47 protein-coding genes (1 of these 47 only partly in view) are annotated in these 57,671 nt (G+C 45.6%); 30 read left to right on the top strand and 17 right to left on the bottom strand.

What is annotated here, in order from left to right; translation table 11 throughout:
• Positions 1 to 1,901 carry the 5' portion of a SusC/RagA family TonB-linked outer membrane protein gene (locus ACYVD4_RS22455; RefSeq protein ID WP_460949566.1) on the bottom strand. It extends 1,201 nt beyond the left edge of the window, so 1,901 of the gene's 3,102 nt are visible here — the first part of the coding sequence; it begins with the start codon at positions 1,899 to 1,901; the stop codon falls past the left edge of the window.
• Between the two features lie 698 nt (positions 1,902 to 2,599).
• Here ACYVD4_RS22455 and ACYVD4_RS22450 point away from each other — a divergent pair.
• Entirely contained in the window at positions 2,600 to 3,826 is a 1,227-nt protein-coding gene (locus ACYVD4_RS22450) for an ROK family protein (protein ID WP_460949564.1), read from the top strand.
• Between the two features lie 99 nt (positions 3,827 to 3,925).
• On the opposite strand, the gene porX is transcribed toward ACYVD4_RS22450, so the two are convergent.
• Positions 3,926 to 5,491: a T9SS response regulator signal transducer PorX gene (gene porX / locus ACYVD4_RS22445; protein ID WP_460949563.1), complete on the bottom strand. Its 1,566-nt coding sequence runs from the start codon at positions 5,489 to 5,491 to the stop codon at positions 3,926 to 3,928.
• Positions 5,492 to 5,628: 137 nt separating this feature from the next.
• Positions 5,629 to 6,369, bottom strand: coding sequence for a 3-deoxy-manno-octulosonate cytidylyltransferase (kdsB, locus tag ACYVD4_RS22440; protein ID WP_460949561.1), 741 nt, complete (start codon positions 6,367 to 6,369; stop codon positions 5,629 to 5,631).
• A 281-nt stretch (positions 6,370 to 6,650) separates the two neighbouring features.
• Between kdsB and ACYVD4_RS22435 the strand changes: the two genes are divergently transcribed.
• The 3 genes from ACYVD4_RS22435 to ACYVD4_RS22425 are packed head-to-tail and all read left to right on the top strand — an operon-like array spanning position 6,651 to position 8,825.
• Positions 6,651 to 7,787, top strand: a complete 1,137-nt coding sequence (locus tag ACYVD4_RS22435; RefSeq protein ID WP_460949560.1) for a LysM peptidoglycan-binding domain-containing protein — start codon at positions 6,651 to 6,653, stop codon at positions 7,785 to 7,787.
• Between the two features lie 10 nt (positions 7,788 to 7,797).
• Positions 7,798 to 8,016, top strand: a complete 219-nt coding sequence (locus tag ACYVD4_RS22430) for a hypothetical protein (protein WP_460949558.1) — start codon at positions 7,798 to 7,800, stop codon at positions 8,014 to 8,016.
• Positions 8,016 to 8,825, top strand: a complete 810-nt coding sequence (locus ACYVD4_RS22425; RefSeq protein ID WP_460949557.1) for a TIGR02757 family protein — start codon at positions 8,016 to 8,018, stop codon at positions 8,823 to 8,825. Before ACYVD4_RS22430 ends, ACYVD4_RS22425 begins: the two co-directional genes overlap by 1 nt.
• A gap of 39 nt (positions 8,826 to 8,864) precedes the next feature.
• Here ACYVD4_RS22425 and ACYVD4_RS22420 read toward each other — a convergent pair whose 3' ends face one another.
• Positions 8,865 to 10,160: a hypothetical protein gene (locus ACYVD4_RS22420; RefSeq protein ID WP_460949555.1), complete on the bottom strand. Its 1,296-nt coding sequence runs from the start codon at positions 10,158 to 10,160 to the stop codon at positions 8,865 to 8,867.
• A gap of 154 nt (positions 10,161 to 10,314) precedes the next feature.
• Here ACYVD4_RS22420 and ACYVD4_RS22415 point away from each other — a divergent pair, with 154 nt between their 5' ends.
• Positions 10,315 to 11,364 carry an aldose epimerase family protein gene (locus tag ACYVD4_RS22415; RefSeq protein ID WP_460949553.1) on the top strand — a complete coding sequence of 350 codons (1,050 nt, stop codon included), beginning with the start codon at positions 10,315 to 10,317 and terminating at the stop codon, positions 11,362 to 11,364.
• 66 nt (positions 11,365 to 11,430) lie between these two features.
• Positions 11,431 to 12,297, top strand: coding sequence for a polysaccharide deacetylase family protein (locus ACYVD4_RS22410; protein ID WP_460949552.1), 867 nt, complete (start codon positions 11,431 to 11,433; stop codon positions 12,295 to 12,297).
• A gap of 15 nt (positions 12,298 to 12,312) precedes the next feature.
• Here ACYVD4_RS22410 and ACYVD4_RS22405 read toward each other — a convergent pair whose 3' ends face one another.
• A complete protein-coding gene (locus tag ACYVD4_RS22405) occupies positions 12,313 to 13,071 on the bottom strand; it encodes a 3-keto-disaccharide hydrolase (RefSeq protein WP_460949551.1) in 759 nt (252 codons plus the stop codon).
• Positions 13,072 to 13,514: 443 nt separating this feature from the next.
• Here ACYVD4_RS22405 and ACYVD4_RS22400 point away from each other — a divergent pair, with 443 nt between their 5' ends.
• Entirely contained in the window at positions 13,515 to 13,781 is a 267-nt protein-coding gene (locus tag ACYVD4_RS22400) for a hypothetical protein (protein WP_460949549.1), read from the top strand.
• Between the two features lie 86 nt (positions 13,782 to 13,867).
• Here ACYVD4_RS22400 and radA read toward each other — a convergent pair whose 3' ends face one another.
• Complete coding sequence (gene radA, locus ACYVD4_RS22395) at positions 13,868 to 15,253, bottom strand: DNA repair protein RadA (RefSeq protein ID WP_460949547.1); 1,386 nt, start codon at positions 15,251 to 15,253, stop codon at positions 13,868 to 13,870.
• A gap of 231 nt (positions 15,254 to 15,484) precedes the next feature.
• On the opposite strand from radA, the gene ACYVD4_RS22390 reads away from it, so the two are divergent.
• Positions 15,485 to 16,153, top strand: coding sequence for an outer membrane beta-barrel protein (locus ACYVD4_RS22390; protein WP_460949546.1), 669 nt, complete (start codon positions 15,485 to 15,487; stop codon positions 16,151 to 16,153).
• A gap of 175 nt (positions 16,154 to 16,328) precedes the next feature.
• On the opposite strand, the gene ACYVD4_RS22385 is transcribed toward ACYVD4_RS22390, so the two are convergent.
• Both ACYVD4_RS22385 and ACYVD4_RS22380 read right to left on the bottom strand, forming a co-directional pair.
• Entirely contained in the window at positions 16,329 to 16,748 is a 420-nt protein-coding gene (locus ACYVD4_RS22385; protein WP_460949544.1) for a LytR/AlgR family response regulator transcription factor, read from the bottom strand.
• A gap of 254 nt (positions 16,749 to 17,002) precedes the next feature.
• Entirely contained in the window at positions 17,003 to 17,434 is a 432-nt protein-coding gene (locus ACYVD4_RS22380) for a LytR/AlgR family response regulator transcription factor (protein WP_460949542.1), read from the bottom strand.
• A 395-nt stretch (positions 17,435 to 17,829) separates the two neighbouring features.
• Here ACYVD4_RS22380 and pheS point away from each other — a divergent pair, with 395 nt between their 5' ends.
• The 9 genes from pheS to ACYVD4_RS22335 all read left to right on the top strand — a co-directional run bounded on the left by pheS (position 17,830) and on the right by ACYVD4_RS22335 (position 29,709).
• On the top strand, positions 17,830 to 18,882 hold the full coding sequence (gene pheS, locus ACYVD4_RS22375) for a phenylalanine--tRNA ligase subunit alpha (protein WP_460949540.1): 1,053 nt from the start codon (positions 17,830 to 17,832) through the stop codon (positions 18,880 to 18,882).
• 96 nt (positions 18,883 to 18,978) lie between these two features.
• Positions 18,979 to 20,187 (top strand): exodeoxyribonuclease VII large subunit, encoded by a 1,209-nt coding sequence (locus ACYVD4_RS22370; protein WP_460949538.1) that lies wholly within the window; start codon positions 18,979 to 18,981, stop codon positions 20,185 to 20,187.
• A gap of 124 nt (positions 20,188 to 20,311) precedes the next feature.
• Entirely contained in the window at positions 20,312 to 20,500 is a 189-nt protein-coding gene (xseB, locus tag ACYVD4_RS22365; RefSeq protein ID WP_460949536.1) for an exodeoxyribonuclease VII small subunit, read from the top strand.
• A 186-nt stretch (positions 20,501 to 20,686) separates the two neighbouring features.
• Positions 20,687 to 22,048 carry a DUF937 domain-containing protein gene (locus tag ACYVD4_RS22360; protein WP_460949535.1) on the top strand — a complete coding sequence of 454 codons (1,362 nt, stop codon included), beginning with the start codon at positions 20,687 to 20,689 and terminating at the stop codon, positions 22,046 to 22,048.
• Positions 22,049 to 22,200: 152 nt separating this feature from the next.
• The gene (locus ACYVD4_RS22355) at positions 22,201 to 23,292 is read left to right on the top strand and encodes an SDR family NAD(P)-dependent oxidoreductase (RefSeq protein WP_460949534.1); all 1,092 of its coding nucleotides are present in this window, start codon (positions 22,201 to 22,203) and stop codon (positions 23,290 to 23,292) included.
• A gap of 59 nt (positions 23,293 to 23,351) precedes the next feature.
• Entirely contained in the window at positions 23,352 to 24,296 is a 945-nt protein-coding gene (locus tag ACYVD4_RS22350) for a TspO/MBR family protein (protein ID WP_460949532.1), read from the top strand.
• Positions 24,297 to 24,542: 246 nt separating this feature from the next.
• Complete coding sequence (gene clpB, locus ACYVD4_RS22345; protein ID WP_460949530.1) at positions 24,543 to 27,161, top strand: ATP-dependent chaperone ClpB; 2,619 nt, start codon at positions 24,543 to 24,545, stop codon at positions 27,159 to 27,161.
• Between the two features lie 420 nt (positions 27,162 to 27,581).
• A complete protein-coding gene (locus ACYVD4_RS22340; protein WP_460949529.1) occupies positions 27,582 to 28,877 on the top strand; it encodes an Hsp70 family protein in 1,296 nt (431 codons plus the stop codon).
• A gap of 79 nt (positions 28,878 to 28,956) precedes the next feature.
• Complete coding sequence (locus ACYVD4_RS22335; protein ID WP_460949527.1) at positions 28,957 to 29,709, top strand: hypothetical protein; 753 nt, start codon at positions 28,957 to 28,959, stop codon at positions 29,707 to 29,709.
• 135 nt (positions 29,710 to 29,844) lie between these two features.
• Here the strand turns inward: ACYVD4_RS22335 and ACYVD4_RS22330 are convergent, their stop codons facing one another.
• Entirely contained in the window at positions 29,845 to 31,026 is a 1,182-nt protein-coding gene (locus ACYVD4_RS22330; protein WP_460949526.1) for a cystathionine gamma-synthase family protein, read from the bottom strand.
• A gap of 135 nt (positions 31,027 to 31,161) precedes the next feature.
• On the opposite strand from ACYVD4_RS22330, the gene ACYVD4_RS22325 reads away from it, so the two are divergent.
• A complete protein-coding gene (locus ACYVD4_RS22325) occupies positions 31,162 to 32,076 on the top strand; it encodes a serine hydrolase (RefSeq protein WP_460949524.1) in 915 nt (304 codons plus the stop codon).
• A 57-nt stretch (positions 32,077 to 32,133) separates the two neighbouring features.
• Here the strand turns inward: ACYVD4_RS22325 and ACYVD4_RS22320 are convergent, their stop codons facing one another.
• Both ACYVD4_RS22320 and ACYVD4_RS22315 read right to left on the bottom strand, forming a co-directional pair.
• Positions 32,134 to 32,595, bottom strand: coding sequence for a lipocalin/fatty acid-binding family protein (locus ACYVD4_RS22320; RefSeq protein ID WP_460949522.1), 462 nt, complete (start codon positions 32,593 to 32,595; stop codon positions 32,134 to 32,136).
• Positions 32,596 to 32,607: 12 nt separating this feature from the next.
• Positions 32,608 to 33,834: a DUF5009 domain-containing protein gene (locus ACYVD4_RS22315; RefSeq protein WP_460949521.1), complete on the bottom strand. Its 1,227-nt coding sequence runs from the start codon at positions 33,832 to 33,834 to the stop codon at positions 32,608 to 32,610.
• A gap of 352 nt (positions 33,835 to 34,186) precedes the next feature.
• Here ACYVD4_RS22315 and ACYVD4_RS22310 point away from each other — a divergent pair, with 352 nt between their 5' ends.
• The 5 genes from ACYVD4_RS22310 (at position 34,187) to ACYVD4_RS22290 (ending at position 37,545) form a co-directional block, all read left to right on the top strand.
• Entirely contained in the window at positions 34,187 to 34,561 is a 375-nt protein-coding gene (locus ACYVD4_RS22310) for a hypothetical protein (protein WP_460949520.1), read from the top strand.
• A 127-nt stretch (positions 34,562 to 34,688) separates the two neighbouring features.
• Positions 34,689 to 35,207, top strand: a complete 519-nt coding sequence (locus ACYVD4_RS22305) for an RNA polymerase sigma factor (RefSeq protein WP_460949519.1) — start codon at positions 34,689 to 34,691, stop codon at positions 35,205 to 35,207.
• Positions 35,191 to 35,982, top strand: a complete 792-nt coding sequence (locus ACYVD4_RS22300; protein WP_460949518.1) for a HEAT repeat domain-containing protein — start codon at positions 35,191 to 35,193, stop codon at positions 35,980 to 35,982. Before ACYVD4_RS22305 ends, ACYVD4_RS22300 begins: the two co-directional genes overlap by 17 nt.
• Positions 35,983 to 36,040: 58 nt before the next feature.
• Positions 36,041 to 36,826, top strand: coding sequence for a DUF4097 family beta strand repeat-containing protein (locus tag ACYVD4_RS22295; protein WP_460949516.1), 786 nt, complete (start codon positions 36,041 to 36,043; stop codon positions 36,824 to 36,826).
• Between the two features lie 17 nt (positions 36,827 to 36,843).
• Positions 36,844 to 37,545, top strand: coding sequence for a DUF4097 family beta strand repeat-containing protein (locus tag ACYVD4_RS22290; protein ID WP_460949514.1), 702 nt, complete (start codon positions 36,844 to 36,846; stop codon positions 37,543 to 37,545).
• 339 nt (positions 37,546 to 37,884) lie between these two features.
• Here ACYVD4_RS22290 and ACYVD4_RS22285 read toward each other — a convergent pair whose 3' ends face one another.
• From ACYVD4_RS22285 to ACYVD4_RS22270, 4 genes are all read right to left on the bottom strand, one after another.
• Positions 37,885 to 39,342 (bottom strand): TMF family protein, encoded by a 1,458-nt coding sequence (locus ACYVD4_RS22285; protein WP_460949513.1) that lies wholly within the window; start codon positions 39,340 to 39,342, stop codon positions 37,885 to 37,887.
• A 137-nt stretch (positions 39,343 to 39,479) separates the two neighbouring features.
• On the bottom strand, positions 39,480 to 41,063 hold the full coding sequence (locus ACYVD4_RS22280; RefSeq protein ID WP_460949511.1) for an autotransporter outer membrane beta-barrel domain-containing protein: 1,584 nt from the start codon (positions 41,061 to 41,063) through the stop codon (positions 39,480 to 39,482).
• Positions 41,064 to 41,252: 189 nt separating this feature from the next.
• Complete coding sequence (locus tag ACYVD4_RS22275; protein ID WP_460949510.1) at positions 41,253 to 42,725, bottom strand: hypothetical protein; 1,473 nt, start codon at positions 42,723 to 42,725, stop codon at positions 41,253 to 41,255.
• Between the two features lie 2 nt (positions 42,726 to 42,727).
• On the bottom strand, positions 42,728 to 44,266 hold the full coding sequence (locus tag ACYVD4_RS22270) for a M12 family metallo-peptidase (protein ID WP_460949508.1): 1,539 nt from the start codon (positions 44,264 to 44,266) through the stop codon (positions 42,728 to 42,730).
• Between the two features lie 270 nt (positions 44,267 to 44,536).
• On the opposite strand from ACYVD4_RS22270, the gene ACYVD4_RS22265 reads away from it, so the two are divergent.
• From ACYVD4_RS22265 to ACYVD4_RS22250, 4 genes are read left to right on the top strand one after another with little or no spacing between them, the layout of a single operon-like run.
• Positions 44,537 to 45,853, top strand: a complete 1,317-nt coding sequence (locus ACYVD4_RS22265; protein WP_460949506.1) for a gluconate:H+ symporter — start codon at positions 44,537 to 44,539, stop codon at positions 45,851 to 45,853.
• A 9-nt stretch (positions 45,854 to 45,862) separates the two neighbouring features.
• A complete protein-coding gene (locus ACYVD4_RS22260) occupies positions 45,863 to 46,573 on the top strand; it encodes a peptidoglycan-binding domain-containing protein (RefSeq protein WP_460949504.1) in 711 nt (236 codons plus the stop codon).
• A gap of 10 nt (positions 46,574 to 46,583) precedes the next feature.
• Positions 46,584 to 48,326, top strand: coding sequence for a gamma-glutamyltransferase (gene ggt, locus ACYVD4_RS22255; RefSeq protein ID WP_460949502.1), 1,743 nt, complete (start codon positions 46,584 to 46,586; stop codon positions 48,324 to 48,326).
• A 42-nt stretch (positions 48,327 to 48,368) separates the two neighbouring features.
• Positions 48,369 to 49,109, top strand: a complete 741-nt coding sequence (locus tag ACYVD4_RS22250) for a hypothetical protein (protein WP_460949500.1) — start codon at positions 48,369 to 48,371, stop codon at positions 49,107 to 49,109.
• Between the two features lie 75 nt (positions 49,110 to 49,184).
• On the opposite strand, the gene ACYVD4_RS22245 is transcribed toward ACYVD4_RS22250, so the two are convergent.
• Positions 49,185 to 49,547 carry a hypothetical protein gene (locus ACYVD4_RS22245; RefSeq protein ID WP_460949499.1) on the bottom strand — a complete coding sequence of 121 codons (363 nt, stop codon included), beginning with the start codon at positions 49,545 to 49,547 and terminating at the stop codon, positions 49,185 to 49,187.
• A gap of 401 nt (positions 49,548 to 49,948) precedes the next feature.
• Between ACYVD4_RS22245 and ACYVD4_RS22240 the strand changes: the two genes are divergently transcribed.
• Positions 49,949 to 50,587, top strand: a complete 639-nt coding sequence (locus ACYVD4_RS22240) for a YciE/YciF ferroxidase family protein (RefSeq protein ID WP_460949497.1) — start codon at positions 49,949 to 49,951, stop codon at positions 50,585 to 50,587.
• A 77-nt stretch (positions 50,588 to 50,664) separates the two neighbouring features.
• On the opposite strand, the gene ACYVD4_RS22235 is transcribed toward ACYVD4_RS22240, so the two are convergent.
• The gene (locus tag ACYVD4_RS22235) at positions 50,665 to 51,936 is read right to left on the bottom strand and encodes a glycosyltransferase family 4 protein (RefSeq protein WP_460949495.1); all 1,272 of its coding nucleotides are present in this window, start codon (positions 51,934 to 51,936) and stop codon (positions 50,665 to 50,667) included.
• A gap of 817 nt (positions 51,937 to 52,753) precedes the next feature.
• Here ACYVD4_RS22235 and ACYVD4_RS22230 point away from each other — a divergent pair.
• Together ACYVD4_RS22230 and ACYVD4_RS22225 are read left to right on the top strand one after the other, a co-directional pair.
• Positions 52,754 to 56,863, top strand: a complete 4,110-nt coding sequence (locus ACYVD4_RS22230) for a hybrid sensor histidine kinase/response regulator transcription factor (RefSeq protein ID WP_460949494.1) — start codon at positions 52,754 to 52,756, stop codon at positions 56,861 to 56,863.
• A gap of 174 nt (positions 56,864 to 57,037) precedes the next feature.
• Positions 57,038 to 57,671: FG-GAP repeat domain-containing protein (locus ACYVD4_RS22225; protein WP_460949493.1), on the top strand; the 634-nt coding region annotated here is incomplete at its 3' end.

Below are 57,671 nucleotides of genomic sequence, written 5' to 3'. Positions count from 1 at the left end.
GTGAAGATGCTACGTGCCGAACTAGGCAATGTTGAATACGTATCGTAACGACCTGTTGTGCTCAGGTTCAGGAAGCCTTTATAACCCAGATCGATGTTATAGTAAGCCGACTGTACTTCTGTGTTTGCTACTTCGTAGTTGCGATTGAAACTTACTACGTTGTTCCAGCTATAGAGATAAGGCAACACAAACGGACTTCCACTAACACCTAATTTCTCGTAGTTGTTTTTCCGTACGTTCGCACCTACCAACGCGCCAAACGAGAAATCTGGAGTAATGTCTTTATTAACACCTATAAGTGCGTCGACATTAAGTTCGGTACGTTGTGAATTCGAAAGTTCGTCCAGACCACCTTTCTGCGCATTTGAATAAGCTGTTCCCCAAGGCGTTACTTTGAAAATACGGTCGTTAGCATTATCATAACCTACACGAGCCTGTGCATAAACCCAGTCAGCAAATTGGTATTTTGCCGATAACATCGAGATGATACGTTTCCGCGATACGTCGTTTACAAATTGGTTTGTAACAAAATATGGGTTCGTTACGTATTCGTCGTCACTGAAGATGATTTCACGACCTGTAACCGGATCATAACCCGGAGCCAGAATCCGCTGATCGATGTTCGTAGCCAGGAAAATACCGTTATTGGCATTCATCGGGCCATCGCTCAGAATCGGTTTCGCTGTTACTTTTTCGTCGATATAGTTAGCCATTGCGCTAACGCTCAACTTTGTCGTAATATTCTGATCGATGGTTAGGTTAATCGTTTTACGTCCCAAGCCACTGTTCGGAATGATCGACTTATTATCGAGGTTTGACAAAGAAAGACGGAAAGCACCATTATCGCCACCTTTGGTCACCGAAACTGTGTTCGTAAAGTTCGAACCCATCCGGTAGAAATTCTTAATGTTGTCGCGCTGAGCCGAATAAGCATATTGCTTACCATCAAACTGCGTGAACTGCGAACCGTCCAGTTTACCACCCCAGCTCTGACGACCAGTTTGTTGTGCCAGTGCCTGCGTAGCAGGTTTAACACCGCCAATACCCTGCCCATACTCATACTGAAAATCAGTAAAGTTCAGCGGTTGGTCGGTAGAAAGATTCATGTTATACTCAACAGCGAAATCGCCTTTTTTACCTTTTTTCGTAGTGATCAGAATAACACCGTTCGAAGCACGCGCACCATATAATGCCGAAGCAGACTGTCCTTTCAGAACGGTCATTGTTTCAACATCGTCGGGGTTAATATTACCCAGACCATCACCACCATCGGCACCACCCCACTCACCAGCACTGCCGCGCTGGGTATTGTCCATCGGCACACCGTTGATAACAATCAGTGGCGAACCAGCCGAGTTCATACTAGGCATACCCCGCATCAGGATTTTTGCGGTACCACCGGGGCCACCGCTCGTTCCTTTTACGTTCAGACCCGCAACACGACCAGCCAGTGAGTTACCGAGGTTAGTTTCACGCGCTTTAGTCATTACCCCAGCATCAACAGTTGTTACGGCATAACCCACTTTACGAGCATCTTTCGATACACCCAGTGCCGTTACAACAACTTCGTTCAACGTAGCATCACCGGGAAGCAATTTTACATCAATAACTGATTGATTACCAACCGTAACTTCCTGACGACCATAACCGATGTACGAGAAAACCAGTACTGAATTATCGCCGGGAGCCGAAATACGGTATTTACCATTCACATCACTGTTTGTTCCACGGTTAGTTCCTTTGATGGTAACCGATGCGCCGACCAGCTCATTTCCTTTTTCATCGGTAATCGTACCGGTAATCTCCTTGTCGGCCGCATAGGAGGAGGATAGCGTGCAAAGCAGCCAAGTTGCCACGAAGAGCACAAACCTGGGCATAACACGAAGTAGTTTTGACTTCATAGGTGTATGTACTTGTTTAGGTAAAGAAATTCAGAGAGTTAGCTCCTTTTAGAACAAACCCTTCACTAAAAATGCACTTATCAATTTACAGTAATTACTTAGCCTTTTACATTCTTTCCACTGTTCTATTAACTCTAGGTTATGGATAATTATGTATTAGCCCTGAAAATCACTGTCTATTTTACCAGCAAATATAATTATCTAATATCAAGTTTTTAATTTTTTTAATAATCTATTAATATTATTAAAAAAAATATTGGTTTTTACCAAAATACACTATACTTCCTAATAACAATAAAAATTAAGTAGATTCACCTATTTACAATATGCTATGATCCGACCAACAGATTTAATATACATATATTCATAATTTAGACACAGGACATTTTCAGTTAATGAAACGCAATAATTCGTACTGATGTAGTTCAACAAGGGGTCTCTTTTTTACTCGCAAAGGCGTTTTAAGTAATGTTTTGTCAACAGATTGATCAGCCAAACATTGCTCATAAAATTCTATTATGGACGCAATTTTAATAATTTTTTTTAAAAAATAACGATTATTTAACTATTGTTTTAAAAATTTGTCCTCATTAATTAAAAGTATAAACACTCAACCTATAAGTAGTTCATCAACTACGGTTACTTTGGGTCATATGCTTCAGTCTGCATAAACCTTTCTATCTTGTTCATATCTACTAATGAATCCTATTCTTGACGAAGAAATTTCGACCCAGCAGTCGGTTGTTGATTATAAAAAACGACAGAAACAGCAAACAATTCTAGCGCATCTCTATGCTGAAAGTACCTGTACATTAGCGCAACTCGCCCGAATCCTACACAGTAGTGTACCGTCTGTTACAAGCCTTGTTGAAGAATTAACCGAAGAAGGTTGGGCAACTCCAATTGGCACAGCAACAGGTAGTAACGGCCGCCGGCCTGTCTTATTTAGCCTTAATACAAAGCGACACTACGTAGCGGTGCTGGATGTGAGCACACATGATACGAAGATATTATTGATGAATACACAGCGAGAAGTCGTTTTTCGGGGCGACTATGACCTTCGTCTGGGTGATAATCCGGAGTTTCTCTCATCTTTGACCGAGTATTTCACCAACGCACTAGCTGATTCAGGGCTGAACGAGACGGATTTGATCGCTGTGGGCGTTTCAATGCCTGGCCTGATCGATGCTCGTCGGGGGCTGAATCTAACGTATAAAAGCCTCAATTCTGCTACCAAACCGCTTACCCAACAACTATCTGAACAGTTCGGAAAACCAGTGTATCTCATCAATGATACAAAGGCAACTGTTTTGGGTGAAAGTCGTTTTGGGGGTGGTCAGGGAAAAAAGCAGGTACTAGCAATCAACATCGACTGGGGTGTTGGGCTGGGTATTGTGGTTAATGGCGAAGTATTTAAGGGAGCCAGCGGTTTTGCCGGAGAACTGGGCCATATTCAGGTTGACCCAGAGGGCGAACTTTGTTATTGCGGTAAAATCGGTTGCCTCAATACCGTTACGTCAGCATCGGCGCTCGTTAAGCGTGTACAACGTGATATTATGGCCGGACAGGTTTCTAAACTGGCAACCTTCCGGGATCGTGTTGGCCAGATCGATATTGATGAAATTATAAACGCAGCCCACTACGGCGATTCTTATGCCATCGATATTTTACACGAAACTGGTTTTCAGTTAGGAAAAGGGTTAGCCATTGCCATTAGCTTGTTCAACCCTGAAGTTATCATTGTTGATGGGGTGTTGACGCGGGCAGCCGCTTTTATCCTTAGTACCATCGAACAAGCTATCAGTAAATACTGCCTCAGCGATTTCAGAAACGACATGACCATCGAACTTACGCAATTAAATGGCACGGCGAAATGGTTAGGAACTCATGCCTACGTAATGGAGGATATTTTTGCGAATTACTAAATTCATACGTAGCGGTAATAGCTCATTTCGAACGTATTGGAACCGAAAAGCCAGCTTTGAAAGCTGGCTTTTCGGTTCCAATACGTTCAGATTACTACGTTACTTTGCCTTTAGATAAGCAAACGGAATAATCATTTCTTCGAGCGATACGCCCCCATGCTGGAACGTATTCCGATAATGATTTACGTAGTAGTTGTAATTGTTTGGATATGCAAAGAAGTAATCTTCCAGCGTAAATACGTAGGCGGTCGATACGTGTGGCTTAGGCAGAAATAACCGCTCTGGCTTGCGGCCAACAAACAGATGGTTATCATCAAAGCCGAGGTTTTTACCCTGTTTGTAGCGAAGATTCGTGTTGGTTTCGCGATAGCCGACAATCTTTGCAGGCTTCTGCACACGAATCATACCGTGGTCGGTCGTTACAACCAGCCGTCCGCCTTTGGCAGCAATTTTCTGCACAAATTCCAGCAAAGGTGAGTGCAGGAACCACGAACGCGTAATAGATCGATAGGCCGATTCGTCGGGAGCCAGTTCCTTAATCATGGCCATATCGGTACGGGCATGCGAGAGCATATCCACAAAGTTGTAGACCACAACATTCAACTGATTTTGCATCAGATTATTGAAGTTATCGACCAGCGATTTTCCCTGATTTACATTCAGAATTTTGTGGTACGAAAACTTTATATTCAGACGACTTTGCTCAAGCTGACGACGCATAAATTCGTCTTCATGGTTGTTCAATCCTTCATCTTCGCTATCGTCATTTACCCATATATCAGCATGTTTACGTTCCATTTCGCTGGGCATCATACCTGAAAAAATGGCGTTACGTGCAAAACCTGTAGTGGTTGGTAAAATTGAGTAGTATGAAGACTCGTCTTCTATCGTAAAGTAGTCGGCCAGAAGTGGTTCTATTATTTTCCACTGATCATAACGCAGGTTATCAATCAGAATAAAAAACAATGGGGCCGAATTACCGCTCTGATCAAGCAATGGAAAAACTTTTTTCCGCATCAGTTGGTGCGACATTACCGGACTGTCAGCTTTCGGATCGTTGAGCCAGTCTTCATAATTGTCGATCACGAACTTACAGAACTCTGAGTTAGCCTCACTTTTCTGCATGTTCATTACTTCAACCATACTTTTATCCTGCGAGCTATCAAGCTCTAATTCCCAATAAATGAGCTTCTTATAAACATCGGCCCACTCATTATAATCCATCCGGTCGTTATACTGCATGGAGATATTCCGGAAATCCTGCTGATAACCAATGTTAGTACGTTCGGTTACGAGACGTTTGTTGTCCAGAATTTTCTTGACCGATAGCAAAATCTGATTCGGGTTGAGCGGCTTGATGAGGTAATCAGCGATTTTGGAACCAATGGCTTCTTCCATAATATGCTCCTCCTCGCTTTTGGTAATCATAACCACCGGCAGGTTCGGACGCATTTGCTTTATCTGCGAAAGCGTTTCAAGTCCGGTCATACCGGGCATCATTTCATCCAGAAACACTACGTCGTAATTCGTCTGCTCAACCTGATCGAGCGCATCGGCTCCACTATTGACCGACGTAACGTCGTATCCTTTATTTTTCAAAAACAGAATGTGTGGTTTCAGCAGATCAATCTCATCGTCGGCCCAGAGTATCGAATAATTTTGCATGCGTTCAACGGGGTTTATTAACCGGATTTGATAGCCAGTACGTTACCGGCCATCCGTTCTTTAGTTTAACTTGAAACGACCGGTTCTGTTCAGGTGGTTCAGAATTAAGGATTTTTAACAGACTGATAACGGGCAATTTACCCCTGTTCAGTCCGAACAACACGGTCCAGATCTTCGGGCGTATCGATACCCAGACTATCGAGTTCGGTCACTACGGTACGTATACGGTACCCATTCTCCAGCCAGCGTAATTGTTCCAGACTTTCGGCCCGTTCGAGCGATGATGGCGCTAATTGCGTGATCCGGTCCAATACGTCGGTACGATACGCATATAAGCCAATGTGTCGGTAATACCGATGGTGATCAAGCCAGTTTTCGGGCAGTTGTCCACGCAGGTACGGAATCGGATGACGGCTAAAATAGAGTGCTTCATTCAAGGAGTTAATCACCACTTTGGGCGAATTCGGATTAAGCAGCGTTTCTACATCATCAATCGCTTTGATGAGTGTCGCCAGCTCCGTTTCGCCATCAAGTACCGAAGTAAGCAAATCAATCTGCCGGGGTTTTATAAAAGGTTCATCGCCCTGAATATTGACGACGTAATCGGGCGACATACGCAATTTCTCAACCGCTTCCTGGCAACGATCCGTACCGCTCTGGTGATGAACCGACGTCATAACTACTTCACCACCAAAACTGACAACGTGCTCCTGAATACGCTCATCGTCAGTAGCCACCACAACTCGGCTCAAAGAAGTGGCCTGACTGGCCTGCTCCACCACCCGCTGAATCATACTTTTTCCATCGATACTTACCAGCGCTTTTGCCGGAAAGCGGGTTGATGCATAGCGGGCGGGAATAATTCCAAGAATAGTCAAAATCGTTATCGGTTGAAGTTTATAGTCAATCCTCCTGAGGCCTTATCGCTATTTTAGCTAACGTAGCGTGTAGGAAATTTCATAAAAGTCTACGTACTTAGTTAACGTAACAATAACGATAACCCGTAAAATACCCCTGAATATAAACGGAAATCGCCATAAAATCCGTTTCAGGAAAAACCGCCGTAATTTAGTTATTTTTACGTCCTGAGCCGTTTTGCCAGCAATATGGCCCTTGTCTCAACCGGCGTAATATCCCTATATTCGGCTGATTATAACCCATGAAAAAGAATTTTGCGTACGCTGTTTTTGCGCTGGCAATCGGCTATATTTCTCTTATTTCTACACAGGCTCTCCCATTAGCAACGTATCGGAATATGCCTTTCGATTCGGTTGGACTGGAGAAAAAAGACGGAAAACTATTTATTCTCCATCGCGTCAATGAGGGACAAACACTGTTTGCCATTGCCCGAAAGTACAAACGCTCCGTTGCTGAAATCAAGGCCGCTAACCCTACGATGAAAGACGCGGTTAAGTACGATCAATTGCTACGTATCCCCGCGCCAGATGGAACGATCAGTCGGAAGGAGGAAAGAGCGATGGATAAAGCTATTCGCAAACGGGAAAAAGAAGAAAAACGAGCCGCAAAAGCTACTGAAGACAAAAAATCTTCGGACAATAAACCGACCAAAGAAAGTCAAAAAAATGAAGACCCGGCCCGCGCCGGTATACACGTAGTAGAACCTCATCAGACGCTATATAGCCTGGCAAATCGCTACGGCGTCTTGCAGGCCGATATTAGGCGGTGGAATAATTTACCCGGCAATAACGTATTGATTGGACAGGCACTTATCGTTTCTGAAAAAGCTTATCTGGCCCGCACGCCCGCTTCGCAGGTAGTTCCACGTCCATCCAAACCTGTCGAGCGGTCTGCTACATCGCCTGCTGCGTCTGCCCCAAAACCGACTCCAGCACAACCAACAACCTCGCGCCCAGCCGAACGAAAAGCCAGTAAGCCAAACCGTAGTACGGACGTTGCGAGTAAGCCGTCAGCACCCGAAAGTCAGAGTACGGCAAGTACACAACCTGTTGAGGAGGTTGAACTCCCCAGTCCCGGCAACGATGCTCCCATGCCTACGCAGGGTCGGCGAATCTCGGCCAGTGGCGTGGCTGAAATGATTAATGGCAGCGATGGATCGGGTAAATATCTGGCCCTGCACCGAACGGCCCCCATCGGTACGTTGGTACAGGTACGTAATGAATTTAACAATCAAAGTCTCTGGGTAAAAGTGATTGGCCGACTGCCAAATACTGGAGTTAATGACAAAATACTAATTAAGTTATCGGGTCAGGCTTTTGCGAAACTTTCGCCCGAGGATAAGCGTTTTCGGGCTGAGGTCAGTTACATTGTCCGCTAATAAATAACGTATGGAAAAAGAAACGAAAGAAGAACGTATTGCCCGTCGGCACCGAGAGCGCGATGCCGAAATGAAATCCTCGCCGGGTTACGTTACGTTCAGCATCCTGTTCACACTGGCATACCCTTTTATTGCCGTCTTTACGTTTGTGATGTCGACTCTACTCTCCATATTTTCAGGAATTTCACGGGCAATGGCCTGGGTAGTTAGTGGCGGCAGCAGTAAATAATGAACGATAAATTAGCCCATCTGAATAGCTTCGTTGCCATAAAGGATTTTTTAGATGCCAAGGCCGATCAATACAATCGGCCTTCATTTATTGACCGCGACCCCATCAGCATTCCGCATCGGTTTAGCCAAAAGCAGGATATTGAAATTATGGGGTTCTGGTCTGCGGTATTGGCCTGGGGGCAACGCCCTGTCATTCTCAAAAAAGCGAGCGAGTTGGTCGACCTGATGGACGGTGCCCCCCATGACTTTATTCGCCATCATGAAGAGAGTGATCTGAAACGATTTCTGGCGTTTAAACACCGTACATTCAACGCCACCGACGCTCTTTACTTCCTGCATTTTTTTCGGCAATACTATCAGGAAAACGATTCACTGGAAGATGCTTTTCTGCCCAATACAACGCCTGAAACAGTCGAATCGGCGCTGATTAGGTTCCATGACCGATTCTGCGGACTGGCCGATTTTTTCCCCGAACGTACACGTAAACACATTGCTACGCCCGCCCGAAACTCGTCCTGCAAACGGTTGCTGATGTTTCTGCGCTGGATGGTACGTAGCGACGACCGGGGCGTTGATTTTGGGCTGTGGACACGCCTGAAACCGCATCAACTGGTGATGCCTATCGACGTTCATGTTAATCGTGTATCACACAAGCTCGGCTTGCTGACGCCAAAGAATAACGTAGCAGCATCACCAAACTGGAAAACCGCGCTCGAACTCACCCAAACGCTACGTTCATTCGACCCAGCTGATCCGGTACGTTACGATTTTGCCTTATTTGGCCTGGGCGTGGAAGGTGAATTGTAAGATTACCCCTCCTATAATGGTAGGGAGCTAATAGACTATTTAACGATTAAACGGATATTCGTTTATCCAGTGAAAACCCCGATTTACTAGGAGAAAATTACCGGTGGGTTGCTTACGAAGGCGCGCATAAACCGAGTCCTGATTGATACGTCCTCGAAATACCAGCGAATTGGTATCGGGTTGGCTATACATGAGTTGGTATTTATGAGCCGTATCGAAACGGACGTATAAAACCGCTTTCGACGTAGCAGAATCAGGTTCAAACTGATACCGACGTAGTGAATCATTGGCCAGTCGAATCGTTACGTTCGATGCGCCTTTATAGCCCGCCACAATTACCTGCCGCCAGCGTGCCGTATCGGCCACTGCCGAATCACCGTTCCAGACAAAACGATCAACCCCATACACGCCATACATTGGAGGTTTGGGTGCGGCATCGCCATAGGTTTTCATGGTGTTAAGGCTATCTCGAATGTTCCACCATAAGATATAAGTAATCAAAACCGATTTAATAATAATACGCCCGATACGTTGTGGTTTCTCTGAAAAGAATGGGTTTAAATTCCGGTTGGGAACGGGGCGGTTCAATACAAACAGGTCAATAAGTCGGCCGGCATCGGGAGCCAGCACGAAAAAGGTTATCAACAGTAAATGCGATGAGAATAATTTGACCGGAATGTCAAAAAAGAAGTTCATCGCCACGATATTCCCGATCACTCCAATCAAAACCAAACAGCCCAGCATCGTAGTCCGCCGGAATAGCAGCAACCCTCCACCAATTATTTCTCCCAAGCCCGTAAACCAGTTATAACCCGTCGAATAACCCATAAACGTCCAGGCCAACCCCATCGGCGACGATTGACCGTATGGCTGCATCAATCGGTTCAGGTTGGGGAAAGGAAATTGCGTTTTGAAGATTTTGGCAAATCCATACAAAAACATAGTTATGGCCAGGTAGTAACGTAGCAGTACGAGTAGCCAATACAACGCGGTGTTGTAATTCGCCCGTTGCCGATCCAAGAGCGACCATACAACCGTTACTACAACGGCTAATGTGAATATACACAGCACATAAACGTAATTATACGTCGTATCGCCACTGCCATTCGGGAATACCGTAATCTCATAAGGTAAGTGTAGCAGTACTCTTCCCACCCAAGGAACAATATTCTTCCATAACTCGGTATAGGCACCTAATAAATAATCTAAACCCGGTATTATATTAAGCGGAAACGGGAAAACGTACAGGATTAAATATGTGCAGAAAAACCGGAACGCTACTTTTTCAGTCGGCGACCAGATTGGCGATTCGGTGAGGGTAGTTTGTAAAGGCATGGTAGCAAAGAGGCTGAAATTCAATCCCCTAAAATATAGAAACAATACGTCACTGTGCCACAGAATTGCGCTTACTTTGAGTTATATTCTAAATTTTAACAAACAATACTGAGCTCGAACCGATTATTCTTATACCTACCTGCATTATTCGATTATGTCTTTTAAGATTACAACTCAGCCTTTTGGCCCCCTTCCAACCGGTTCGGAGCCGCTCACTGAATATTTGCTCGAACATACCGAAACAGGTGAGTTCATCACGGTTATTCCTGGCTTTGGCGCGATTCTCCGGCGGCTGGTTCTTCGCAAAGGGCGCAGTTTATTTGCACTGATAAAAGCCCCCGATTCGCCACAGGCGCTACGTGCCGATGAGAGCTATAGCAGCGCAATTCTGTATCCGTTTCCAAGTCGGGTACATCACGGCATTTATCACTTCGAAGGCGAAGACTATGCGCTGAAACTAAATGAGCCATCGCTCGACAATGCCATTCACGGCTTCATTCACGGTCGTTCGTTCGATGTAGTGGAGCAGGAAGCAACCGATACCTACGCCCGGATTACGATGCGTCATGATTATGCGGGCGATACGGTTGGCTATCCGTTCCCATTTTCGTTTACCATTACCTATGAACTGATACAGGCCAATTTACTGCCTTACGGAAGTAATCCGGAAAAGGATAAAATGTGTGCGCTACGTGTCAGTTATTCTGTGCAAAACACCGGCATATCGCGGAGTCCGGCGGCATTTGGCTGGCATCCTTATTTCATGTTTATTGAAGATAGTGAAGCTTCGGCGGAGTTGGTCGATAACATGATTATTACCTTGCCCGGTCGTACGCCCGTTATTCTGAACGAAAAACTAATTGCCGTTGGCGAACATCCATTCGAGGAAGCCGCAACCATTCCACTACGTGAACAGGAACTGAATTCGGCCTTTCGCATTGAACCAACGGGAGTGCAAGCCAATGGCGAGTCGTTCGCCGAAACCATTCTAACATCCATGAAAACGGGCGTTCGACTCATTGTTGGCCAGCAAACGGGCGAGGGTAAGCTCAATTATCTGGTCTGCTATACGCCTACCCGACGTAATAATATTGCCATTGAGCCATTGACAGCCAATGTCGATGCGTTCAACAATGGCCAAGGATTAACCACGTTGGAGCCCTGGGAAAGCCTTTCGGGTACCATGTGGGTTCGGCTCGATTAGGTAGGGAAGCTGCGCTACGTTCTTTAACGTAATCAGTATCTGTTTACGTAACAACCAGTTTTCCCAATGAACGTAGCGCGGTTTCTACTTTCTGCTCTGATTCTCCTGAGTAGTACTTTTAGTTTTTCCCAATCTACTCCTCCCCGGCTTATCGTACGTGGCGATGACATGGGCTATTCTCATGCTGGTAATGAAGCAATTCTAAAATGCTTCACCGAAGGTATCGAAACGTCGATAGAAGTGTTGGTTCCGTCGCCCTGGTTTCCCGAAGCCGTTACGTATTTAGTGCAGATACCCGCCGTAGATGTTGGCATTCATTTAACGCTCACCAGTGAGTGGGATAACCTTAAATGGCGACCATTATCTGACTGCCCAAGTCTGCGCGATACCGATGGGTATTTTTACCCAATGCTGTATCCAAATAAAAATTATCCAAAAAAGTCGGTTGTTGAAAATGATTGGAAGCTAGCCGATGTAGAAAAAGAGTTTCGGGCGCAGATTGAACTGGCCATGCGCAAGATTCCACGAATTAGCCATTTTTCGGGACACATGGGCTGTACTACGTTCGATAACGACGTGAAAGCGCTGGTTCAAAAGCTGGCTCAGGAATATAAAATTCCTTTTTTCGATAGCAATTTGCAGAATTTACAAGTGAACCGCGCTACGTATATAGGCGCACACGTAACGTCAGAAGAGAAGATTGATAGCTTTATTAAAATGCTCGAAGGACTGGAATCGGGCAAGACTTACCTCTTTGTCGATCATCCGGGTCTTAACACGCCCGAAGTGAAGGCCATTCATCACATTGGTTATGAGAACGTAGCACCCGACCGGCAAGGCGTTACCGATACGTTGACAAATTTACGTGTTAAAACATTAATCAAAGAAAAGGGAATTCAGCTAATCGGCTATAATCAACTGATAATCAAATAATTTATACTCCTAGATTTACATATCATCTTTTCGGGGAAGCGACCGGAATTTGATATTCCTATAACAAACTTCGCCACCCCAATCCTGTAAACCAATACGTCCGGCAAAACGACCTTTGCTAATAGGAGCATTTTTCAGCTTGCTACTAGCAATCCGTTGTCTCCAGTCTTCACTGTTCAGGTCATGTTCCTGTATTTTAACCCCATTCAGGAATACCTTCAGCTTGTTTTGTTTCATCTTGCAGTACACCCTGTTCCACTCGCCAACGGGTTGTAGCTGGCGTTCTTCTGCCGACGCTACGCAAAATAAATCGCCAGCCCGATGCCCTGCCCGCTGATCTTTTTGCGCAACACCTTCATAAATGGCGTCGTCCAGAATCTGGATTTCCAGCCCTGTTTCATGGCAATTTTTGTATTGAGGGTCTTCCTGAATAAAGAGCAGAATGCCACTATTTGAAAAACGAGCAACTTTCCACTCCAGTTTCAACTCAAAATCGCCCGAGTATACAGCATCGGTTACCAAATCGCCCCCTTGCTGAATTTTAGTATTTACTTTATTCGGAATGTCGAGTTTTAACGCATTCTGTTCAATTTTCCAGGCTTTCCCAACTTCTTTGTTTCCGTATGAATGCCAGCCTGTTACGTCATTTCCGTTAAAAAGAAGCTTCCAGCCGTCTTTTTTCTCTTGTGTCGATAACGTATTTACGGGTTGCGCCCAGCCATTCTCACTGACTAAGCTCAACAATATTCCTAGTGAGACAATTTTATGGATCATGGCTAAAAAAGAGGATAAACGTTTTTCATACATTCAGGAATCGCAAACAGATTAGTTGAGAATCTCCTGAAAGCAGATTCTCTGTTGAGTGCTCAAAAGCGGCACGATTCGATACGTTCCTTTGCTGACGTTGATAACCTTGCTTTGGCTGTAAGGTCTACTTGAGGTTAAAAGTCATTTATTCGTTCAACCTCCTCACAATTTATCCTTAAATCTTGTTTGAATCAATAAATAAAATGAAAAATAAAAATTCAATCTATCTAGTTATCAGTAGATTATACTAGGTAGTATAACTCAGCAACATGCTAAACTTACTCAGTACGGATATCTGTCAGGAGATGAGTAATTATTTACTGAAACAATACGTAGCAGATTACTATTAAGTAATCTGTTCGTCTATATTCAATTCAGAGCAGCGATTAATAAACCATAGAACCACAGTTATGAGTGCATTCAAAATTGATTTTCCGGGCACCCCTGATCAGTTTACTGAAAAGGCAGGAACGGCCATCAAACAAAAAGGTGGAAAATTTGACGGCGATTCCTCGAAAGGGAGTTTTCATCTAAAAACACCAGCCGGTGCCGTAGAAGGCACTTATGAAGTGATCGCGAAAGATGGGCAACCTACTCCTATTTCGGTAAATATTACGAAAAAACCCTTTTTCGTATCGACAAATATGATTGAAGAAGCGATTAGAGGATTCTTTTAAAAAAATCGAACGTATTACTCTATACGCAACACCCCATCTGCTACCTAACAAATGGGGTGTTAACTTATAAGGGAGCTTGTATTCAGTTAAAGCAGAACGCCCTGAAAAACTTCGTCCAGTCTCGAAACGGGCTTGATACTGATCTTGTATCCTTTGGTATCCAGCCCTTTCATGTTATACTTAGAAATATATATTTGCTTGAAACCCAATTTTTCGGCTTCGGCAATACGTGATTCGATTCGGCTCACGGCCCGCACTTCGCCCCCTAACCCAATTTCAGCCGCAAACGCTACCGACGGCGGAATAGCAATATCTTCATAACTCGACACCACGGCCGCACAAACGGCCAGATCAATAGCTGGGTCTTCCACGCGTAATCCTCCGGCTATGTTCAAAAAGACGTCCTGCTGACCCAATCGGAAACCGCCCCGTTTTTCGAGCACAGCCAATAGCATATTCAGCCGTTTTGCATCAAAACCGGTGCTGCTACGTTGGGGCGTACCATACGTAGCAACGCTTACCAGTGCCTGTGTTTCGATCATGAGCGGTCGATTCCCTTCGAGCATAGAACCAATTGTTACGCCACTCAACGCTTCGTCGCGCTGCGAAATCAGAATTTCGGAAGGGTTCGTTACCTGCCGAAGTCCCGTTCCCAGCATTTCGTAAATACCCAATTCGTCGGTACTGCCGAAACGATTTTTGGTAGTACGTAGTATTCGATAGGTTGTATGGCGGTCGCCTTCAAACGTGAGCACCGTATCGACCATGTGCTCGAGCACTTTCGGTCCAGCCAGCGAGCCTTCTTTGGTTATATGACCGATCATGAAAACAGGTACGGCACTTTCTTTGGCGTATTTCATGAACTCAGTTGTACACTCGCGTACCTGCGAGACACTTCCAGCCCCCGACTCCACCAGCGACGATTGCATGGTTTGAATGGAGTCGATAATGAGAACTTCCGGCTCGAAATGCTCAACCACCCGGAAAATATTCTGCGTAGAAGTCTCGGTCATTACGTGGCAATCGCTGGTGGGAGCGTCTAATCGTTCAGCGCGCATCTTTATCTGCTGCTCGCTTTCTTCGCCCGATACGTATAGCACACGCATACCCGCAAGGCTCAACGCAATCTGTAACAACAACGTTGATTTACCAATACCCGGCTCTCCACCAATCAGCACCAGCGAACCGGGAACAATGCCACCGCCCAGCACCCGATTGAGTTCGGCATCGGTAGTACGTACACGAGGCTGCTCTTCGTAGTTGATGGCGTGGAGTGCTTTGGGTTTAGGAGCAGCTTTTACTCCGCCCGGCCCTGAAGATGGGCTTCGCCAGCCGCCTTTTTCGGGTTCGTCCTTCTGAACCAGCTCCTCTACAAACGTATTCCATTCGCCACACGACGGACACCGGCCCATCCATTTGGCCGACTGCTGGCCACAACTCTGACAGAAATAGGTGGTTTTTAGTTTAGCCATTTAAGCTATTATAAAGAATAAGAAACCAGATAATGTAAAATGAGTTATTAGACTGATTAAACCCCTAAAGCTCCAACGTATCAAAGCTATCGGAAACCGGATCAAGTGGGCATTTTTCATTGAACATTACCCATTACTAAAACGCCATTCGCTCAAAATAAGTTGGCTTTTCTGTACCGTATTCAATCAAATCGCGTTTAACTAAAAGTATCACATTTTACACAACCAGTTATGAAGAAAGTCCTGTTTTTCGCATCCTTGTTTCTACTGCCTGCCCTTTCGTTTGCGCAGTTCGAAATTGGTATAAAAGGCGGAGTAAACCTGTCGAAACTTAGCTTTGGCAACTTTGTCCAAACGGGTACAAACTCCAACGGTTCGCCTAACGTAAACGTCGACGGACAAACGTTCCGCAATAGCATCAGCGATAGCTACGCAACCCGAACCGGTACGTCGTTTGGTATTTACACTCGCATTGGCGGTAGCCTGTTCATTCAGCCTGAATTGCTGTATTCAACTAAAGCAGGATCGTTCAATATTGTCCGGAATGGACAAACTGAACAGGTGAACGTGAAACTTACGAGCTTCGACGTACCGGTTCTGCTTGGTATAAAAGGCGGGCCAATACGTATCATGGCCGGACCAATCGTTTCGTTTCGGATCGACGATAATCAGCGTTTGGGCGATGCCATACGGCAGTACACAAACGGTAGCCTGAACGATGCATGGACAAAAGCGTATTATGGCTATCAAGTTGGTGGCGGTCTGGATCTTGGCCCGTTGGGGCTCGACGTTCGTTATGAAGGTAATCTAAGTGATATTGCTCAGATTGAGAATAGCGGAGGGCAGTTCGGCCAACGTATGAAAACCTGGCAGGTTACGCTGGCTTATCAGATTTTTTAAATCAGAGTCGGCAATGGCCGACAACAAAAAACAAACCGTTGCTATCTTCTCTGTAGGAGGTGTAGCAACGGTTGTTTATTTTATTAACCCACTAAAAATGCTTAGTCCAGTGTAGATAGAAAATTAAAGGTGGATAGATGGAAAATCAAACTTATGGTGTAGATAGAAAGCGGTATTAATTGTAGAGTTGCTGCCAATACTGATAAAGTTGCCGTGAGATTTCTTTCAGCCGGCGACGTGAGATATCTATTTCACGACCATCGGCTAGTTGTACCTGGCGAGATTTTGTAGAGATACGTTGCTGAACATAACCTAGGTTTACGATATAGGATTTATGAATCCGGAGAAACATAGTTCCATCCAGAAGTTTTTCAAATTCTTTCAGCGTTTTCGACACTAAATATCGCTTTTTATCACGAGTGTATAGAAATGTGTAATTACCTTCACCTTGCAGGTATAAAATATCATCAACAGAAATAAAAACGGTACGATTTAAATAAGGTAAAGCGATACGTTGCGTACCTCGTTTGTATGATGCTGGAAACTGTGGTACTACGGCAGTTGGCTGTGCAGACGAGAAAAGAGTGGCTTCCATGATTCGAGATTTAGTTTTGGTTCGGGATTGTTTATCCGTTTCTGATGAAGCAAAACTACCCTACAATGGTCGCACGAAAAAAAATGGCCTGATACTCAAGTGGTAAACACCTAGGTTCAACCAATTGAAAATCAGGCCATTATCAGTTTTTTTAACCTTTTTTTTCAGTGAATGTACTCTGCCTATTACGTAAAACTACGTAGTGCCCACATGTACTGAAAAACACTTACTCTCTGGAATTTTCTCCGCATTAATTAGCCAACAGCTACTGGCTGAAAATCACGAATTCGGTCGATAAACATCTGCGCCCGACGGCGTGATATTTTAACTTGTTGTCCATCAATTAATTCCAGTTCACCTTCTTTTTTTACAAAAAATTTGCGAACAAAACCTAGATTCACAATACAGGATTTATGAACGCGCACAAATGCCTGATTGTCGAGCAAAATTTCATACTCCTTAAGCGTGCGTGATACCAGCATTTTTGTTCCATCTTTCAGGAAAAAATTGGTGTAATTTCCACAGCCTTCCAGCCGTACAATTTCATCTACAGAAACTGTGCGCTTACGATCATAAAATGGGATCAGCAATTTCTGTAGACATGTGGAATCGGCAATTTTTTCCACACTATTGTGGAAAGCCATGGACATTGGATCGAAGATGGAATTGTTAGTGAAGGCTTTCATACTGGCTTTTTAGAAGACTATATGGACAATTGTTTATGACTGACACTCAGAAGTTTACCTTTCTATTCTATTGACTAGAAATAGTACGCTCATCAGGTATTGTACTAAATCTATACGCAAGAATTAGACCCACTTGCAAAAAATACTTAAGTACAGTCAAAATATGGCGATTTTAACGAACTGTTTATCAAAACATTTAACCGTTTACTCAACAATCTTTTGTCAAAGCAATGCAAATGAGTCAAGTTATTAGTTTTCCGAGTTAACTCTCAGACGCAACTACTGTTCATCGGCCACATATTTATATGATGTTGTGGTCCGGTTCTGTTCTGAAACAGCTATGGTCCCTAGTTTTACGTACCTTTGCAGTATAATCAGCGCGTAGGCGATAGTATATGCTGGACAGAGTAAAAGACATACATCAGGAAATAGACCAGTTCAGTGTGAATTCACCCGAACAACTGGAGCAATTTCGGATGCGATTCATTAGCCGAAAAGGCGTCATTACCGAATTATTTGAAGGACTGAAATCCGTTCCCCAAGCCGACCGGAGAGCCGTTGGGCAGGAACTGAATGGCCTTAAAAACCTGGCTCAGGAACGATTCGACGCCTTTAGTCAGGCAATTGATGAACAACGTAGCACATTGGGGAATACGCCCCCCGTCGATCTTACGCTGCCGACCATCCCGAACCTTACCGGCACCCAACACCCGTTAAGCTTAGTCCGCCAACGCATCATCCAGATTTTTGAACGTATCGGTTTTAACGTTGCCGATGGCCCCGAAATAGAAACGGACTGGTATAACTTCGGAGCGCTGAATTTCCCCGACAATCACCCTGCCCGTGATATGCAGGATACGTTCTTTGTCGCCAAGGCGTCTGGTAACGATGGTCAGGATACGCCTGCCGATATGCTGCTACGTACGCATACATCGAATGTTCAGATTCGTCTGATGGAGCGTCAGGCTCCTCCAATTCGTTCGATCATGCCGGGGCGTGTCTATCGGAACGAGACTATTTCGGCGCGGGCACACTGTATGTTCCATCAGGTTGAAGGAATTTATATCGACCGCAACGTAGGCTTTAAAGATCTGAAAGATACGCTCTATCATTTTGTAAAAGAGTTGTTTGAACCGGGTACCCAAATTCGGTTCCGCCCATCTTATTTCCCATTTACAGAGCCTAGTGCAGAAATCGACATTTCGTGCCAGATATGTGGCGGCAAAGGCTGTAACATCTGTAAGCATTCGGGATGGGTCGAGATTGCCGGTTCGGGTATGGTTGACCCGCAGGTGATTGCCAACTGCGGCATTGACCCCGAAGAATACACTGGTTTTGCATTCGGCATGGGAATCGAGCGTATCACCCAATTGAAATACGTAGTGAACGACCTCCGGTTATATACCGAAAACGACGTACGATTCCTGCGTCAATTTGAAGGACTGTAAATCAATTCTGAATGATAGAATGAGTGAATGATAGAATAAAAAAGCTGGCGCAAGCCTATTCACTTATTCTATCATTCACTCATTCATCATTAAGCTATGACTCCCATTCGCCTTTCAGATTTAGCTTTTACGCTCGAAGCAGTTATTGATAATGCATTCGGGCAAAAGGCCGTGTGGGTAATTGCCGAAACCAGCGATATAAAAAACTACCCCGACCGGGGTTACTGTTTTTTAACGCTGGTAGAACGAGATGCCAAAGCTTCGGCTAGTGGGACTCTCGCGAAATTAGATGCCTGCATCTGGCGCCGAAATTATCATACCATTGGCGAATTTGAACGAGCTACGGGCGTTGCTTTTTCCCGGAATATCCAAGTGCTGTTACAGGTTTCGGTCAGCTTCAACCCCGTTTATGGGTTAAGGCTGGAGATACTGAAAATTGACCCATCTTACACACTTGGCAATCTCGAACGGGAACGACAGGCGGTGCTTGATGCACTTGTGCAAGATCACCCCGAGTTAATATGGCTTGAAGATGGGCAGTATATAACGGCCAATCAGTTATTACCCCGGCCAGCCGTTATGCAGCGATTGGCTTTAATTGCGGCCCCTAATTCCGACGGATGGCGCGACTTTAAACACGAGCTGGCCCAGAATCCATTTGGCTATGACTTTGTTGTCGATGAATACCTCACTCAGGTTCAGGGGCAGGGAGCCGAACGGGCCATTTGCAATCAATTAGAACGTATTGCAACGAGCGGTATTGCTTACGATGCCGTTGTGATGGTACGTGGCGGAGGATCTCAACTGGATTTTGGCTCGTTCGATACGTATCTGATGGGGCAAACGGTTGCTGGATTTCCGATTCCGATTCTGGCTGGCATTGGTCACGAACGTAACGTAAGCATTACTGATCTGCTGTGCCACGAAAGTGTGAAAACACCAACTAAAGCCGCTGCTTTTGTTATTGAGCAAAATCGGCAATTTGAAGAAAACTGCCTGCGTATAGGCGACCGATTACAAATGGTAGCGCGTGATGCCTTACAAACAGCCCGTGAGCAGGTAGATCGTGAAACAGAGCGATTACGGTTTGTTGCTCAGCTTTACTTTCGTGGATGTCACACCAGTCTCGCCGAAAAAGCCGTTACAATACGTCACCTCGATCCGTCGAACGTACTACGTAGAGGCTATGCGATGGTGCTACGTAACGGCCGAATCCTGACAAAGGCCTCCGATATTCAGCCCAACGAAACCATTCATCTGCAAATGCACGACGGAACGGTTGAAACTAAAGTTATAAATCAGTAAAGTTGTAGTGTTTTATAATCGTAAAGTTATAGAGTTATAATGTTGTAGAGTTGTAATGTTATAAAATTAGCCATCGAACTCATAACCCTATAACTCTACAACCTTACAACATAATCACCCAAACATGACGTATCAGGAAGCTTACGACCAGTTGCTCACGTTGGTCGATGAGATTGAGAATGAAGAAGTACCTCTTGATGAACTTCCGGGTAAAATTCGGCTGGCAACCGAGTTGATTACGTTTTGCCAGGAACGCTTGAGAGCCGTAGAAACAGAGTATCAGGAAATCATAGAACGGTTACCCCGGCGATAAATACGGTAATTTTACGGTAAAGTTTAGCTAACCTTTGCCAAACCTTACCTATTTTTATCCCGAAGCGACTAGTTATGATACACATAGATCACAATAGCTAGTTGGTGAACAAGCTGTTGTAGATAGGTTGTGCGCTGGATGTGAACGTAACAACAGCCTCTATTACCTCCTGATTGAGACGCAATTATGAATTTGTTTAATACACTGACAACCGTTTTAAGCCCAGACGTACTGTCGAGTATTGGCGCTTATATCGACGAATCAACCGAACGTACCAGCAAGGCCGTTGATGGTCTCGTCTATACAATTATTGGGGGATTGATGAAACGCACCACCTCCGAAATCGGTGTAAATCAGCTCTTCAATCATATCCAGAAAGGCCGTTATGATGGCTCGCTGACAGACAACCTGCTGAACGTGCTGCGCGATCCAAACCAAACCAATACACTTATCACACAGGGTAATGATGTGATTAGCCACTTATTACCCGCCATGAAAAGTTCTATTGGGAGTATGATTTCCCGCTATGCAGGCATTCGAAATTCGTCGTCTATTTCATTGCTAGGACTTATCACTACCCTAATTCTACATGTGTTGGGGCGGCAGGTAAAAGAAAAGAAACTAGACGCCGACGGGCTGGCTGCACTATTATTTGCCGAACGTGATACGTTCATGAGCATCGTGCCCGAAGAGTTCATGCCTCAGCTTATCGAACGACTTGGTCTGCATCAGATCGTGTCAGGGGTAGCCAATCCGGCTCGTCGTACTACCGCCGAAGCAACGGTAGCAAGTAGTGGCTCATCGACAACTACTATCCGCCCCCCCATTAATTATGCCGATGCCGACGATAATGGCGATAGTGATAATAGCTCGCTCGCAAAATGGGGAGTTGGTGCATTATTGGCTTTAGCGGTGGCTGCCGGTGGCTACTATGTATACCAAAACACTCAAAAATATTCAGATGGGCAGGAAGAAATTGCTGGCTCTACTACGGTAAATACCGACACCGTTCAGGCCGATACCGTTACCCGGTCGCTGGCGTTACCAAAAGATTCGCTGACGGGTAACCCTCCCAAATCTACATCAGCCACAAACGTATCTGCTGTAACTAGTGCTCCAACCGCTGTCACATCAGCAGCCGTTGGAGCATCAGGTAACTTAACCCAGCAAGTAACGCCTTATCTTGGGAATGCAGCCCTACCTAAAGGTCGGATTTTTCCGTTGACAGGTATTGCTTTTCAGCCAGGTTCATTATCAATGACGGCCGAATCACAGGCGGTTATTAAGGAAGTAGAAACGCTACTCAAAACGTATCCGCGTCTGCAAATTCAGTTGGTTGGTTATGCCAATGATGCCCAACTGCCCCTGACGAATAAAAGCCTGTCGTTTAAACGGGTAAATCAGGTCAAGCAGCAATTGATGGCAGCAGGAGTCGACTTCCTACGTATCGACGCAATTGGCCGGGGAACGGGCGTTAGCAGAAACGATACGTCGGGTATACCCAAGCCAACGCTTCGCAAAATAGACCTGAAAGTTGTCGTCAAATAGCTGACAACGCTTTCATGATTAGCCTTTTAAAAACTCTTCCATGGAAGAGTTTTTTTGTTTTAGTTATCTCCAATACGTATTTATAGAAAACAACATTCGTCTTGTTGTAGTTGGATAGAAACGATGTTTTTATTCACTAACTAAGACACGTTATGAACTCAGGAACAGGTAAAACCGCTTTAATAACCGGCGCTTCGAGTGGCATTGGTCAGGAATTGGCCAAGCTATTCGCTCAAGACGGCTACAACTTAGTATTAGTGGCACGTAGTGACGACAAGCTGGAACGATTGAGCGATGTTTTTAAAAATAATTACGGTACGCAGGAAATCACGGTTATCGGCAAAGACTTGTCGACAGAAGACGCTGCGCAGGATGTATATAATCAGGTAAAAGCCAAAGACATTACCATCGACGTATTGGTAAACGATGCTGGTGTTGGGCTGTACGGACTCTTCGCAACCGATACCGACTGGGAACGGGAGAAAGCTATGATTCACCTGAACGTACTGACACTCACGCAGATGACCAAGCTTTTCCTGTATGATATGCTGGCACGTAACGAGGGTAAAATTCTGAATCTGGCATCGTTGCTATCCATCGCTCCATCTCCGTTAATGGCTGTGTACTCAGGTACAAAAGCGTACGTCTATAATTTTACACAGTCGCTGGTTAACGAGCTAAAAGATACCAACGTAACGGTTACAGCATTGCTGCCTAACGCTACTGATACTGACTTTTTCCATAAAGCTGGAGCCGAAAATACCAAAGTAACCGATGAAGTTCAGGACCCGGTTATGGTGGCCCGCGACGGCTACAATGCGCTTATGAATGGTAAGCCTAAAGTGGTGCCGGGTGGTCTGAAAAATAAGTCATACGAAGTAATGTCGTACGTAGCACCGCAGGAAGCAGTGGCAGCATTGATGCGCGACAAAATGTCGCAGAAGCCCGAGCCAGAAGATTCTAATACACCAACACTAGCCTGGAGCATAGGAATCGGTATTGCCGTTCTGGCAGGTGTTGCTCTCGGATATGCTTACATGAACACAAACGAGTTTGGTCGGGCACGGTATCGCTACAAAGCCAGATCACTTAAAGACGATATCGCCGATACCCTTTCATCGGTGGTCGATAACGTAGTAGACTCGGTTGTGAATGCGTACAACACCACCAAAGAAAAAGCGGAAGACCTCACACATAAGGCCGTTCATAAAGCTGAAGTTATCGAAGAAGATGTTGCTGCTTAATTATTCATCAAACCCGAACGTAGCAACCATACTACGTTCGGGTTCACTAGCACATTACCATGAAAAATAATTCATTCTGGCGAATTGCTACAGCTGTAATCGCCGTTGGCAGCATTATTTATACTACAGTTTCAAGTAGTCAATCGCGTCGGGAAAGTCAGGAACGGCATGAAGCCGATCAGGGTGGTTCGGAATACGAGTACGACGTACCGGTTGAATACGAACAGGTATTTGAGAAAAATCAGCTCGTACCAGCCGGTTGGGCGTTTGGCGCAGTTTGGTCTACCGTTTATTCTGGTCTGGCTGCTCTGATGGTGCATCAGGCATTACCTTCCGAGGAGCATAATCCGCGTTATCAGAAAGCGTTGCCCTGGTGGTGGGCTTCCTGGACACTCAACGCTATCTTCGGGCGTTTTTTCTCTCAAAATGATCCACAAAGCATTGTCATTTCTGATCTAACGACAAAGTTTAATCTACCAGCAGCTATCGGTTTGCACCAGAGTCTGGAAATTGGCAAGACCGACGTACCAATGCCTGAAAAACTGCTACGTATTCCGGTCAGTCTTTATGCTGGCTGGCTAACGGCCGCAACGGTTGTGGGTACGCCCAACTCGCTTCTGACCCTAAACTGGTGGGAATCAGACGAAGAGCGCGACGAACCAATATCGGCTGGTATTCTGGGCGCTACAGCAGGAGCAGGCTACTTGATCGCTCGTCGGCTCAATGATCCGTGGTATATGTTGCCATTTATAGCAGGCTTTGGCGGCATTGCGACTCGTCAACAGGAAAAACAACCGATTGTTGGCTGGACAGCAGCTGCCCTCGCCCTTGCCTATGCCGGACTACTTGCCTACTGGCTTCCTAAAGGTAAATTTCACGAATACGACCAATTTGTCGTCAACGATGTGGATGTACTAACCGATCAGATTGAAACGTCAGAGCCGCATCAAGCCGAAATCGTCCGCGAACGCATGAAACCCATTGAAGCTGAAGGCCTTGACTAGAGTTAAACCTTACGCTTTATCCTGAAGCTGCCCTACGACCGTAAGGCAGCTTTTTTTATTATAAATCATTCAATTTGCGACAGAATGTCACTTAACAACGTAATTAAGGAGCATTATCGGCCAAAATGTCCCAAAAACCACTACGGCCCGTGATTTGTTAATGGATACTGTAGAATGAATAATGCACGCTAACTCGCTGCGAATTATTCATTCTACATCATTCATTTGCATTCATTCCTAAAGCTCATGGATTTCAAGAATTACACCATCAAAGCACAGGAGGTTGTTCAGAAAGCGTCGGAAATCGCGCTGGGCAACGGTCAGCAAGCTATCGAAACAGGACACCTGCTTCAGGCAATACTATCGGAAGATGAAAACGTAATCGGATTCATTGCCAAAAAGCTGGGTATCAACATACAGAATACGACTAGCGCATTACAAGCCATTCTCACTACGTATCCGAAAGTTTCGGGTGGCAACGGCAGCGTTTATTTAAGCAACGACACAGCGACCGCTTTAGCCAAAGCCAGCGCCCTGACAAAAGAGTTCGGCGATGAATTTGTAAGCGTCGAATTGATGTTACTCGGTCTGATGGCCGGTAAAGACCAGATTGCTACGTTACTAAAAGACGCCGGTTTCAACGAAAAACAGGTGAAAGCGGCCATCAACGAACTTAGAAAAGGAAATTCGGTGAAAGACCAAAACGCAGAAGCTAAATATCAATCCTTAGAACGGTACAGCATCAACCTGAATGAACGCGCCCGGAACGGAAAAATTGACCCCGTTATTGGTCGCGACGATGAAATCAGGCGGGTATTGCAGATTCTTAGCCGACGTACCAAAAACAACCCGATTTTATTGGGTGAACCGGGCGTTGGTAAAACCGCTATTGTTGAAGGACTGGCACAACGTATCGTGTCGGGCGATGTACCAGAGAACCTGAAAAGCAAAACCATCGTCTCGCTCGATATGGGTTTGCTCATCGCTGGGGCTAAATACAAAGGCGAGTTTGAAGAACGTCTGAAATCGGTTATCAAAGAGGTAACAGACTCAAACGGTGAACTTATTCTCTTCATCGATGAGATTCACACGCTTATTGGCGCAGGTGCTGGTGGCGAAGGTGCAATGGATGCCGCTAACCTGCTGAAACCTGCTCTTTCGCGTGGCGAACTCCATACAATTGGTGCCACTACGTTGAAAGAGTATCAGAAATATATTGAGAAAGATAAAGCACTCGAACGTCGTTTTCAGGCTGTCATGGTCGATGAGCCTAACACCGCCGATGCTATTTCGATTTTGCGCGGTATCAAGGAAAAATATGAGCTTCACCACGGCGTACGTATCAAAGATGATGCGGTAATTGCTGCCGTTGAGCTATCGACCCGTTACATTTCGGATCGTTTCCTGCCTGACAAAGCTATCGATTTGATGGACGAAGCAGCCGCCAAATTACGTCTGGAAATGGACTCGGTTCCTGAAGAGCTTGACGAGCTGAACCGACGTATCATGCAGTTGGAAATTGAGCGGGAAGCTATCCGTCGCGAAAACGACAGGGAAAAAGAAACGTTCCTCAACAAGCAGATTGAAGACCTAAGCGAACAACGTAACGACCTAAAAGCCAAGTGGGAAACCGAAAAGGCCTCGGTTAATGAAGGCAGGACGTTGAAAGAAGAACTTGACAAATTACGTCTGGAAGCCGATCAGGCCGAACGTAGTGGTGATTACGGTAAAGTAGCTGAAATTCGCTACGGTCGGATTCCCGAAATCGAAACGAAACTGAATTCGTTAACTAAAGAAGACAACAACGGTTCGTCGGATCGGATGATGCAGGAAGAAGTAACTGCCGAAGATATTGCCGAAGTCGTTGCCAAATGGACGGGAATTCCGGTATCGAAAATGCTGCAAAGCGACCGCGAAAAACTGCTCAATCTGGAAAAAGAACTGGGCAAGCGTGTAGCTGGTCAACAAGAAGCCATTGAAGCAGTTTCGGATGCAGTACGTCGGAGCCGGGCCGGTATGCAGGACCCCAAAAGGCCAATCGGTTCGTTTATCTTCCTCGGAACCACGGGCGTTGGTAAAACCGAAGTAGCTCGAACCCTAGCCGAATACCTGTTCAACGATGAGAATGCAATGGTACGTATCGATATGTCGGAGTATCAGGAACGTCATGCGGTGAGCCGTCTGATTGGCGCCCCTCCGGGCTACGTGGGTTATGACGAAGGCGGTCAATTAACCGAAGCGGTACGTCGGAAACCGTATTCAGTTGTGTTGCTCGATGAGATTGAAAAAGCGCATCCCGATGTCTGGAACATTCTGTTACAGGTACTCGATGAAGGCCGCTTGACCGATAACAAAGGGCGCATAGCCAACTTCAAGAACACAATCATCATCATGACGTCGAACATTGGTAGTCATCTGATTCAGGAGAAATTTGCTGAAGACGAAGGCTGGAACCACTCGCTGGTGATTGATGAAGCGAAAAAAGCAGTGATGGAGTTGCTAAAACAAACCATCCGCCCTGAGTTTCTGAACCGGATCGACGAAATCGTCATGTTCGAGCCACTGACGAAGGCCAACATCCGCAAAATTGTGGATATTCAGTTCAGCGAAATAAAAAAACGACTGGCCGAAAACGGTATTCAACTCGATGCCACCGACGAAGCGTTGACCAAAATCGGCGAAGAAGGTTTCGACCCAATTTTTGGAGCCCGTCCGCTAAAGCGTGTATTGCAACGTCGGGTGCTTAACGAACTCTCGAAAAGCATCCTGTCGGGTGAAGTCAAAAAAGATTCCGTTGTCTTAATGGAATTGGACAATGATGGCGAAATCGCCTTCACCAACCTCGACGCCGAAATTGAATTGTAAAAAATAATTGACAGACAGAGTGCCTAGCTCGGTCGCTGCAAAGTGGCCGGGCTTTTTTTGTTTACAATCTGAATTCGCTGAAACGTTATCATCATTCGAACAGGTAATAGGATACACTTTCTTAATGGCCTCATATATCTTCAACTGGAGCACTCTCAACGTTTTTATATACGCGATTTAACTCGCTAAACAGAAGCCAGCAATTATTCGCAGACGTAAATCTCTGTTAATGAGTTTAAATATGCGGGTAGCTTGCTTTAAGCTAAGCATTTTCGGCTGATAACTCTCTTTTAGTCTAATTCTTCACCTACGAATCGCTTTTACAGTTAAATTTGCGGCCTTTTTCCACTAAAAACAGGCAACAATGTTTTCCGAATTCTATAAATATCTGCTGCCTAATCACGACTGCTACAACCTGCCATGACAACAATTTCCTGCGGAATCGACTTTGGTACGTCGAACACGAGTATTGCCATCAATAACGAGGGCAAAATCAGTCTGGTGCCGGTTGAAAACGCACACGTAACAATTCCAAGTGCTATTTTTTTCCGACGTAACGATAACAAGCCATTCTACGGACGTGCGGCTATAAGTCAGTTTTTTGATCGGCAGGACGGCCGTTTTATGCGGAGTTTAAAACGGGTTCTGGGTACGTCGCTCATGAAGCAAGGCACGCTGGTGAATGGTACGGCCATGAATTTCAGCACCATCATTATGGCATTTCTGAAGCAGGTCAAAGAAAACGCTGAAACGCTCGCAGGTCAGAACATTGAGCACGTAGTAATGGGCCGCCCGGTTCATTTTGTCGATAACGACCCAGCCGCTGATATTCGCGCTCAGGCCGAACTGGAAGCTATTGCCAAACGAATTGGTTTCAAATACATTGACTTTCAATTTGAACCTATTGCAGCCGCCTTTGCGCACGAAGCCCGGATAAACAGCGAAAAACTGGCGATTGTAGCGGATTTGGGAGGTGGCACGTCCGATTTTACCGTCATTAAACTCTCTAGTCAATACGCTCATAAATCAGATCGCACGTCCGACATTCTGGCTAACACCGGCGTTCGGATCGGCGGGAACGATTTTGATAAAGACCTGAGTCTTGCGGCTATTATGCCGGAGATTGGTTATAGGAGCACGTATGGCGAGAAAAATCTGGAAGTTCCTTTGAAACCTTACCATGATCTGGCCGAATGGAGTAAAGTCAATTTTCTGTATACGCCCAAAATGATTATGCAGGTTCGGCAGTTACTCTACCAATCGCACGACAAAATGCGCTACCGACGGTTGTTACAGGTTCTCGAAGACGAAACAGGGCATTCGTTACTGGCCGCAGCCGAAGAATCGAAGATTGCCCTGACCACACAGCAGGAACATAACGCCACGTTCGACTTTATTGAAGAGGGATTTTCGATACCCATAAAACGCCGTGTTTTTGACGAAGCAATTCAGGACGAGGTCGACAAAATAGCGGCTTCGGCGAGGCAATGTCTGCTGGATGCAGGTGTAACCAACGAAGCCATTAATCTGGTTATTCTGACGGGAGGAACCACTGAAGTCCCTGCTGTTCAGGACGAGTTCAGACGACTTTTCCCAAATGCAGCCATCGCCGACGAAAATAAATTATCAAGTGTTGGGCTTGGGTTGGCCTACGATAGCCTTTATAAATTCGGCAAAACGGCCCAGCCTGAGCAAGTGCCATCTTTATCAGAATAAACCGATTCATTTGGTGGTAGCGGGATAATCTGGCAGTTTTCGGGCTAATTTTGCAGCCGAATTACTCCCCTTCCTCCGAATGAGTTTGTTTCTGCTTAAACTTACCTTTATACCCAGTATCATTGCGCTTGTTACGTTAGCTATTCGAAAATGGGGCGGTAAAATTGGGGGACTCATTGGAAGTATGCCGTGGGTGGCGGGGGCTATTCTGCTGTTTTTTATTCTCGAACAAGGAAAAGAATTTGGCATCCATTCGATTCAGGGTTCGATGACGGGCATTCTGGCACTCATTACATTTTGCCTGAGTTACGCTATTTTATCCCGAAAATTCACCTGGTTCCCTACCCTATTCATTTCCTACGTACTGTATACCATAACTGCCGTAATTTTTGATTATCTGCGGCTCAATCTGGAAATCAGTTACGTATTGGTACTGAGTTACGTACTGCTTACACTCTACGTATTTCCGTTGCCAACAACCCCGCCCGCCCCCAGCCGACGTTTACCGTTCGATATTCCAATTCGGATGGGCGTTGCTACGTTATTTGTGCTGGTTATTACCGGATTAGCCAGCGTACTAGGCCCAAACTGGAGTGGCATTTTAACGCCATTTCCAATTCTCACATCGGTGCTTGCCATTTTTTCGCATACGCTTCAGGGAAGTAACGCGGTCATTGCTACGTTGCGGGGAATGGTTATGGGCCTGTTTGGTTTCACTACGTTCCTGTTTCTTCAAGCCCATTGGCTTACCGAATTTTCGATTGTTGTGTCATTCGGACTGGCACTGATTATCAATGCGATTACCAACGTAGTGGTCAGTAAGGTTTGGTAAATACAATCTACCCCACGGCAGCGGCCGACCGTCCTAAATCCCTCCCCTAAAACTAGGGGAGGGACTTCAGAGAGTCCATTTTTAAGTACCTCCCCTAGTTTTATCAGGGTGGGGTTAATTTTTTTGATTAAGAAGCTACAGCTCAGCCAAAGCCTGTTCCAGATCGCTCAATAAATCGCTAACATTTTCAATACCCACCGAATAACGAATCAGGCTTTCAGGGATGCCAAGTTGTTTGCGTTGCGCTTCGGTCAACTCAACGTGGCTAGTGGTTCGGGGTGGCCCCGCCAACGTACTGACCGAACCCAAACTAGCCGCCAGATGAACGAATTGGAGCTTTGGTAAAAATCTCTTTACGTGTTCATAACCACCCTCTAGCGAAAAACTTAGAATTCCGCCAAAACCCGACATCTGACGTGTAGCGATCTCATAACCGGGATGCGTTTCGAGGCCGGGATAAAACACATCACTAACCTTGGGATGCGCTTTCAGATACTGCGCAATTGTGAGAGCCGACGCATTTTGTCGTTCAATTCGGAGTTCCAGCGTTTTCATACCCCGTGCCAGTAAATACGCCGGATCGGACTGAAGACTGGCTCCGTTGATTTCCCGAAACTGAAACACCTTTTCGACCAATTCCTTAGCTCCACAAAGTAGTCCGCCCATCGCGTCGGAGTGACCGCCCAGAAACTTAGTGGCACTATGAATGACCAGATCGGCACCCAGCGCCAGCGGATTCTGATTGATCGGCGTCGCAAACGTATTGTCGACAACGGTAATAGCTCCGACCTGTTTAGCGGCTGCCGCCAATCGGTTTATATCGACTATTTTCAGCGTTGGGTTTGTAGGTGTTTCCAGATAAAGAACGTCGCAGCCTTTCGCAATTTCGGCTTCCAGTGCGTCAAAATCAGTGGTTTCGCACAACGTAACAGCTACCTGATAACGGGGCAGAAAATCCAGAAATAGTCGACTGGCTCCGCCATACGTATCGTTGATCGAAACCACCCGCTTACCGGGAGCCAGCAGAGCAAACAACGTATTACTGATAGCTCCCATGCCCGTTGCAAACGACGTAGCAGCTTCGGCTCCTTCCAGAATCCGAATTTTTTCTTCCAGAACATGTACCGTTGGGTTGGTGTTTCGGCTATAAATGTATCCTTCTGCTTTGCCCGTCGCTACGTTATGCCACTCATCCAGATCGTGATAGGCGAAGGCAACGCTTTTAACAATTGGCGACGTAACAGCTCCTCCGCTAAACGATTCCGTTTCGCCCGCCCACACCGCTGTAGTACTTTTTTTGTGCTTTGAAAAATCCATGATAACGTAGTAATTAAAGTCGGCAGAAGGTTAATAATACGGAATCCCGGCTGCTTTATACGTATCACTACGTCATCTACCACAAATTGATTAAATTTTGGCTTGTTCAGCACCTTCATACAATCTCTACCAATTATGGTTCGCCACCGTACTACGTATTTCCTGTTTATTCAATTCGTTTGTGTCTCACTTTTTCACCTGTCTTCGTTCGCACAGAATCGCACTACGTTGCCCGAACTACGGACAAAGATTGAGCATGAATTAGCTAAACATCCCGGCGTTTTTGCGGTTGCGTTTAAAGATTTGTCAACCGGAAATGAGCTTCTGATTCGGGAACGGGAAAACTTTCACGCGGCCAGCACCATGAAAACGCCCGTCATGATTGAGGTCTATAAACAACAGGCGCTTGGAAAACTTTCGCTTAAAGATTCTATCCTGTTAAAAACTGACTTTAAAAGTATTGTCGATGGCAGTCCGTTTTCGTTAAAAGCGATTCAGGACAGCGATACGATCATCTACAAACATATTGGCAAAAAACGAACGCTCGATAGTCTGGTATACAACATGATTACCATCAGCAGCAATCTGGCGACCAACCTGATTATTGAACGTGTTGGTGGCCAGAACGTAACGCAGACCATGCGCGAGCTGGGTGCCCGCGACATTCAGGTTCGACGTGGTGTTGAAGATTCGAAAGCGTTTGCGCAGGGTCTCAACAATACCACGACAGCTTATGATCTGATGGTAATTTTCGAACAGATTGCCCAAGGAAAAGCCGTTAGCCCCGAAGCCTCAAAGGCCATGATTACTACGTTGCTCGACCAGAAATTTAACGAAACGATTCCCGCCAAACTTCCTAAAAACGTAAAAGTCGCTCACAAAACGGGCTCTATCGTTGGTGTTCGAAATGATTCAGGCATTGTATTTCTACCCGATGGCCGAACATTCGTGTTAGTCTTTTTATCGAAAGAGATTAAAGATGATAACGTAACACAGGATGTACTGGCAACTATTTCGAAATGGCTTTACGACTACGTGGCGCAACGGTAATGTTTATTGCTGAAGCTACGAACGCGGTTACGGCGGACAGAATGTCAATTAAATTAGCTACAGATTCCGCAGACTTTCGAGGTGTTTGGCCAGCCGTGGGTCGCTTGCCATTTCTGCTTTAATGTGTTTTAGCACTTCGCCAGAAATCTGTGGTTTACGGCTGATAATATCGACGCCTTCGGGCGTGAAAAGTGTTTTTGAAAACCAGATGACTGCCCATTGGCCGTTTGAATCAATCAGCGCTACGTTCCATTTGCTACGTAGTAAACTCAGCAATCCTTTGCCACGCCAGACAAACGCCGATGAGTCGGTCTTATCCTGATAATCGTAGCCTGTCAGGGTTTTCGCTTTTCCTTTTTTCAAGTAGTTCACCTCATCAAGCAGCACGTTGGTATCGGCTTTTTTATCTGTGGTAGAATACGTAAACGTTGGGCTCAGTTTATCGCCTTTGAGCCACATCGGGAAGTTTGTGCTGCAAATAAACCACGTACCGAGTAAAGCTGGAATCAGATTGTTCATAACGGAAAAGAATTACAGTTTCAGTTTAATACGTAGCTTGCCAAGAACCGCCGTGATGCCAATAACCAGCAGCGCAAACAGCAACGATTTTACCAGCCCCACCCCACCTGTTTTTAGAAATTCTGGCACTGAAATTCCCGACAAATCAGCAATGCTGTAATACACATAAGGAATTACGTAGCACGTCAACGTACTGGTTCCGGCCGGTTTTATCAAGTCGAACGTGTGTGTATTAGCCTGTAAATCAACAAACAAGTAGATCACCGCATACGTAACGAATGCAATACCACAACATAGAAAAACCCAGGTTGGTGTGGCCTGAATTTTTGAAATGATAAAGAAGTGACGAGCAAAGACGCCTGCCATCAAAAACAGAATACCAATACTGGCGAAACGTAGCAACAAATGTTCGCGCTGATTCTTCCCCGAAAAATAGGTGAGAAGATACGTAGCGAGAATACCGGAAAACGTAAACGAGCTGAATGCGCCATTGCCCAGTATCCAGTCGCCCGGACCATCCGGCCAGATGGCTTTTAACCAACCTGCATGACCGGCAATGCAACATAACGTAAAGAGAAACCAGGCTGCGAAAAGCAAGGCGGGTGATTTATGAACGAATAAATACACCAGCGCACAGGTTAGATAGGTCCAGCCAATCAGCCCCAGAATGCCCCACCATTGTGTTTTCATCCCTACCAACTCTCCACTATTTCCACCCCGGAAACGTAGCGCCAGATACACCAACAGCCCAATTCCTAACACTTGCAGCGCAATAAAAGCCATTCTGAGCCAGTCGCTACGTTTCGGATACTGATTCCAGATCAGGAAAAACGCCAGCACCATCAGAATTTGAAACCATTGTGTACTTAGGCCAGTCGCTTCTGCATTGAGACTGGGAACATTGACCGTGAAAACGCCCATAATCAGGAGTGCTACCGAACGGATTACAATGTGCCAGATGATGGCCGGATACGTATCACCTTTGTCGAGTCGCTGCCGGATCGCAAACGGAATCGACATACCAACAATGAAGAGAAAACAAGGAAAAACGACATCCGAAAAGCCCAGAAAATCCTCTTTCGCCGATGCGTGCTCAAGCCATTTCGGAATGCCGGTCAATGTCCAGAAATCATTGACAAAAATCATGGTCAACATAGTCAACGCCCGAAACGCATCAATTGAAAAAATCCGGTTTCCTGTTCGGCTGGCTGTACTGACGTTGGTTTGTAAAGAGGTCATAGGTTAAGAGTAATGTATAATGGGTAATGTACAATGAATAATGGTGTTGCGGGTTTGAGTTGGTGAAGAATAAATAGTGAAGGTACTGGTTCTACAAAGAGTATTGAAAACCGATACGTAACAGGCTATTTACTCTACCATTCATTCTACATTTTTCATTGTCCATTGTCCATTTAAAATCGTCCGTTTTGTCCGCCAATGAACAGGAAATGTCCGGTTGCGTACATGCCAGAGAATTGGCATACAAGTTAACCATCTGATTATCAGAAATATTAACTTTCTGGCACAATCGTTGGCATATAGTAATCAGAACAGTAAACAACGCAATTTCACCTTAAACGCAAATACTACCATGTTACTCGTAATCACAAAATTCATCGGTTCGGTTCTTCTGAGTGCTGCTACGTTCGTGAATCCAACCAACCCTAAAGCCCTTTCGTTTGATGCCAGTGCTTTCGTAACCGTCAACAACCAAATCCGGGTTGCGGTTAATAAAACGCCCGGAAAAGAAGTTGCCGTTATACTTCGCGGACAAAACAACGAGATTCTTTTTCAGGATTATATCCGTAAAAATGATGAAAAGTATGCCATTAAAATGAACGTTAACGATCTGAACGATGGCGAATATGAACTCGAAATCAAGTCGAGCGAAGGTAGCATTCGCAAACAAATTACACTCGCTACACAACCTACCAAAACAACCAACCGTGTAGTGGCACTACAATAAATAAATCACCAGAATACACCCTGATATCCGGGTTTTCGCTGACCAACGCTACGTTGCCAGAGAAAACCCGGATTTTTTTTGTACCTCACTGTAATGTTTTTTTCACTCAGTCGTCTATGCTATTGAAATGGACGTACAAGCTTTCAAACAACGGATTCTGCCTGTTCAGGGGCGCCTTTTTCGGGTCGCACAGATGTTTCTGCGCAACCGTGAAGAAGCCGAAGATGCCCTTCAGGATGTCATGCTACGTCTCTGGAACAACCGGCAGCAACTGGAAACGTACCAGAGTCTGGAAGCACTGGCCGTGCAAATGACACGGAATCTTTGCCTCGATAAACTCAAAGCACACAGTCGGCAAAAAATGGCTAACGATGCAGAATTGCCAGAGGTGCAGGCAACAGGGGCTTCGCCTTATCAGCAGCTTGAATCAGCCGATAGTCATGATCTGATTCATCGGCTAATGGAAGAACTTCCTGATCAGCAGCGGTTCATTCTTCACTTACGCGACGTAGAGGAATATTCGTTCGAGGAAATCGAGCAGCTTACGGGCCTAAGTGTCAACAACATCCGGGTGATTTTGTCGCGAGCCCGTCAACGTCTGCGCGACAGTTACACAAAAGCCAACGATTATGAATCAGGATATTGAAAAACTACTGGAGAAATATTACGACGGCGAAACTACGCTTGCCGAAGAAAAGGAACTTCGGGCGTTTTTTCAGCAGGAAACCGTTCCAGCGCATCTACAAAGCCATGCCGCACAATTCCGGTACTTTGCCAACGCACGTAGTGAGTTTCCGTCAGCCAAGTCGATTCACGAATTAGCAACCCGCTTAAATGCGCCCGAACGCGGTTTGTTCGTAAGCTTAGGTACATGGGGTGTGCGGCTCGCGGCTAGTGTTGGCCTGATCATACTCGGATTCGGCGGTGGTCTGGTATATAATCAGGTCCGGTCGTCGGCAAAAAACGGAACAGGTATCAGCTTTTCGGCAGAAACAGCGCCCGAAAAAAGCCTTAAAGAAACCCTTGCCTTTGAACAACTGACCAAAACATCGGCCAGCGAACGAATTCACGCCATCAACCAGAGTTACGAAATCAATCAGGCCGATCAGGAAATCACGCAACTGTTACTCAATACGTTGAATTTCGATGATAACGTCAACGTCCGGGTTGCGGCCTGCCAGGCACTGGCCCGTTTCGAACGGGAACCGAGTGTGCGCGATGGCTTGATTCAATCGCTGAAAGTGCAGACCGATCCGAACGTGCAGATTACGCTTATTGACGTACTGGTAGCCATTAAAGAGCGTCGTGCTGTCGAAGAAATGCAGCGACTGGCGCAGAATCAGGAAGCGTTGGATGCGGTGCGCCTTAAAGCAGAAGAAGGTATAAACAATCTCAATCGAGACGGGCGTTCGCCATCCTGAGTTACATCAAGAATTTAAAAATCAATACGTATAACCAGTTAATTACCAACAAATACCAATGAAAAAGTTACTTCTATTAAGTGCCGGCCTGCTCGTCGGAATTGTGAATGCACAGGCTCAGGCGAACGAGTACAAAACCAAGCTCGCCAATAACAAAGACAGAAAGGTGGTTATTGAGATGGACGCTTCGCAGCTCAAAATCGAAGGTCATAACAGCGATGAGGTTGTTATTCAAGCTTCGTCGGGCTACGAAGCGCCACCCGAACGCGCCAAAGGGTTGAAACCGATCTACAACACGGTTGTCGATAACTCCGGGATTGGCCTGTCGGTTACGCCCGATGGTAATGGGTTGAAAATTGAGAAAGCTACGCGGAAACAAATCAAATACACCCTCAAACTTCCGCGTAAGGTGGCCATTCTGTATCAGGAAACGAATTGGCAGGGGTCGGGCGTGAGTATCAGCAATATGGATGGCGATCTGGAGATACGTACCAACAACTCGAAGATCGACCTCAATAACGTAGTGGGTCCGGTGGTTGCCAATACCATCAATGGCGAAGTGAACGTAACGTTTGCGGCATTAAGTCAGGAAAAACCAACAGCTATCTCGACCATTAACGGCGAAATTGATATTACGTTGCCAGCATCGACCAAAGCGAATATGAAACTCCGGTCGATTCAGGGTGAGATGTACACCGATTTTGATCTGGGCGTAAAAACGACAAAAGATGGCATGAGTCGCGTTGGCGGTGGACATAACATCGACGGAACAGCCAATGGCGGTGGTGTTGAGATGCAGGTCAAGACCATCAACAGCAATATCTACATCCGTAAGCAGAAATAAGCTTCCCTCCTATTCCGATGAAAAAACTACTATTCCTTCTCCTGATGGCTCTAGTGACGTTGCCTGTGCTGGCGCAACGTATTATCCAGAAAACGATGCCCGTAGGCCCGAATCAAACGGTGAACCTGAACCTGAAATTTGCCGATAGTATTCAGGTTCGCTACTGGGACAAACCTGACTTGTCGGTACGTATCGAAGCAACCATCAACAGTGGCAAACTCGACGATGCACTGCTCGTAACCACTGGCTCTACCGATCAGGAAGTTAGTCTGAAAATAGACTACGACAAGGAGCTTATCAAGCAGGGCAAAGCCGAAGATTGCCCCGACGAAAGACGATCATCCTGGAGTTCAGGACGTGATGGTGAGCGTTACTACGTATGTAGCAAAATAAATTATCAGGTGTTTGTTCCTCGTCAGGCGCAGCTCAAAATAGAAACCATTAACGGCAATATCGATATAGAAGGAGCCTCCGCGCCCGTGTCGGCCAAGTCAATCAGCGGATTTGTCGACATGACCTGGCCCAAGGCCAAAGGTGCCAACTTCGCGATGAAAACCATTACCGGCGAAGTGTATTCAAATCTGGAGCTTGCCTTCAAAAACAAGAAAGAGAAACACCCTATTGTTGGCTACCTGCTGGAAGGAACCGTTAACGGTGGAGGCCCATCTGTCCGACTCGAATCAATCAGCAACGACGTGTTTCTGCGGGAAAAGAAGTGAGTTAATTTCCGGTGAAATATAAAAAGTGAAGACTGAAGATGGCGTTAGATTCTTCAGTCTTCACTTTTTATATTTCACCGGAATACTGTCTGGCAGCTTATAATTCGGTTAATAATATAGGCCAGAAATATTACGTAATAGTATAAAACTCACTCTCAATAATAGTAACAATCTGACTATCAACTACATAAAACCAATTATTTTACAAAAAAAATAATTCACCCAGATTACTAAAATCGGCATGAATGTTGCACCTATTTACGTAGCATTAATGGTGTAACAATCATTTATGGGTTATAAAATAGAATCGCTGATGTCGGATGAAGTCAGCGATTTTTTTTATTTCTTCTCCAGCAACTGTTTAACAAGCTGCTTAAGCTGGTCAATTTCTTTCTGTTGCTGAATACTGTATAAAGTCAGTTCTTCAATTTTCGCCAGTAGTTTAGCATCCGTCTGATGCAGGTCATTTCCGCTCTCAACCATCTCTTTCGCCGATGGAATCCCCGGCAAATGGCCGTGCTTTCCAACGTAGCGTTCTACCTCCTGCAAAGAGCGGAGTTGGTACGTATCAGCAAAGACGTAATCACTCCACTCAGCAGTATTTTTCACGGCTACTTTCACCCGCTCAGTCAGGATGCCCTTGCTCACAAATAGATTGTAATCCGATGGCGTTTTACTTACGCCATCGCCGATGATTACAGCATCATTTTGGCTGCTTTTTAGAAACGAACCTTTCCGCTCCCATAACAATTCGGTTTCCCCTTCGCGTGCCGCACCGCTGATACTCGCCAGAATCACATCCCCATTGGCATTCACCGTCAGAAACTTATAATAATTCAGCACACTCGACGGCGAACCACTTGTCAGATTAGTAAAACGAAGTCCCGACTGATTAGCAACGCCTTTGGTAATCTCCAGCTTGTTGTTGGGGGCTGAATTGCCGATGCCTACATTGACCTGATTATTGCCCAACACCAGCGCATTGGAAGCCGTCACCGAAGCGTTGTAGCCGATAGCCGTGGCATTGGTCAGATTTCCACTTCCCGTTGGGTTAGTAGCTGCTGTACCAATGAATGTATTTCGCGAACCTGTGCTGTTATTGATTCCCGCATAGCGACCAATGGCGGTGTTTTCGGTACCAGTGAGGCTGTTGAGCAGGGCACCATCGCCGATGGCCGTATTCCCTTCGCCAGTACGATTAGCCCCACCAGCTCCATTACCCATAAATAGATTGTAAGAACCATTACTGTTGCCCCCGGCCTGATTACCCAGAAACAAGTTACCAATACCCGTAGTATTACTATAGCCAGCCTGATTACCCAGAAATACGTTGGCACTGGCAGTTGTATTTCTATAGCCAGCCTGATTACCGATAAATACATTTGAAGTGGCATTGGTCGAAGAAAACCCGGCCCGGTACCCTACGTATACATTGCTTCCTCCAACGGTATTGGCATACCCAGCAAATGAACCCAGAAATGTATTGCTTACTCCCGATGTATTGTTTGCTCCTGATGAAGCACCCAGAAATGCATTGTCATTTCCTGTTTTATTCAAAAATCCTGATGTGTATCCCACAAAAACATTTGTATATCCTGTCGAATTCGCAGTTCCCGCATACGAGCCTAGATATGTATTAAACGAGCCTGTCATAGTCTGGTTACCAGCAGAAGGGCCTACCATTGTGTTGAGCTGACCAGGTGTCGGCGCATTAGCTGCTCGTTGGATATAATTATTCTGTGCCAGCGAAATATGGCTTATCAGCAACGTCAGATAAAAGCAGTAGTAATGTTTCATAGCGAGTTAGTGATTAATCATCAATAGTTACGAATCTACCAATTCCACCAACTTGCAAATTCTATTTTTACTTATCGGTGCCTTTGCGAACATACCAAAACTACCTTTTCGTGCAAGTTGACGTCGATATAACCAATTTATTGCTTTTTTAATAGCTGCTTTACCAACACCTTTAACTCGTCAATTTCTACCTGTTGTTTTTGATTAGTTTTCTCAAGCTGAATGCTATATCGAGTAAGTTCTTCGATTTTAGCCAGCAACGTAGCATCCATCTTCGCTACGTCGATTCCCTGCTCCACCACCTCATTCGCAGAAGGAACATCCGGCAAATGACCATGTTGAGTAACGTAGCGTTCCACCTCCGATAAAGGCCGAAGCCGATACGTATCCGACAACACATAATCGCTCCAATCACTCGTGTTTTTGACGGCCACTTTCACTTTCTCGGTCAGAATCCCCTCTTCCACAAATAGTTTATAACCAACAGGTGTTTTAGCTACGTTACTGCCAATAATAACGGCCTCGTTCTGGGTGCTTTGCAAAAACGAGCCTTTCCGTTGCCACAACGTTTCTGTCACGCCTTCGCGAGATGAACCGGTCATGCTGGCCATCACTACGTCGCCCTGCTCATTCACAGCAAGAAACTTCGTTTGCCCCAGCATGGTAGCTGGCGACGAATTGTTAAGGTTAGTAAAACGAAGTCCCGACTGATTGGCAACGCCTTTGGTGATCTCCAGCTTGTTGTTAGGAGCCGAATTGCCGATACCCACATTCACCTGATTATTGCCCAGAATCATGGCATTGGAAGCTGTCACCGAAGCATTAAAACCAATGGCGGTGGCGTTGGTCAGATTTCCACTTCCGACCGGATTGGTAGCGGCTACCCCAATAAACGTATTTCGCGAGCCGGTTGTATTGTTAATACCTGCATAGCGGCCAATGGCGGTGTTTTCGATACCGGAGGTGCTATTGAGAAACGATCCATCGCCAATGGCCGTATTCCCTTGCCCGTTGGTAGTACCACTGCCTGCACCATTCCCCATGAACAGGTTGAAGGAACCATTGTTATTGGCTCCAGCCTGATTGCCCAGAAACAGGTTTCCGGTTCCGGTGGTATTATTGAAGCCAGCCTGATTGCCAACGAACACATTAGAATTGGCAGACGTATTGTTACGACCAGCCTCGAATCCAATGAATACGCTATTGCCACCTGTGGTATTCGAAAATCCTGCACTTCGCCCAACAAACGTATTCGAACTACCTGTGGTATTGGACGTACCCACAGATGTACCTAAAAATGTATTGAAATTTCCTGTGGAGTTGAAGTTACCAGCCAGACCGCCCAGAAACGTATTAGAACCTCCTGTGGTATTGGAAAAACCTGCCGAAGTCCCTAGAAACGTATTAAAGTCCCCCGACGTATTACTAACACCATTATTGGCTCCTATAAATGTATTCGAAATACCTCCCCTATTGTTGGTACCAGCCTCAAACCCGACAAACGTGTTCACTCTGCCCGTCGTATTGGAAAGGCCTGCGTTCTGGCCAATCATCACATTTTGATCGCCCGACATGGTTAGATTGCCGGCACTTGGTCCTACAATCGTATTGGCAGTGGCTGGGCTGGCGGAGTTCGCCGTTCGTACAACATAGTTATCATTCTGAGCGTATAAAGTGGAAGAGACTAAAAAAAGTAAACAGAAACAGTAAGGTGATTTCATAACTGGACCGAATTAAAAACTGATTAAAGAATAAAGAGACCAATCTATCTATTCCAGTAATCGGGCAGTTTCTATTTTTACTTATCGGTTGGTTGACCAATAAATTACCTGGTTTAGTTGCCAGATTTCAGCTATAGAAACACAAAACCCGACTTTCAGGAAAGTCGGGTTTTGTGTTTCTATTTGGTTTTACTTTTTCTCCAGTAACTGCTTCACCAGTCGTTTCAATTCATCGATTTCAGCTTGTTGCTTTTCGTTATCCAACACACGGTTTTGTTTCTCAAGCAAAACTTTCTTTTCTAACTCAATGCTGTATCGAGTGAGTTCTTCAATCTTGGCCAGCAACGTAGCATCCATCTTCGCTACGTCGATTCCCTGCTCCACCACCTCATTCGCAGAAGGAACATCCGGCAAATGACCATGTTGAGTAACGTAGCGTTCCACCTCCGATAAAGGCCGAAGCCGATACGTATCCGACAACACATAATCGCTCCAATCACTCGTGTTTTTGACGGCCACTTTCACTTTCTCGGTCAGAATTCCCTCTTCCACAAATAGTTTATAACCAACAGGTGTTTTGGCCACGTTATTGCCAATAATAACCGCATCATTCTGAGTGCTTTGCAAAAACGAGCCTTTCCGTTGCCAGAACGATTCGGTTTCTCCTTCGCGAGCCGCACCGCTGATACTCGCCAGAATCACATCCCCATTGGCATTCACCGTCAGAAACTTATAATAATTGAGAATACTCGATGGTGAAGTGCTGGTCAGATTCGTAAAGCGAAGTCCCGACTGATTAGCAACGCCTTTGGTGATCTCCAGCTTGTTGTTGGGGGCTGAATTGCCGATGCCCACATTGACCTGATTATTACCCAGAACCAGCGCATTGGAAGCCGTCACCGAAGCGTTGTAGCCGATAGCGGTGGCGTTGGTCAGATTTCCACTTCCAACCGGGTTACTAGCTGCAGTGCCAATGAAGGTATTTCGAGAACCGGTTGTATTGTTGATACCTGCATAGCGACCAATGGCGGTGTTTTCGGTACCGGAGGTGCTATTGAGAAACGATCCATCGCCAATGGCCGTATTCCCTTCGCCAGTTGTGTTTGTTCCACCAGCCCCATTACCCATAAATAGATTGTAAGAACCATTACTGTTCGACCCAGCCTGATTGCCCAGGAACAGGTTGCCCGTACCTGTAAGGTTGTTATACCCGGCCTGATTGCCGATAAATACGTTAGAGCCTGCGGTTGTGTTTTTATAGCCCGACTGATACCCCATAAATACGTTGTTGCCGCCCGAGGTATTTGAGTAGCCAGCATAAGCTCCCAAAGCGGTATTTTGATTTCCCGACTGATTTAAAAACCCCGATTGATAGCCCAGAAACGCATTTTCAGAGCCTGTTGTATTCTGGTTTCCGGCATAGGCTCCCAGAAAAGAATTATTTCCACCTGTAGTGTTGGCCTGACCCGCTACGTGTCCCAGAAATGCATTATGAATACCCGACGTAGTGTTATTGCCAACGTTAAAACCAACAAATATATTTTCGGCAGTGGGTGAAGCAAACATGACCCGATTTCCGCCAAAGTTGATCTGCTGTGCATTACCCCGAACATTTATCAGCCCGATCAACGTAGTAAAAAGAATAGGTAAAGTCGTTTTCATGGTTAGTCGTAATTAACATTGATTACTGAACCGAACGTCGACAAATCGAGAATCCCGTTGACATTGAGCGCTTTAACGGTTCCAGTTGTATTGAGTTGTACGGTATTGCCATTGCTGATAGTAGCATTATAGATCACCGTTGGTGTAACACCACAGGTCCAGGTACTAGCCGATGTCCAGGCACCGGAGCTAACGGATTCCACACTACCGTCCGACGTAGTGATTGGGAGAGAGACGCTGGCAATTTTATTTCGAATCTGATTGCCCGGAAGTGTTCCGAAGCCATTTGCAAAGTTGACACCTCGGCTTGTATTGTAACAGTAACTCATAATGGTGCCTCCATTTACGGGTGCAGGCCCCGCCGTGCATGGACCATTTTCGGGAACGGCACAATTGTCGATCGGACCACCGGGCCAGCCGCACCAATGGGTATGCCGCGAACTAAAATTGTGCCCCAATTCATGCGCAACCTCGTTTACCTCCCACGAATAAGTCGGATATTGTTTGGCAACATTTGGATAAAAACCACTCGAAACAGCATACGCGGTTGACCGATCAGAAAGTCCATTATAACCCGAAGCCTTACCTCCGCCAATATTCCGGCTGGTGAGCAAATGCGCTACCTGACCCGGAAAGCTATTGCCGAAGCTATTCCAGTGCTGTTTAAACCGATCCAGCGCATCGCCCGATGTCGTTGGGTTATTATAAGGATCAGGTGTGTTCCAGATGTATAACTGCGCCAGTTGAACATACACGTTTTCGTTGCGGTACAACGTAATGACCTGATTGAAAACAAACAATATATCGTCGGTCAATTCTGCTACGTTACCGCCATACGACTGATAAAGCGCATAATCAGCTTCCAGATAAACGCCTACGTATTTTACGCACGTACTGGAGTTGGCTTTTGATGCATTGCTGGCTGGCGTAATGAGCCCGGTCTTATTATCGTCGTCGGATTCACAGCTAAATGGGCGTACTTTCGTTTGTACGGCCCGTTCGTTATAAACGACATAATCGGTTGTTAACGAATTTCCTTTGGTGGTTTGCCGGGACAATACCCGATTGCCTGTACTATCGGAGATCAGCCCCACTACGTTGTTATCAGCCAGTGCCAGCGCAACAATCGAGCGCGGACTATTCTTCACAACACCTTGATAATATGAGAATTTCGTTACGTCAAATCGGAACGTAATATTGGAGTCGCGAGTAACTACGTTGAAGTTGGGGGCAAAAATCGAGACAGGTACTAGTGTCAGTTCGAGATTCCCGCCAGACGTCGGCAATGTAATTTCCAGTAGTTTTGGTTTCTTGCTACGTATCCGCGTCAATACGTTGGGATTCAACGTTAGCTTATCAATTGGCTGGCTGGCGTCCTGCGCATTTGCCACCGCCTGCGTGCTACCATTGGCCGTAAATAAATCGGTAAAAATATCGGTTTTACCTGCTGCTCTGGCCTGTGTGATGGCTTTTTCAAGTGGTTTCTCCTGCGCCCATCCAACTCCCGACCACAATACCAAACAACACAATACGATGCGCATGAGCTTTTGGGTTAGATTATTCATTCAAAGTAATCATCACTACGTTATTCGTTGTATTTTCTACAATATTCAACAATTTATTATACCGTTCAGCTAACCGTATGCCAATAGTTAGGCTACGTATCCGCCCGACATATACGGTTTCATTAAATCGCTTTACTTGTTAAGACGTGATGGGTCACTCAAAAGAGTAGTTTGAACCTATTTTTAAGTGTAGGTAGTAGATATTCTGCGGATTGCGATTTGCCAAATAGGTTCATTCTGTTCTTCATGTCGCTACTCATTACGTTTCTCGGCATTCTGGCGCTGATTTTACTCATATCGGTTGTTCGTTTGCACACATTTCTGGCATTTCTGGCTGTTTCTATTGGTGTTGGTCTTGCTCTTGGCCTAAAACCTTTGGTTATTCTGGATGCCATTCAAAAAGGTATTGGCGGTACGCTGGGGTCAATTACGGCCATTATCGCACTAGGTGCTATGTTGGGCAAGCTGGTAGCGCAAAGTGGTGCTGCTCAACGTATTGCTGTCGCCATTATGGACGTGGTAGGTACCCGTCATGCGCGATGGGCGTTTCTGGTAACCGGGTTCATTGTTGGCCTTCCGTTGTTTTATTCGGTTGGATTTATGCTGTTGGCACCACTGGTTATTACGGTGGCTTACCGCTACAAACTTCCCGCCCTTTACATCGGTCTGCCAATGCTTGCATCACTGTCGGTCACACAAGGTTATCTACCCCCTCATCCGGCACCACTGGCTATCCTGAAGCAGTTTAACGCCAGCATGGGTCTTACGCTTTTCTATGGCATTCTGGTGTCTATTCCAGCCATTTTGGTGTCAGGCGCGCTATTTGGTGCTACGTTAAAACGCTACACTACGTTGCCCAATCCGGCTTTCATCGCGCCCGATTTAAGCGATGAACAGATGCCATCGACCAGTATGAGTTTTCTGACGGTGCTTTTCCCAATCCTGCTCATCGGTTTAAGTGCGCTGGCAAGCCCATTCCTACCAACCGATTCTGTAAGTCAGCAAGTTTTACTTTTTTTTGGTGAACCGATTGTCAGTATGTTTTGCGCGGTCATACTGGCTACGTTTACGCTGGGACTGTGGCGGGGTAAGTCGATGCCCGAAATCACTACGTTACTGGGCGATGCCGTTAAGGACGTAGCACTACTTTTTCTTATTTTTGGTGGAGCCGGTGCCTTAAAACAAGTCTTAACCGACGGTGGTGTAAATCAGGCCGTTGCCGACCTCATGCGCGATTCGTCGCTACACCCATACGTACTGGCCTGGGGCATGGCTGCACTTATTCGTGTCTGCGTTGGCTCGTCGACCGTATCGGGCATTACCACTGCCGGTTTTATGGCCCCGTTACTCACCGCTTCGGGCGTAGAACCAAACCTGATGGTGTTGAGTATTGGCGCAGGAAGCATGATGTTTTCGCACGTGAACGATACGGGTTTCTGGCTATTTCGGGAGTATTTTCAACTGTCGATGGCTGATACGCTTAAAACCTGGTCGGTGATGGAAACGCTGGTTTCGGTGTCGGGGTTGGTTGGTGTGATGATAGTAAGCTGGGTTATAAGCTAAATAAAGATAATGGCAACTGGAGCAGACGTAGTAAAAATAGCCGCCAAACGACTGGGCGAACAATATATCTATGGTGCACTTGCTCCCAAAGATAACCCAAACTGGCGTGGCCCATGGGATTGCGCCGAGTTCGTCTCCTGGTGTATTTATCAGGCTGCCCAGGTATTATACGGTTGTGATAACAATCAGGGCAACCCTACTACAGCCAACGCCTACACCGGCTACTGGCGACGCGACGTAGCAACTACGGGCATAGAGGTAAGTATGGATTTGGCTGCTAGAACTGTGGGCGGTATTCTGCTACGTTACCCGATTGAACAACCGCGACTAGATGGCCATATCGTTATTTGCGATGGGCGCGGTGGAACGCTGGAAGCACATTCTCCCCAAAAAGGTGTCATGCGTGGTAAAGTAAGCGGACGTCGATGGGATGCCGGTGTGCTGGTACCGGGGATTGTATACACACAGCTAACTGATGCTGTCATTGTAACACCACCTACACTGATTTTTCGGCTCACACACCCGCTCATGAGAGGAAAAACCGTTTTCGACATTCAGCGAAAGCTGAAAGCCTTAGGATTAAATCCCGGCAAAATAGATGGAAAATACGGCGCGCATACCGTTGCTGCCGTGGTGGCTTTTCAGCGTTTGAAAGGTTTGGTGGCCGACGGAGAAATTGGTGAGGAAACAGCTAATGAATTAGGTATCGAAATGCCTTAATTAGTCAAAGATGAATGCAGTTCGGGTATGTTTATGCTCAAGCTTTTTATGGCTTGTTACGTTCTCAATTTACGGACAGACGATTGGCAAAGGTGACCGGATCAGCGGGCCGAATTTCGCGACACGAAGTCCGATTCTGGGCAAACATGGCATGGTTGCGACGAGCCATCCGCTGGCAACGCAAATCGGCCTAGAGATTCTGAAAAAGGGAGGTACTGCGGTTGATGCGGCCATTGCAGCAAACGCGGCTCTTGGTGTTTTAGAGCCTAATAACGGCGGCATTGGGGGCGATTTATTTGCCATTGTCTGGTCGGCCAAAGACCGAAAATTATATGGACTAAACGCCAGTGGTCGTTCGCCTAAAGCGCTGACTTATGATTCGCTGAAAACTATCCTTGGTTCTCGACAGCAACTGCCACTTTACGGACCATTATCGGTTTCAGTACCGGGGACGGTCGATGGTTGGTTTCAACTTCACCAGCGTTTCGGGAAACTTCCCATGCGTAGCCTGTTGCAACCAAGTATTCAGTACGCTCGCGAAGGTGTACCTGTTCCGCAGGTAATTGCGTATTCATGGCAGGTAGCAGCACGTCGCCTGGCCGAAAATCAGGCCACAATTGGTGAGTTTCGCAATTTCCAGAAAACCTTTTTGATCGATGGTCAACCACCAGTTGAAGGGCAATTATTTCGTAATCCAGATCTGGCCGATACGTATCAGAAAATAGCCATTGGCGGACGTAACGCTTTTTATACCGGCTCAATCGCCGACACCATCGACCGATATGCACGTCGGGCGGGGCTTTTCTTGCGTAAAGCTGATTTTTTGACCCATCGCAGCACCTGGATTGAGCCCGTGTCTGTCAATTATCGTGGCTACGATGTGTTTGAACTGCCACCCAATGGGCAAGGAATTTCAGTCTTGCAGATGTTAACTATTCTGGAAGGTTTCGATCTGAAAAAGCTAGGCCATAACAGTGCCGATTACCTGCATTTGTTGGTTGAAGCCAAAAAGCTGGCCTTTGAAGACCGTGCCAAATACTACGCCGACCCTGATTTTACCAAATCATCGACCCAATGGCTTTTATCGAAAGAATATGCCACGCAACGTCGGAAGTTAATTGACAAGCATAAAGCCAGTGAACGTATCGATGCTGGAGATCCAGCCTTGCGCGCTGGTGATACCGTCTATTTGACCGTAGCAGATAGCGATGGTAATATGATTTCGCTGATTCAGAGTAATATGCTTGAGTTTGGAAGTGGTCTGGTACCCAACGGTTTGGGTTTTGTGTTTCAGAATCGGGGGACGAGTTTTAGTATGCAGCCGAATCACGCCAACGTATACGCACCGGGCAAGCGACCATTTACGACCATAATCCCCGGTTTTGTGCTGAAAAATGGGGAGCCTTTTCTCAGTTTTGGCGTCATGGGGGGAGCCATGCAGCCTCAGGGTCATTTGCAGGTATTGTGTAACATCATCGATTTCGGCATGAACGTACAGGAAGCTGGAGATGCAGCTCGTTTCAGTCATTCGGGTAGTAGCGAACCCACTGGAACGCTCATGACTGACGGAGGGCGATTAGCACTGGAAAGTGGTATTTCTTCCGCAGTACGTAACGAACTTGAAAAACGGGGACATCATTTGGCTCCTACCGACTTTTTTGGCGGTTATCAAGCCATACAATGGGATACCCAAAACCGGATTTACTGGGGTGCCACCGAAATGCGAAAAGATGGTCAGGCGGCTGGCTATTGATACGTAGTGCGTTTAACTTACAAACTGATCTACCCTGTCAACATGGCGAAGAAATACACCCAGCCCGCACCCGAATCGAAACCAATACGTGGCTTCGGTAAAATTATAAAACTACTACGTACCGACTGGCCAGAATACGTAGTAGAAATTATTGTCATTATTTTCAGTATTACCATTTCGTTCGCGTTCGACGAATGGAAAGATCAGCGACAAAAGAAGGAAACAGAACAAACCTATCTGAAAGGGCTTTATAGTGATATTCAGGCGGATATGAATCAGCTGCAGGAAATTATCGCCGAAACGCAGTTGGTTGTTCAGAAAGCCAGACACCTTTCCGAGCTCAATACGCAGCCACCATCTGTTACGTATTCCAATTTTGTTGAAGATGTGCGTTTCGTGTTTAAACGACCTCGTTTTATCTCCGAAGATGCTACGTTTGCCGACCTGAAAAGTACGGGAAATATGCAGGTAATCAGCGATTTTTCTCTGAAGCGATCCCTTTTCGATTATTACAGGAAATACGAAACGATTGTACAGGTCGAAACGGCCGAGCTGGAAACAACTAATACCATTGTTGGGCCTTATATACTTAAGCGCTTACCACTGGCCAAACCCAGAAATAGTGTTTCCAGAACCGAATGGCTTTCCATTCCAAATGACATAGAGTTTCAGAATGCTATGCTAGTCCGACACGCTACACGGGAAGAATTACTACGTGATTATCAGGAAACGATAAAGCTGGGCAGGCAGATTTTAACGTCCATCAAATTACAGTTAAACTGATTGCAGAATAGTACGCTCTGATTTGGTTATGACTGTATGCCGGTTTCGTAGACCCAGACCAGAGCGTACCCAAATTCAGACAACCTTCCGACCTAAACGCCGATTGTATAAGTCGAGCTGGCTATCGCTACCACTGTCTTTGCTATTTTCCAGCACTTTCAAAGCCGCTTTAGGCCGGTCGCGTTCGGCCGAAGCTTCGGCTTCGAAAGCTAATTCCTGTCGTAGATAATCAACGGTTTCGTGGTGTCGATTGGTCTCATCCACAAGCAGAAGCGTTAGCTCTCTGGCATAATGTTCGTTATCGGAAGCCACCAGCAAATTATTAAACTGCCGGGCAAAATCCCCATAGGTATAGGGTTCTATTCCTTTATCGACCGACAGTTGAATCTGCCGATATGATTGGGAAACAAAATACAGAATTTGATTTGCGTTACTCATTATTAAAAAAGTTTCTGTGGTCGATTGGTTGTTGTACCCGTTATAAAACAGATTGCTAGATACGTATTTATTACATACTGGCAAAGCAACAATACAGTTCTTCAGACGTAGTGTTTTAGGATACGTTAAGGTTCTTTTTTCACTATCTGTTCTGAATACTATAGCTAAGGTGGGGACTATACGGACGAAAATATGCCACAAAATTTGTGGAAAAATAGTTACACCAAATCAGCCATATAAACCATAACACTCTCACTATCAGTAGATGGCACGAATTTAGTACGTAATTATCAACATATATTGTACAACCATGCACTATCTCGATTACTACGTTCACTCCAATCCTGCTCAATACTGAACGTATTCGCTTAAATCTCTTAGTACTTTTAAACAACACGACTATGGCAACTCTGGCAGAACGAATTACAAGCTTCTTTAGCGGGAATGATTCTACGACTGACGAAGGCTTACGTGACCTTTTTATTAGTGAATTGAAAACTGCCTATTACACAGAAAAACGAGCAGTAAATGCATTAGGTGAGCAGGCTGAGGCTAGCACTACTAATGAAGTACGAGACTCGTTTCTACAACATCGCGCTGAAAGTGAAAACCAGGTTGAACGGCTGGAAGAAATTTTCAGAATCATTGGAATCCGTACAGAAGAACGTACATCTGATGCAATTGATGGATTAATTGACGATGCCCGACATATCATTGCTGATACAGCTACTGGCTCGCTCACGCGCGATGCCGGACTGATTATTGCCGCACAAAAGATTGAACATCTGGAAATTGCGGCTTATGGCTCACTATTAACCTTAGCTCACGTACTTGATTTTACGCAATCGGCCGAGTTACTGGAAAAAACCCTTGCCGAAGAAAAAGAAGCCGACCGAAAACTAACCGTACTAGCCGAATCATTTATCAATGACCGGTCGAAGGCGGAAGAGGAACAACACCCCGGTAGCCATCACGCCAGCCGCCACGAGGGCCACAACCCCGATGCTGACGTAACACTAGGTGGTTCGTTAGGTATATGATACATGGTATTCTATACAACAAAACCCGTAACGGCTGTCGTTACGGGTTTTGTATTGATACGATTGGGTGATTATTGTTAGATATCTCCTAATTTCTCTACCTGTGCTAAATCTCCTTTGGCCACACGCACTAAAAACTGCTCAATACGGTCAACGGCATGGCTTATATCCCACTGATCGCGAACCATTTTCCGACCATTGGCCGACAAACGATGAGCCAATTCAGGGTTTGTTAAAACCCGCTCCAAAGCCTGAGCAATTTCTCCCGTGTCACGGCTGGTCAGAAGGCCATTAAAATCGTCGCGTACTGTTTCCCGAACTCCTCCTTCGCCAATCGCAACAACGGGCGCACCACAGGCATTTGCCTCCAGAGGGGCATATCCAAACGGTTCAAGGGCGGACGTATAAAGCAAACACGACGTAGTATTCAGCAGTTGAATCAGTTCCTCATGTGATACGTATTGGCGAGGCTCGAAAACAACGCCCAGTTCTTTACTTAACGCCTGTAGTTCTTCCAGATAACCTTTACGGGAAATATTACCTACCCAAACCAGCGGAGGGCGGAGGGCTTCTGGAATTTTTGCAATAGCTCTGATGGCTACATCAGGCTGTTTGGGCGGATGAAACGATCCCAATCCCATCACAAATGGCTTACGCGGCAGGTTCAAATATGGAAACATCGACTCATCGATTCCTAAATAACAAACATCGCCCGGCCCGCCATAGGCACGTAGCAGACTTTCGTTGCTGAAATAGGAATTTACCAGTACTTTATCGTATGCCTGATAATTTTTAACTTCTTCACGTACCAACACCCGAGCCCGGTGAATACTGAACTGATTGGCCCAGAATTGTTTATAATAATGTAAGTCGTGCCAATGTTCCGAAAATGGCGATAAACCCTCCCACATAAACTTCGGATAGGCTTCGTAGAGAGATCGATTGGGTTCCTGCAGGTAAAGCAACTTGGGAATGTTGTTCACGTAACGGCCAATAAAGGGCATGTTGAAAAAGTGGCAGGAATTGGCAAACAATACGTCGAAACCACCCTTCTCTATTTGTTGGCCACAGGCTTCGCAAAAAGCCATCATGCGCTTGATACGTGTGCTATTCAGAAACCAGAGCGAGCGCACATTATCGATGTATTCAACCCGGAGCCTTGTATTAATCGATAAGGGCAAAATGTGGGTTTTGTCGACGTATTGATCAACATCCAGAAATTTACTATCAGCCAGAGAAGAAGTCCAGACTTCTATGGAGTGTCCACGTTCTGCCAATCCTTTAATATGCTGATGTAATGCCCGGCTCGCGCCACCGCTAGGTAAGTTATGCCAAACCGCAATTTTCATGAATCAGGTTATTCTTGTTTTAATTCGCACCCATTGTCCGCTTCAGTAGTATCCGGCAGATCAACAGGAATGCTCGTAAATTTCAGATCAATATGATAGCCAACTAGTAACCATTTTCAGGTATAATCGTGTAGACTTACTATAGTACTAATAAAGAAAATGTTTATCCTATTGTTGATAAATACAGCGTATTACAGCCTACAAAGGCATTAAAATAAATAGAAAAATCTTTTACTGATTCACTCAAGAATCGATTATTAAATCAAAATAACCATTTTTTTGTTTAAATAACTTAATATACAATCAATCCGCTTAATCTGCTTACAAAATATACAGACTTCTTTAAAGAAATTCTAACACAGTTTTTCATAGATACTTTTGCTAAATAGAAGCTGATACTGCGAATTCGTGTCTGGTTTTTCTGATAGATCTAAGCCGGAATCGGTGCCCACTAGACTAATAACCAGATTTGATCTGGCTGATGCAGGTAATTTCAATAGTGTATTTCGTGTCAGCTATCCGCTACACTTCAGGCAAATAACTATAATTCTATTTTGTTTTTGAGCATAAAATAATGATAAGAATAGTCACAAAGTGATACTTTAGCGTATTTAAAACAATAGCCAGTTTAACACCCTATTTGATACACAAATAAATTATTACCAATAGATTTAAATTTATAATATTGTAAACCAATTAAATAGTGACATAATAAAGTTTTTCGTAGAAAAATCTCCATTTTGTTTAACTACGTATTTAATGAACATCCACAAGTCTATGCCAGACTTTAGCGTTTCTTTTGTCAAATCAAATCCATATGCGAGTTAATGGCCTGATACGTTTACTAACTCTTATTATATGGTCTTCTCCTCTTCTTGCCCAACAAACTGGCTGGCAGGAGCTTACTATATCTGAAGGCCTGTCGCAGGGAATGATTTTTGGTATGGTTCAGGATCAGAAAGGCTTCATCTGGGTGGCAACAAAAGATGGCCTGAATCGATACGATGGGCAAAACTTTACTGTTTTCACCCACGATCCATACGATCCATACAGTCTTTCCGACAATAATTGCTCAGCTCTTTTACTCGATCGTCATAAAAGACTCTGGGTAGGTACACTCAATGAAGGCTTAAATGTTTTTAATCCGGAAACACAACGTTTTTACCACATCGACATTCTCGACAAGACAGCTTCTAATGCCGAAAACTATACAGTCGATGGGCTTTTTGAAGATCCTCAGGGAAATATTTGGGTAGCCGCCAACGCTAATAAATTAATTAAGATCAATCTACCGGCTTCGTTCGATTTTCCTGAAAATGCTCATCTTAGTCCGAAAATTCAGATGGTGCAACTGCCCGTTTCACTGCCGAGCACCAACCCTATCAAACAGTTAAGTTTTCGGGCAGATGGTCAGGCACTGGTCATTTGCGAGTCAGGTACCTATGCGTTCAACTGGCAGTTCCCGCAGAAAAAGGGGCAGTTTACACCGTTTTCAAGCGAATTAGCAAATCTTTACAGTATATACAGCAATCTATCCGAAGATAGCCACATCGCTTCTTTTGGCGATAAAGTCTTGTTTCGATTACGAGATCAGCAGAAACGAATTAGACTCCCAAAAGGAAATGAAGCCATTCTTGTTGTAAAAGCACTCGACAAAAAAACGCTTGCTCTCGCTACAGATAAATTTCTATGGCTGATGTCGCCCGAAGAGTTGCTCCGGCAGGATAGTCTCACCGCTAAAAATGCATTTGTAGCTTTACCTCCTCATTTATACGCAGTTACCGATATTCTCCGCGATCAAACGGGTAACATCTGGATCGGCACAAGCGGTTATGGCATTCGCAAGTTTAACCCCCGAATCAAACAATTCCAGTCGTTTCTGCCCAACACAACCCTTTCCTATATTTATACAGACAGGCAGGGACGTACTTATTTGCGCCACGAGTTTGCGTATGACGAACTTGATCGGGCCGGCAATCGGATGAAGCCTTTTCTAGGTAATAATCTGGTAGCCGCCGACAAACGGGCACGGTATATGATGCAGGATCGGCAGGGAACTTTCTGGATATCGAACACCAATTTTCAGACGCAGGCGATGAGCCTGTTCAAGTTTTCGTCTGACTGGAAACTCCTCAAAAAATATCCGCTTCCGCCTAATACGTCCTACGGCTTCTACCAAAATTATACCGTCGAAGATCAGGCAGGTCGGCTTTGGCTAGGTGTTATTAACGGGAAACTACTTCGGTTCGACCCAAAATCCGAAACATTTAAAGTTTTCTCCTACCAGTCATTACTTCCGCAAAAAGGCTCTGAAATCGAAACTTCATCGCTTTACTTCGATCAGAACGGAACCCTTTGGATTGGAACAACCCGAGGTCTTATTCGGGCTACAAATCTTGAAACGGTGCCTATTTTTTCGGTTTTCAGAAATAGTATTCCGAATCGCCAGAGTTTAAGTAACGACGTAGTGTCCAGTCTGCTCAATGACCCGGATCAGCCCAAACGATATCTCTGGGTGGGTACCAAAGGAGGAGGTTTGAACCGATTAGATAAACAAACAGGTTTGTTCGACCATATCTCCGAAGCACAGGGATTGCCGAATAAAGTTGTTTATGGAATTTTGGCCGATCAGTTCAAAAACCTCTGGCTAAGCACCAACCGGGGTATTGCTCAATTTAATCCACGAAACCGAACGTTTCGCAATTTCACCAAAGCCGATGGTCTTCAGGATGACGAATTCAATACGAGTTCATTCTTTAAATCGCCCTCGGGCGAATTGCTGTTTGGAGGTGTTCACGGCCTGACTGCTTTTCGGGCAGATAACGTTATACAATCAACGGCCAAAGCCCCGCAGGCACAGTTGGTAGCGTTAAAAATTAACAACGAAGTTGTTCGGGTTGGCGAAGCGGATGGTATTCTGGCCCGAGGCATTGAATATACCCAACGTATCGATCTGGCGCATACGCAGAATCTGCTAACCCTCGAGTTTAGTGTGATGGATTTTGCCAATTCGGCCAAAAACCGATACCGTTATCGGCTGCTGGGTATTGATACCGATTGGATAGAAGCAGGCACCAACCGATTTGCCAATTACGCCCAACTACCCGATGGCAATTACACGTTTCAGATGATGGGATCTACCGACGGGCATCAATGGAGCAAGCCCGTTACGTTGCAGGTTCGGGTACACCCACCTTTTTATCGAACCTGGTGGGCCTATGCGCTTTACGTGGTCCTGTTAGCGGCAATAGGCTGGCAACTTTACCGATTTCAGACAGAGCGGCTGTTGCTGGAGCAACGTATTGTTTTTGAACATAAGGAAGCCAGTCGGCTGGCCGAACTTGATTTGCTACGTACAAAATTTTTTACCAACATTTCGCATGAGTTTCGTACGCCTTTAACACTAATTCTTACCCCATTATCCGACCTGAAAGAACGATTTCCTACGGAACCAGTGCTGGCGATGATGGAACGTAACGGTAAACGGTTATTGAGTCTGATTAATCAGCTTCTTGATCTGAGCAAACTTGAAGCCGGACAGCTTAAACCAGAAACCGAATCGGGTGATATCGCCGTTTTTTTTCAGACGCTGGCAGGTTCGTTTAGCTCGCTGGCCCAGAGTCGCCAGATCACGTTTACCTTCGAGCAGTCAAAGCCCAGGTACGTAGTGTATTTCGACCGGGATAAGCTGGAAAAAATTGTCACAAATCTGCTCTCCAATGCCTTTAAGTTTACCCCAGTCAATCATGAAGTTCGTATGACAGTACGTTATCCGGCTAGCGATATGCTGGTTTTTACGGTGCTGGATTCGGGTATCGGTATTCCGGCTAGCCACCTTGCACGCATTTTTGAGCGGTTTTATCAGGTCGACGACAAAAGACAACGAACTCATGAAGGCACGGGTATCGGTTTAACGCTGGTCAATGAATTGGTGCAGGTTCTGGGTGGCACAATCGACGTATCGAGCATTGAAGATGTAGGTACTACGTTTATGGTTACGTTGCCAATACATCCGCTCGAACAGTCAACATCTGATAGAATTGACGCCAACGATTCATATAGTGAGCTATCTGTTATCTCTGTAACATCTGAAGGGTCGAGTCCTGTATCACTTACCGAAACAGTTCTTGAAGAAACCGACAAATTACTGCTCATTGTTGACGACAACCCCGATATACGTACCTACATACGTAGCATTTTTGAGGACGATTTTCAAATTCTGGAAGCTGAAGATGGTCAGCATGGGCTGGAGTTAGCTACTGCTACGTTGCCTACGCTTGTTATCTGCGATCTGATGATGCCCCGTCTCGACGGTTTTGGTTTCTGCCGGGAACTGAAAACCCAATCCGTTACCAGCCACATTCCCGTTATTATGCTAACGGCAAAGGCTACTGTTGAAGACCGTATCGAAGGATTCGAACTTGGTGCCGACGATTATCAGATCAAGCCCTTCAATCGGCCTGAGCTACGTGCCCGCGTTCGGAACCTGATTGAGCAGCGGCAACGGTTATATCAATGGTTTAATTTAAGTCGTGTTACCAGCGAGGTTGCCCCTGCTCAGCAATTAATTCCGCCTTTGACACTACTAACCAGTGAGCAACTCTTTCTTGATCAGCTTACCAATGTAGTTCAACAGAATCTGAGCGATGTTACGTTTTCGGTTGAGCAACTGGCCGATGCCGTTAGTCTTAGTCGCTCACAATTACATCGTAAACTGAAGGTGCTCACCAATACGTCGCCAACGCAATTTATCCGCGATATCCGCTTAGCCAAAGCATCTGAATTATTAACCGAAGGTGAGCAGAGTGTGACACAGATTGCATATGCCGTGGGTTTTGATAACCTTTCATATTTCTCAAAAACGTTTCAGGATCACTACGGCGTTTCGCCATCGCAATACGGTCGACTGCCAGCCACGCCGTCATAAAACACCCTGAGTTTTATATTACTAGCTAAGCTAATATACGCTTGTTTCAACTTCTCTAAATCGCTGCAATAGAGATCAGTATATTTACATATACGATAACTTACTAAGTAATTACTGTAGTATCTGACTAGTTACTCAGTAGTAACTTATCCTCTTTGATAACCTTCTCGATTTATGAAGAACCATCTTTACGTGATGCTCATTGGCCTATACTGTTCGAAGGCCCACTTTTCAAGACTTAGCTTACCTATTCTGTTGTTGGTATCTGCGCACCTTTTTTCAGTCAGTCTTTATGCCAGCCCTCTCTTGCCAAATAAAACGATCATCAACTCCAGCGCCTTTATTCCTTCATCGTTCGTACAGGGCACCAACCCCTTCACAATGACCATGGCCTTTGCTTCCCGGATGATTTATGGCGATTTTGACAACGATGGCGACATTGACATTCTCTACCAGAGTAACAACACCGCAGGCGCAGGCTTTGGCTACGTGCGCAACAATGGAGCAGGCAGCTACACTGATGTGCCTAACGCCAACACTGCGGGGACGCCTTTCACCAATTTCAGTTTTGCCAATCAGCAACTTAGCAATGCCTCGGTGCTGGTCTTCGATTATGACAATGATGGCGATGTGGACATCATCGACCGGGAGACCACAGGAGGTCTGGGTGTATGGCGCAATGATAACGGTACGTTCGTACAGGGCACCGACCCCTTCACGATGACCATGGCCTTTGCTTCCCGGATGATTTATGGCGATTTTGACAACGACGGCGACATTGACATTCTCTACCAGAGCAACAACACCG

This window comes from Spirosoma daeguense (genome assembly GCF_054776875.1).
Note: the sequence above shows the minus strand (reverse complement) of the source record. Positions and strands in the feature narration are given on the sequence as shown.

Bases quoted from the DNA above. Each gene is read 5' to 3' on its own strand.
- xseB (WP_460949536.1), top strand. From the start codon at position 20,312: ATGACGTATCAGGAAGCTTACGACCAGTTGCTCACGTTGGTCGATGAG.
- ACYVD4_RS22315 (WP_460949521.1), bottom strand. From the start codon at position 33,834: ATGACCTCTTTACAAACCAACGTCAGTACAGCCAGCCGAACAGGAAAC.
- ggt (WP_460949502.1), top strand. From the start codon at position 46,584: ATGAATGCAGTTCGGGTATGTTTATGCTCAAGCTTTTTATGGCTTGTT.
- ACYVD4_RS22420 (WP_460949555.1), bottom strand. From the start codon at position 10,160: ATGCCTTTACAAACTACCCTCACCGAATCGCCAATCTGGTCGCCGACT.
- ACYVD4_RS22360 (WP_460949535.1), top strand. From the start codon at position 20,687: ATGAATTTGTTTAATACACTGACAACCGTTTTAAGCCCAGACGTACTG.
- ACYVD4_RS22280 (WP_460949511.1), bottom strand. From the start codon at position 41,063: ATGAAATCACCTTACTGTTTCTGTTTACTTTTTTTAGTCTCTTCCACT.
- ACYVD4_RS22240 (WP_460949497.1), top strand. From the start codon at position 49,949: ATGGCAACTCTGGCAGAACGAATTACAAGCTTCTTTAGCGGGAATGAT.
- ACYVD4_RS22350 (WP_460949532.1), top strand. From the start codon at position 23,352: ATGAAAAATAATTCATTCTGGCGAATTGCTACAGCTGTAATCGCCGTT.
- ACYVD4_RS22270 (WP_460949508.1), bottom strand. From the start codon at position 44,266: ATGCGCATCGTATTGTGTTGTTTGGTATTGTGGTCGGGAGTTGGATGG.
- ACYVD4_RS22340 (WP_460949529.1), top strand. From the start codon at position 27,582: ATGACAACAATTTCCTGCGGAATCGACTTTGGTACGTCGAACACGAGT.
- ACYVD4_RS22335 (WP_460949527.1), top strand. From the start codon at position 28,957: ATGAGTTTGTTTCTGCTTAAACTTACCTTTATACCCAGTATCATTGCG.
- ACYVD4_RS22295 (WP_460949516.1), top strand. From the start codon at position 36,041: ATGAAAAAGTTACTTCTATTAAGTGCCGGCCTGCTCGTCGGAATTGTG.
- pheS (WP_460949540.1), top strand. From the start codon at position 17,830: ATGCTGGACAGAGTAAAAGACATACATCAGGAAATAGACCAGTTCAGT.
- ACYVD4_RS22285 (WP_460949513.1), bottom strand. From the start codon at position 39,342: ATGAAACATTACTACTGCTTTTATCTGACGTTGCTGATAAGCCATATT.
- ACYVD4_RS22385 (WP_460949544.1), bottom strand. From the start codon at position 16,748: ATGGAAGCCACTCTTTTCTCGTCTGCACAGCCAACTGCCGTAGTACCA.
- ACYVD4_RS22410 (WP_460949552.1), top strand. From the start codon at position 11,431: ATGAACGTAGCGCGGTTTCTACTTTCTGCTCTGATTCTCCTGAGTAGT.
- ACYVD4_RS22275 (WP_460949510.1), bottom strand. From the start codon at position 42,725: ATGAAAACGACTTTACCTATTCTTTTTACTACGTTGATCGGGCTGATA.
- porX (WP_460949563.1), bottom strand. From the start codon at position 5,491: ATGCAAAATTATTCGATACTCTGGGCCGACGATGAGATTGATCTGCTG.
- ACYVD4_RS22425 (WP_460949557.1), top strand. From the start codon at position 8,016: ATGAACGATAAATTAGCCCATCTGAATAGCTTCGTTGCCATAAAGGAT.
- radA (WP_460949547.1), bottom strand. From the start codon at position 15,253: ATGGCTAAACTAAAAACCACCTATTTCTGTCAGAGTTGTGGCCAGCAG.
- ACYVD4_RS22265 (WP_460949506.1), top strand. From the start codon at position 44,537: ATGTCGCTACTCATTACGTTTCTCGGCATTCTGGCGCTGATTTTACTC.
- ACYVD4_RS22300 (WP_460949518.1), top strand. From the start codon at position 35,191: ATGAATCAGGATATTGAAAAACTACTGGAGAAATATTACGACGGCGAA.
- ACYVD4_RS22245 (WP_460949499.1), bottom strand. From the start codon at position 49,547: ATGAGTAACGCAAATCAAATTCTGTATTTTGTTTCCCAATCATATCGG.
- ACYVD4_RS22415 (WP_460949553.1), top strand. From the start codon at position 10,315: ATGTCTTTTAAGATTACAACTCAGCCTTTTGGCCCCCTTCCAACCGGT.
- ACYVD4_RS22235 (WP_460949495.1), bottom strand. From the start codon at position 51,936: ATGAAAATTGCGGTTTGGCATAACTTACCTAGCGGTGGCGCGAGCCGG.
- ACYVD4_RS22450 (WP_460949564.1), top strand. From the start codon at position 2,600: ATGAATCCTATTCTTGACGAAGAAATTTCGACCCAGCAGTCGGTTGTT.
- ACYVD4_RS22400 (WP_460949549.1), top strand. From the start codon at position 13,515: ATGAGTGCATTCAAAATTGATTTTCCGGGCACCCCTGATCAGTTTACT.
- ACYVD4_RS22390 (WP_460949546.1), top strand. From the start codon at position 15,485: ATGAAGAAAGTCCTGTTTTTCGCATCCTTGTTTCTACTGCCTGCCCTT.
- ACYVD4_RS22370 (WP_460949538.1), top strand. From the start codon at position 18,979: ATGACTCCCATTCGCCTTTCAGATTTAGCTTTTACGCTCGAAGCAGTT.
- ACYVD4_RS22405 (WP_460949551.1), bottom strand. From the start codon at position 13,071: ATGATCCATAAAATTGTCTCACTAGGAATATTGTTGAGCTTAGTCAGT.
- ACYVD4_RS22430 (WP_460949558.1), top strand. From the start codon at position 7,798: ATGGAAAAAGAAACGAAAGAAGAACGTATTGCCCGTCGGCACCGAGAG.
- ACYVD4_RS22380 (WP_460949542.1), bottom strand. From the start codon at position 17,434: ATGAAAGCCTTCACTAACAATTCCATCTTCGATCCAATGTCCATGGCT.
- ACYVD4_RS22355 (WP_460949534.1), top strand. From the start codon at position 22,201: ATGAACTCAGGAACAGGTAAAACCGCTTTAATAACCGGCGCTTCGAGT.
- ACYVD4_RS22290 (WP_460949514.1), top strand. From the start codon at position 36,844: ATGAAAAAACTACTATTCCTTCTCCTGATGGCTCTAGTGACGTTGCCT.
- ACYVD4_RS22325 (WP_460949524.1), top strand. From the start codon at position 31,162: ATGGTTCGCCACCGTACTACGTATTTCCTGTTTATTCAATTCGTTTGT.
- ACYVD4_RS22310 (WP_460949520.1), top strand. From the start codon at position 34,187: ATGTTACTCGTAATCACAAAATTCATCGGTTCGGTTCTTCTGAGTGCT.
- ACYVD4_RS22435 (WP_460949560.1), top strand. From the start codon at position 6,651: ATGAAAAAGAATTTTGCGTACGCTGTTTTTGCGCTGGCAATCGGCTAT.
- ACYVD4_RS22330 (WP_460949526.1), bottom strand. From the start codon at position 31,026: ATGGATTTTTCAAAGCACAAAAAAAGTACTACAGCGGTGTGGGCGGGC.
- ACYVD4_RS22320 (WP_460949522.1), bottom strand. From the start codon at position 32,595: ATGAACAATCTGATTCCAGCTTTACTCGGTACGTGGTTTATTTGCAGC.
- ACYVD4_RS22230 (WP_460949494.1), top strand. From the start codon at position 52,754: ATGCGAGTTAATGGCCTGATACGTTTACTAACTCTTATTATATGGTCT.
- clpB (WP_460949530.1), top strand. From the start codon at position 24,543: ATGGATTTCAAGAATTACACCATCAAAGCACAGGAGGTTGTTCAGAAA.
- ACYVD4_RS22250 (WP_460949500.1), top strand. From the start codon at position 48,369: ATGGCGAAGAAATACACCCAGCCCGCACCCGAATCGAAACCAATACGT.
- ACYVD4_RS22260 (WP_460949504.1), top strand. From the start codon at position 45,863: ATGGCAACTGGAGCAGACGTAGTAAAAATAGCCGCCAAACGACTGGGC.
- ACYVD4_RS22305 (WP_460949519.1), top strand. From the start codon at position 34,689: ATGGACGTACAAGCTTTCAAACAACGGATTCTGCCTGTTCAGGGGCGC.